The organism is Paenibacillus thiaminolyticus (assembly GCF_003591545.1).
Lineage (GTDB): Bacteria > Bacillota > Bacilli > Paenibacillales > Paenibacillaceae > Paenibacillus_B > Paenibacillus_B thiaminolyticus_A.
Genome location: NZ_QYZD01000031.1, coordinates 1 through 57,671, shown reverse-complemented (window position 1 = coordinate 57,671; position 57,671 = coordinate 1). Strand labels below are relative to the sequence as shown.

Sequence of the window (57,671 nt, the reverse complement as noted above, 5' to 3'; positions counted from 1 at the left end):
GTACAGCGCCGATTCCAGTACTTCCTTGCTGAACAGATCGAGGTGGTTGGTCGGCTCGTCGAGAATCAGCACGTTCGCCTGCTGCAGCATCAGCTTGGCCAGGGCGACGCGCGCTTTTTCCCCGCCGCTCAGGGAAGCGACCTTCTTCGTCACATCATCCCCGCTGAACAGGAAGTTCCCCAATACGGTCCGTATCCGTACCTCCTCCAGATGAGGATAGGCGCTCCACACCTCTTCGAGCACCGTATGGTTCGGATTCAGCGTCGATTGTTCTTGATCATAGTAGCCGATCGAGACATTGGTGCCCCAGCGGCAGCTTCCGTCGCGAGGGGGATGCTTGCCGATCAGCACCTTCAGCAAGGTCGACTTGCCGATTCCGTTCGGACCGATAAGGGCGACCATCTCGCCGCGCTTCAGATCGAATTCCGCATGGCGGAACAACGGCTCGGCGCCGTCATAGCCCGCGGAGAGCTGCTGCACATGCAGCACATCCTTGCCGCTCTGCCTCGTCGTCTCGAAGCGGAAATGCGCCTTCTTCAGCTCGCCGGCTGGCTTGTCCAGCCGCTCCATCTTCTCCAATGTCTTGCGCCGGCTCTGCGCCCGCTTCGTCGTCGAAGCGCGCACGAGGTTGCGCTGGACGAAATCCTCCAGCCGGGCGATCTCGTCCTGCTGCTTCTCATACATCTTCATCTGCTGCTCGTACTCGGCCGCTTTTAATTCCATATACTTCGTATACTTGCCGGTGTAGCGCTTCGCCTGATGGCGTTCGATCTCGATAATTGTGGTGACCATCGCATCGAGGAAATAACGGTCGTGAGACACGACCAGCACCGCTCCCGGATAGGAGCGGAGATAATTCTCGAGCCAGGTCAGCGTATGGATGTCCAGATGGTTCGTCGGCTCGTCCAGCAGCAGCAGATCGGGCTGCTGCAGCAGAATGCGAGCCAAGGCCAGCCGGGTCTTCTGGCCGCCGCTTAGCGTATGGATGGGCGTGCTCGGATCCATCTGGCTGAAGCCCATCCCGTGAAGAATGCTCCGCACCCGCGTCTCCATCTCGTACCCGCCCTGCATGCGGAACCATTCCGAGCGCTCGGCGTATCTGCGCATCACCGCTTCATGGCGGGCGGTGTCGGCGGCGGTCTCCGGGTCGGCAATCTCATGTTCGAGCTGTCGTAGCTCTTGTTCCGCCTCCACTAATGGGGCGAATACGAGCATCATCTCGTCCCAGATGGAGCGGCTGGATTGCAGTCCGCTGTTCTGGGCCAGGTAACCGATGCGTGTTTCTTTGGCTTTATAAATAGTCCCTTTGTCCGGGGACATCTCTCCGGCGATGAGCTGCAGGAGCGTCGATTTGCCGGCCCCGTTGACGCCGACCAGTCCAATCCGCTCGCGCTCCAGAATCTGCAGCGTAATATTCGACAATACGGGAGTTATCCCGTAACTCTTGCTCATGCCGTTCACTTGAAGCAGCATAGGGGTATCTCCTCCGTTAATAACAAGCTATTCTCGCATAAGGATCCAAAAATAATAGAAGTATCTGTTTCGGCCTGATACATTTTCTATTCTCGCCGATCGCGGGAAATTTGTCTAATCAATCCGGCCGTGAACCGCCAGATATCTTCGCTAGTGCTATATCGATTCACTTATGATCGGGCAAGCGGCTCAGGATCCGGATAGCAGCAACGGGAGGAGATAGTATGCACCGAGAGCCCCATCCCGGCAGAGGATAGGGCTCTCGATAGGCAGCGATAGCGATATTCGTTATCACTAAAATACGCAGGAATGGATCCGTTCCAATCACAAGTTCAGCATCATCTTAGCCAAAGTGAAGTAGATGATGAGTCCGGTGCCGTCCACCAAGGTGGTAATAAACGGGCCGGAGACAACGGCCGGATCGACTCTGAGCTTGTGCAGCACCAGAGGCAGTACGGCGGCGATGAGGGAGGCCCAGATCACGATAAAAATAGCCGTGACGGCGACGACGCTACCGATATCAAAGCCAACGCCTAGTATCTGTGCGCGAATAAAGGTTGCTACTCCCATACAAAGTCCCAGAATCAATCCGGTGGACACCTCTTTACGGATGACTTTGAATATATGCTTCGGCTTCACTTCCCCGAGTGCCAAGGCACGAACCAGGGTCGTTACGGTCTGTGTTCCCGTATTTCCGCCCGTGCCGACTAACAAGGGGATAAAGAATGCGAGCGCAATCACTTCCGAGAGCGTATCTTCAAAATGACGCAGCACATTCCCCGTATAGGCTTCGGCTACAAATAAGATAAGCAGCCATCCGATTCGCTTGCGGAATAATTTCCAAAAGGAATTTTTAAAATACGGCACTTCTAAAGGCTGGCTTCCGCCCATCTTCTGAAAATCTTCCGTCGCTTCCTCATGGATAACGTCAATTAAATCATCGACCGTGATAATCCCGATCATTCGCTGTTCATCGGTGATTACGGGAAGAGCCACCAGATCATAGTTGGATAAAATCGTCGCCACTTCCTGCTGGTTCATACGAGCGGAAACCGACACGAAATCTTTGAGCATGATATCCTCTAGTCTGGAGTCCGCTTGGGCCAGGATAGCTTGCTTCAGCGAGACGACCCCTACCAGCTTGCCGTTATTATCCAGCACATAAAAGTAAGAGACCATTTCTGCATCTTGCCCGACTTTACGGACGTGCTGCAGCGTATGCTCCACCGTCCAATAATTCCGCACCGCAATATAATCTACGGTAGCCAGACTTCCCGCCGACTCTGGAGGATATTGCATCAGAGCGCTGATTTTCTCCCGGTAATCGGCAGGCAGAAGCTCCAATAAAGTTCCGGCTTGGTGGGGATGTATGGCCAGCAGCAGATCGGCTACTTTATCGCTGGACATTTCATTAAGCATGGAAGCTGCTGTCTCCTTGGTCCCGCGGTCTAAAATTCGATACTGCAATTCGGGATCGACATACTCTAAAATCTCTGCCCCGAGGGGAATGGGAAGTTCGGCAATAAATCGAATTTGCTCGTTTTCCTCAAGCTCGATTAACATTTCGGCTAAATCATAAGGTTGGTACCGGGCCAGAAAATCGGTAAGGGCATCCTGCTTTTGTTCGGCCAATCTATCCTTCAATTCTTGAATCATCCATTTTTGTTCCATCATGATTTCCTCCTATTCGCAAACATCCTTCCACACATTGTTGCTTATTATCCATTCCAAAACAGACACAAAAAAGCTCTCCCTGCACATAGGAAGAGCTTGTAGTTCCTGTTGTCCATTACACTCACTGCTTACCTCTATGCATACTTAAATACACCTGCCCTGATACCAGGCAGCATGCGAATCACAGTATGAATCACAGGTAAGGGTAAGGAGAACCTCGTTCTCACTCTTCACAAGACTATGAACTTGCTTAGATGATGGACTACTGGAACTACTATCCATTGAGTGTTCTCCCCCCTTTTTCGAACGAAATAAAAACCCTCCAGGAGTCTAGAGGGTTGAATGAATGCACGCAAATATAACATTCCCGCGCCCCCCTAGTTGAGTTTTAGCACTATGCAACGTAAAGAGAAGCCTTCTTCTCTTAGCCACCTTAAGAAAAGCCTTAATCCGGCAATTCCTGTTCTACCCATGGGCATCTTTCGATATTTCTGGGCAGTGGCCTATGTTTGCATAGGAGCCTCACCTAACAAGGTCTTTACGACATGTTAAACCTTAACCCGGTCTTTTGATTTTGTCAACCTCTCGGGAACAACTTTAACCTTTTCATAACCTTTTTTGGGTGAGGAGTCAATACACTTGATAGTGTCGCAGGACAGCGGGGGCATAGATGCCCATCCTTTTAACGTTTTCATTTTGCAGGATGCACGAGGTGATTTTTTTGAAGCAAACGATAAAAGGCCGTCCGGATTTTTTACTGCTTTTTGTGACATTGCTGCTGGTCATGTTCGGATTGGCGATGATATACAGCGCCAGCTCGGCCGTCGTCAGTTTTAAGTATGAGAAACCGTCCTATTATATGTCGAAGCAAATGTTGTTCGCTCTCATCGGCCTAGTCGCTATGTTTGTATTCATGAACATTCCCTTTCGCAAATGGAGCAAGGCCGCACCCTTCTTGCTGTTGTTCTCGATCGTGCTGCTTGTGCTCGTTCCTTATTTCGGCATCAAGGTGAATGGCGCGACAAGATGGTTCAATGTCGGCGGCATGCGGTTCCAACCAACGGAATTCGCGAAGTTGGCCTTAATCATCTATTTGTCGCACCTGATTAGCAAAAAAGGAGACCGGATTCGCATCTTCGCCCGGGGATTGCTGCCCATTCTGGTGGTCATTGGCGTCATGCTGGTTCTGATCATGCTGCAGCCGGATTTCGGATCGGTGATGATCATTACCATTATATCCATGACGATTATTATTATCGGCGGGGCGAATATACGTCATATTGCGATACTGAGCGGGGGATTTGGAGTGCTGTTGGTCTTTCTTGCCTTCAGCCGCAGCTACCGCTACCAGCGGATTATGTCGTTTTTGAATCCGTTCGATGATCCGGAAGGGGCCGGCTACCAATTGATTCAATCTTTAATCGCGCTGGCTCACGGGGGGATGACCGGAACGGGATACGGCCAGAGTGTGCAGAAGCTGTTCTATTTGCCGGAAGCGCACACCGATTTTATTTTTGCCATCATCGGAGAAGAATTCGGTTTTCTAGGCGGGTTATTGCTTTTGCTTTGCTTTTTTCTATTCTTCTGGCGCGGCCTGATGGCAGCTCTTCGCAGTGATGAGCCCTTCGGAATTATGCTCGGAACGGGCATTATTACGATGATATTCGCCCAATTCGCGTTCAACCTGGGGGCGGTAACCGGGGCGATGCCGATTAAGGGCGTACCGCTTCCGTTCATTAGCTATGGAGGCTCTTCTCTCTTGTTGTGCATGGCCAGCACCGGAATTCTGTTAAACATTTCTCGTGATAACGATCGGAGACAGCGCGAATAGGCATGCCTTCTTACACAACCTACGAACTAGAGGTACTCACATGATGTATTATATTCGCAAGCTGAAAAAATTGGACAAGCCGACCCTTCTGGTGCTGCTGGGGCTTATGATCTTCGGGACGATAGCCGTGCATGAAGCTACTTCCGGGACGAATCTCGATGGCTTGTACAAGTATAGCATTGTATTTTTCGCTCTCTTCCTTATTCCCATGCTGCTGATAGCGCTGCTTGATTACTCTATATTCACCGGCGCCGCATCTTATATTTTGTACGGAATCGGGCTTGCTCTGCTTCTCCTCGTGATGTTCACCGGAGAAAATATTAACGGAGCGGTACGGTGGATAAGAATCGGCAGCTTCCAGCTTCAGCCCTCCGAATTGGTGAAGATAGCTACCGTGCTCGTCACCTGCAATCTGCTGCAAAAACGGTCCGGCCATAAGCTCCGGTTCATTCAGGATTTGCTGCCGATTGGCGCCGTGTTCTTCATTCCCGCATTCATCGTTATGAACCAGCCGGATTTGGGGACTGCGCTGGTGTTCGTCGCTGTCCTGCCCGTCATGCTGTGGATGGGGAACATTCGCGTCTTGCATATGCTGCTGCTGCTCGTGTCGATGGCCTTGCCGGTCGGGGGCGTCATCTGGCTGTATTTTGCGAATTATGATTTCCTGGCTGAGCTGTTGAAGCCCCATCAATTGTCAAGAATCGAGACTTTTCTTGAACCAGGCCTCGATCCTGATAAATCGTGGCATGTCACTAATGCCATGAACGCGATCGGGTCGGGTCAAATGAGCGGCAATTCAGGCTTCTACGTTGATCGCGGGTACATTCCGTATGCGTATTCGGATTCCATCTATGTGGTCATTGGCGAGAAATTCGGATTTATCGGTTCTTCGCTTCTGTTGCTCTTATTTTATTTGCTTATTTTCCGCATGCTGTATATCGCCCGGGAGAGCCGGGATCTGGCGGGTTCCTATCTCGTTGTCGGGTTGACCGGCATGCTGCTGTTCCAAGTATTCGTCAACATCGGCATGCATATCGGCCTGATGCCGTTGACGGGCATCTCGCTTCCGTTCATCAGCTACGGGGGCAGCTCCTTACTGGCGAATATGCTGTGCATCGGCTTGGTGCTGAGTGTCCATATCCATAAGGACGAGATCAAGGAGGACGTCGACATCGTGTCAGATACAGACGGTGGTTAAAAAATGTAACGTAGCGAATTAACCCTCTGCGAATGCGCAGGGGGTTCGAATTCGTTGAGATAGGGAGCTGCTAGCGTATATGAAAACGCGGAGATCATGCGATACGGCGTTTGCTGCGTAAAAATGGGCCGGATGGTGGCGCTAACGGGGGAAGGATGGTAAACTAAGGTTGAAAATAATGAAAAATGAATGAAAATGTTGAGTACATACCTATATAGATTGCCCTGCGGAATTCCGATACCACTTCAGGGCGGACATCGAAGGGGGCGGTAACGTTGACGGCAGCGGAGGACAAGCGAATGCTTCGTCTGCAATATAAGGCGCGCAGGAAGGCGGTCGGCGGGCAGGAGCGGGAGGCCAGCAGCGAGGCCGTATGCCGGCGGGCGTACCCATTCATGAAAGCGCTGCGAGAGCGGCATGCCCGTCCCTTGCATTTGTGCGCCTATTTTCCTTTTGGCAATGAGCTGGATATTACCGCCTTGCTCCTTGATTGCCGGAAGCACGGCGATGTCGTCTATCTTCCGCGCACGGATGCGGCTTCGCGGACGATGACGCTGCACCCATGGACGGAGCATACGGTGTTCACGAGCGGCACATTCGGCTTGCAGGAGCCGGGCCCCGATGCGGAACGGCTGGCTCGGGAGCATTGGGACAAGCTAGACGCGATTCTTGTCCCCGGCATCGCCTATGACCGGCAGGGCGGACGGCTCGGGCTGGGCGCCGGATATTATGACCGGTTCTGGCATGCTTATCTGGGAGAGCTGGACCGCGCACCACATGACCGAAGACGCAGCGAACGCGCCGTGCGGCTGGCCTGCATCTATTCGTGGCAGCTGGTGGATCGCGTGCCGATGGAAGCGCATGATATTGCCGTCGAGTGGCTGATTACGGAGGACGAGATCATTGCTTGTGCAGCCGATACAGACCTGCTAACCGGGAAGAACGGCAGCCGCGGGTAAGCGTGGATAGAATGACATCGCATGCGGAAGAAGGATGGACGTCCTTCCTGCGCGTGCTAGTCGTGCTAGTATATTGAAGAAGGCCGGTTACGCCGGCTAGGCGGGAGGAGGAGCCCTGATGCGCTGGAAAGTAGCAATATTGACGGCGAGCGACAAAGGCTCTCGGGGAGAGCGCGAGGATACGAGCGCCCAGGTTATTCGGGAACTCGTCGAAGAAGAACTGCATGGTGAGATTGTGGAATACCGGATTGTGCCGGATGAGATGAATGAGATCTCCGCATCGCTCATCGAGATGGCCGATTATTTTCAGGCCCACTTGATTATTACGACGGGCGGAATCGGTATGGCGGAGCGGGATGTGACGCCGGAAGCGACGCTCAAGGTCGTCGATCGGCTTGTGCCGGGAATGGCGGAAGCGATGCGCTTCGCTTCGATGCAGAAGCAGCGCCGGGCGATGCTGAACCGCGGCGTGTGCGGGGTGAGGGGACAGACGCTCATCATCAATCTGCCTGGAGACCCGAAGGGCGTGCATGAGAATCTGCTGCCGATTATGGATCAGATTCCGCATGCGCTCGCTGTGCTGAACGGTCACTATAAGGGTGCGGAATAGAACCCTTCTTAAATATTGTTACAGATTATCTGGTATATTACGGATAGCGCATATGATATGATGTAGATCACAAGCACTCTATTCTAGGATCTGCAGAAAGGAGAAATTTTGCTATGTTCAACGGCATTGGCGTCTCGGGAATACTTCTGCTCTTGGTCATTGCGCTATTATTATTCGGACCGAATAAGCTGCCTGAATTGGGACGGGCCTTCGGCCGCACTCTGCGGGAATTCAAGGAAGGCGCACGCGATATTATGGGGGATGAGCCGAGCGCGAAGCCCGCTCGCCAAGAAATTCAGACGGTTGACGTAGAACCGGCTGGTCAGGAGCCGGCCAAGGCTTACGGCGAAGCGAACAGCGCGAATCAGCGCCGCCTCCCTGAGTAACGGGAGCACTGTCTGTTATTTTCAGCGGGCCGGGCCCGCCTTTTACCATGGAAGGAACAGGTTGGTGAGGCATGTCGAATGTAACGGAAGAACAAATGACGCTGGTCGAGCACATTACGGAGCTTCGCAAACGTGTCGTCTATATCATCATTGTCCTGGTCATCGGCCTGGTGGCAGGGCTCCTCGTCGCTGATCCGATATACGAATATTTGCGCAATACGGAGCCGGCCAATCAGATGCCGCTTCACGGCTTCTCGCTATGGGACGGGGTCGGGATATACATGAAGTTCGCCTTCATTATTGCATTGGCTGTGACGCTCCCGTTTGCGATGTACCAGCTGTGGGCTTTTGTCAGCCCTGGGCTCCGGGAAATAGAACGGCGTGCTGCCCTTAGGTACGTCCCTTTTGTATTTGTGCTGTTTTTGCTTGGGCTGTCCTTCGCCTATTTCGTCGTGTTTCCGATGGCGTTCTCTTTTACGTCGGGCATTAACAAGCATATGAACTTGACCGAGACGTATGGCATTACGCAGTATTTTACGTTCATGTTCAATCTACTGGTCCCGATCTCCCTGCTTTTCGAGCTGCCGGTTGTCATTATGTTCCTGACCCGGATCCGGTTGTTGAACCCGCTGAGGTTGCGGAAAATGCGGCGGATTGCCTACTTTGTCTTGATTTTGCTCGGGACGATGCTGTCTCCGCCGGATATCGTCTCGGATTTGCTCGTGGCGATACCGCTCCTCATTCTCTATGAGATCAGCGTATTCATGTCTTCGCTCGTCTATCGGAAGCAGTTGCTGGAGCAAGAGGCATGGGAGAAGGAATTTGAGGAAGGCGCCGATACGACGGCGGTCTGATTATGAGTTCGTTATGCAGGTATAACAGGTTCGCATGGAGCGTTCATCTTGTTGTGCCTGCATTTTTTGTGCCTTGGTGACGAATGCGGCCTCTATGCGCGCTCGACGCTAATCCGCGGGAAGAGTGGATTGGGATGAGGAGGATTGGATAAAATGGGTAAGGTGTGATCGCGGAAGCGCCGGATCGGAAAAATAATTTTTTCATACAAAACCCTCTTGCAATGTAAACCCAAAATCAGTATCATAGAAATTGGTTATTAGCACTAAGCATCATCGAGTGCTAACACCGGGCGAATGCTTCGTTTTTGAGGATTCTACCGCTGCCTGTCCGTCAGGCGCCGGGGAATTCTTCACCTTATAAACTCTTGTTCAAAGGAGGCTATTTTTCATGATCAAACCATTAGGTGAGCGCGTATTGATCGAACCAATCGCGAAGGAAGAAACTACAGCTTTCGGTATCGTTCTGCCGGATACGGCGAAGGAGAAGCCGCAAGAAGGCAAGGTTATCGCGGTAGGCAACGGGGTATGGAAAGACGGTCAACGTGTGCCGCTCGATCTGAAAGAAGGAGACCGCGTTATTTTCTCCAAATATGCCGGTACCGAAGTGAAGTATGAAGGCAAAGAGTATTTGATTATGAAAGAAAGCGACGTTCACGCTGTTATCGGCTAAGCGATTCGGCGGAACAGCCTTACTGACATAAGTACGCTCGAGTCTCCGGAATGGAAGACTCCCAGACGGACATACATGCACGTCGTATCATTCTGAATGAATTGAGGAGGGTTTCACGATGGCAAAAGAAATCAAGTTCTCGGAAGACGCACGCCGTTCCATGCTTCGCGGGGTTGACGCTTTGGCTAATGCGGTGAAAGTGACACTTGGACCGAAAGGCCGCAACGTCGTATTGGAGAAGAAATTCGGTGCTCCGCTTATCACGAACGACGGTGTGACGATTGCGAAGGAAATCGAACTGGAAGACGCGTTTGAAAACATGGGCGCTCAACTGGTTAAAGAAGTAGCAACCAAAACAAATGACGTTGCCGGTGACGGTACGACGACCGCTACAGTTCTGGCTCAAGCGATGATTCGCGAAGGCTTGAAGAACGTTACGGCTGGCGCCAATCCGATGGTCGTTCGCAAAGGGATCGAGAAAGCAGTAAAAGCTGCAGTCGAAGATCTGAAGAAAATTGCGAAGCCAATCGAGAACAAGCAAAGCATCGCTCAAGTTGCTGCTATCTCTGCCGATGATGAAGAAGTCGGCGCATTGATCGCAGAAGCAATGGAGAAAGTCGGCAATGACGGCGTAATCACGGTTGAGGAATCCAAAGGCTTCAATACGGAGCTTGAAGTTGTAGAAGGTATGCAATTCGACCGCGGTTATGTATCTCCATACATGATCACGGATACCGACAAGATGGAAGCGATCCTCGATAACGCATATATCTTGATCACAGACAAGAAGGTTTCCAACATCCAAGAAATCCTTCCTGTTCTTGAGAAAGTCGTTCAACAAGGCAAGCAGCTCCTGATCATCGCTGAAGATGTCGAAGGCGAAGCCCAAGCAACCTTGATCGTGAATAAGCTTCGCGGCACATTCACTTGCGTAGCCGTTAAGGCTCCAGGCTTCGGCGATCGCCGCAAAGCTATGCTGCAAGATATCGCTGCATTGACTGGCGGTCAAGTGATCACGGAAGAACTCGGACTTGAATTGAAATCGACTACGATCGATCAATTGGGTACTGCACGTCAAATCCGTGTTACGAAAGAAAACACAATCATCGTTGACGGTGCTGGCGCAAAAGAAGATATCAATGCTCGCATCAAGCAAATCCGTACGCAGCTCGAAGAAACAACTTCCGAGTTCGACAAAGAGAAGCTGCAAGAGCGTCTGGCTAAATTGGCTGGCGGCGTAGCCGTTATCAAAGTCGGCGCTGCAACGGAAACCGAATTGAAAGAGCGCAAGCTCCGCATCGAAGATGCTCTGAACGCGACTCGCGCAGCCGTGGAAGAAGGCATCGTTGCCGGCGGTGGTACGGCATTGATGAACGTATACCAATCGGTAGCGGCCGTTCAATCTAATGACGACGAATTGACTGGTGTTAACATCGTGCTTCGCGCGCTGGAAGCTCCGGTTCGCGCGATTGCGGACAACGCAGGTCAAGAAGGCTCCATCATCGTTGAGCGCCTGAAGAAAGAAGCGACAGGTGTCGGATACAATGCCGCTACCGATGAGTGGGTCAACATGATCGAAGCGGGTATCGTCGACCCTGCGAAGGTAACGCGTTCCGCACTGCAGAACGCTGCTTCCGTAGCAGCTATGTTCTTGACGACCGAAGCGGTTATCGCTGACAAGCCAGAACCAGAAAAGCCAGCAATGCCTGACATGGGCGGAATGGGCGGAATGGGTGGAATGATGTAATCCATCGCCCGCAAAGCTTGATATAGCAAGGGAAAAGGCTCCTATCGGGAGCCTTTTTTCTATGATCACATTTTTCTAGTATATATCTTCCATGTAGCGGAGTTAATCAAGTTTGGTTGAAAAGGAGCTATGGGGGATCGATAAGCCGAAGCAGCGCTTGGGCCGAGTCTATTCCCTCATCATTCCTGCGGCTCATACTTAGCGCGAAATGACAGCTTGTATGCATTACCACAAGATAAAGATGCCCTGAAAGACATGTAGCCATTCAGGGCGTCTATCTAATTAAAATAACCAGTAACAGATTGAATAAATCCCGATTCGGCCTTTATTAGGGCATTAACCGTTCCAGTAATTTTAACTACAATTAAATCGGTCTCATCCTTGAAGATTTCAATGCTTGCCCTGTAGTCAAATGAACGGGAACTCAGTGTAATTTCTTGTATAGCCGACAAGTCAATTCTAACAGCAACAGTATTGTCGCCTAGTTCCACCCATTTCTTGGGCGGACGTTCGGCATAAAAAGGCATATCAAATTTAACTGCAACAATACGGAGTTTATTCAACTAACCTTTCTCGTTAGCTTAACGAACTTACAGAAGAACTGAACCCATTAACTACTAACAATGCGACCTTCTTGGCAATTTCCTCTTTATCTAAAGCTATATTCCCCGTGGCCCATTGAAAGGCGCTTTCATGGATCATTTGTGCAAAGACAGGTGTATAAAGAGCTATTTCATCCTGTGAACAGAGGGATTGTAGCCCCTTTAACAAATAAGCATTCAACTCTTTTATCGCTTTGTCTTTCAATTGCGGTACGACTAAAGCTACATAGCTCCTGCGGCAATTAATGTTGGGCTGTTGATAGAAATCGCATAAAGCCAAGACAAGTTGAGCAATGCCCTCTTTATCGAATTTTACTTCCCCTTTCGTTCGATTCATGATAGCAGTCGAGGCAGAGTCCCCCACGATATAGTCCAATAATTCGTACTTATCATGAAAGTGCGCATAGAAGGTAGCTCGATTCACTTGAGCCCTTTCTGTTAAATCAGCAATTGTGATTTTTTCAAAATCCTTTTCATTCACTAAATTAACAAAAGCTTTAATCAAAGACTGCTTAGTTTGAGTCATCCGCAGATTCCTTACTTTTGTCCCCACTTCATTCACTCCTTTTATGTGCATGTTTGAGCGAAGCTCAAATTCTCCTAACTTGACAATTTTTCAATACTGTGGCTATAGCAACATTCTCCACCTCATTGTTGGTTGTTCTACTTAGAGAATAGTTGTATTTTTATTAAAGCAACATGTGTTTGTTTAAGATATCACTTTTAAGGAGTTCATAAAAGATGAAGGTAAAAGATTCATCGAAAGGTCTAGTCGCTTTTAAGCTCTAACTGTCAAGAATAAGGGGAATGATAAATGAAAACACTACTGGTGACAGGTGGAACAGATGGAATCGGAAAAGGGATTGCTACTCACTATTTAAAAAAAGGCGATCGCGTCATCGTTATAGGCAGTTCGGTTGCTAAAGGCAATCTATATTTAAGTGAGTCTACACAATTAGGAGTAGAAGAAAGAGCAATTTTTCTTCAAGCAGATTTGAGTTCGGTTAAAGAGGACAAGCGCATTATTGAAGAAGTAAAAAGCAGGTTTCATTCTCTGGATATGGTTGTTTTCTCTGCGACCAGTCACAAGACTAAAAAAGAATATACGGAAACGCAAGAGGGATTTGAATTTAGTTTCACGTTGTCTTATCTGAGCAGATTTGTTCTTAGTTTTGGCTTTAAAGAGCTCCTTGGAAAAATCGGATGCTCCCATTATCGTTAACGTTTGCGCGCCAGGCATGAACGGGACGGTTGATCTAAATGATATCCAAAACAAGAACAATTATACCGGCTCTAAAGCCCGGTATCACGGCAGCCGGTTGAACGATTTGCTCGGCGTTGCTTTTGCCGACACGGATACGGTCAGAAAGATCAAGTACGTTCTCTTTGGACAAGCCGCCAAAGCCTAATTTAACGGCTTATATCCAACGAAAAGAAGTAAGTCTGACGAAGAAAACTTTCGACAGAGAAAATGCTCAGCGACTTTACAAGAATACTGTTCAATTATTGGAAGGGGTTATGGAGAAATGAAAACAATTGCAATTATTGGTGCGGGACCTGGGTTAGGATTGTCACTTGCGAAAAAATTCGGTAAGAAAGGCTTTAAGGTAGCTGCCATTGCACGTAACCCTGAGAAATTGGGGATGATCATAAGTGAACTAAACAAGCTAAATATTGAAGCGAAGTCGTATGTCGCAGATGTTACGGATTTGCCAGCTCTAAAGCAAGCTTTACAGGCTGCTAAACAAGACTTTGGCCGTATTGATGTGCTCGAATATAGCCCTTATTCAGGACCGGGTATTTTCAGACATGTGTTGGAAACAACACCTGAAAACGTCTTAGAACAAGTAAATGGCCATATACTGCCTGCGATTCTTGCTGTCAATGAAGTATTGCCCGACATGATAAAGAATCGTTCGGGAGCGATTCTTTTTACAACAGGCTTATCTGCAATGTTTCCAATGCCGTCTATAGGGAATGTCGGAATCGTCATGTCCGGTCTTCGCAATTATGCAACGAACCTTTACAATGAATTAAAAGAAAAAGGAATTTATGTCGGACATCTATCAATCGGAACATTCATACAGGCAGGTACTGCTGGAGATCCAGATCATATTGCAGAAGCTTGGTATGACTTATACGAAAAGAAGAATTGCTTTGAAGAAACATTCCCGCGAGGAATTGATCCAACTAAACTGTCAAATATATGATAAGGTTATACCGATGGTCATAAAAAAGCCCTTCATCCTTTGTAGGACGAAGGGCTTCCTGTGTATTCATTTACTTTTCATGACATCAATTAATTTCTTTGTCCAACTAAAGTCTGTTTTAGTAATTGTATTATCTCCGTATTCTTTTCCATCTCTATCGATGGCATAGATAAACATTCCTCCCTTGGGACCATCTTCCGGTTGCCAAACAGCATATTTGTAAGCTCTACTTGTTTCAAATGGTTCCTGAGTATCATTCCAGTTTGCACCTAATTCTTCCTGAAAAGATATCCCCGGAAGAAACTGATCAGGGAGGATTGTATTTTTATAAGTTGCCCATGTACTATCTAATCTACCAGGGTCTCTGCCATAAGCTTGTAGAAACAAATAATCACAAAATGGAGCTACTTTTTTGAATAGGCTATGGTTGTCTTTGTTTGTATCATAGATAAGTAGTTTCCCACTATTTGACAGCGGTCCTAACCGTTTAGACAGAGCTTCAAAAACACCAAAAGCTTTTGTTTCTTTTTCTTGAGTTAAAGTTTCCTCCATATCAATATCTAAGCCATCTAAATTGTAGGGAGTCAAGTATTTATCTATTAAGGATTGCGCATGATCATCATATTCTTTGGATGTAGGCATTGTACCAGTACTAGGTACGTTATATAGTTCCCTTATATCTATAGTGCGTATCACTTTGGTTTGACGTTCGTGTAAGATAGGCACATACGTATCACGAAGCGTGTCCCAAAATAGTTGTTCATCGGTACCTGGTTTTACATAGTGGAAGACGGAAACGATATCGATTTCTTCAGGAATGTCTGTCATAGCTATCACATTAGGGTATGGTAGAGTTGAATTTGCATCATGAGGCATGGTTACGTCACGCCATGTTCTATAGTATGCCATCATTACAGGAGCTTTTTGAGCTTCAGTTACCTCGTTTACTAAAGAAGTTGAAGGACTAGCTGTAATAATTGAGCCACTCATTAAAGATAAAATTAAAACTGTCGACAAGATTAACAACATTGATTTTTTCTTCATAAAAGATAACTCCCTTCCTTAAATGACAATATTTGCGAGAATAGAGTAAGCGGTTACATTTCAGAGGGATCCGTCTTTATACCGAATACGATTTCGGTGAAGTAATGTCGTTGTTGCTAAGCCTTATTACGATTATAACAGCCTTCAACAGTTGCAATCGTCCATCGCCAGTGCCGATAGTTTACAATTTCATTTGTCCAGATACGCATCGTGCTCCATCGGTTCTCTTGCTCTAACCACGCTCAACCTCAGGTTTGCAACAGCAAAGGTTGGAGAGCAGTCACACCATGTACTTCTTTCGATTTCCACTCTTATCTGGATTTAACAATCGATGATGGACTTTGAGATAGTCCTTGGTTTGTGACGCCAGCTTGCGCTATACTTCACCCCAAATTATGCATAATTTCAAAACCTCCCCAAGAAAATATTCACGTTTTACTTTTTGACTCTCGCTTGGCGTAAATTCCTGCATCTGCAAAACTAGAGATCATCCATCTGTTTGAAAATCAAGATTTGAAAGAAGCACTTCAATAGCTAGTCTTTTACTTTTTTCGCGATGGAGTCTGCTAGCAGCCATTATGAGTCAAATACGTCAAAGGAACGCCACTTTTGTAAAAGTTGAGTCATTTATATTATCGTATCGAAGTACAAAAAAATGAATAGACCGAGGAACTTTACGATCAAATTGCCGTTGATTTCTCCAGTTCAGTCCCCATCAAATGAATTGAAACCTGTCATCCAGGATTATCAATGGATGCTATTCTAATACCGGTATTTCCCCAGGGTATGGCTTTCTTACCTCACCTGGTGTCTTAGAGTCATTGACGTGAGGTGTATCCACCATTTGTGCTCTTTGCTCATTCAAGTCCTGTACCTTTCAGCTTTTATTTTGGCGTGATGATTTGCAGCTTTGTGCAAAGGAGATTTTGGAGTTTGGGAAGCACATGCGTTTCGAAGTCGGAATTGGAAGCTGTTCGTTGTTCGATAGCCAGCACCTCGTGTTCCGTTCCTTCAAACAGATCGAGAACATAGGACATGTCATGGAACTTCGCCCCTTTTGGCAAGACAATGCAAGTGAACAAGCTGTTCATCTTTAGCAGTTGGACGGACTCTGCTACGTTTTGGGGTTGCACCCAAAGTGTTGGCTTTATCTTATTTAGTGGGGGATGTGACAATACCCATTCACTATTTATAAAAACAGTTCTTTCCTCAAGAAATTGCTTCGTTTCCGGTTCTACATGTCTTAAAATACTTTCCAAGTAACTAAACAACAACATGTCATTACGTTCCAGAAAACAAAAGAGAATTTCCGCCACTTCTTCAAAAGAGTCCAGGTCTTCCATGCCCTCAAGAAAAGATAGCGGCGGTGTAATTGCAATTTTCAATATTCCATCTCCTTCATTTTTCCAAATGTATAGTGACGGCTTGCATTTTTTCGTTCTGTCTTGAAGGAGTAACCTATCTCAAGTATTACTATTCTCAAGATTGCGAGTATGACAACGGGCAGAGGACCGTAACGGAGCCATGGAGTTGCACGATTTTTATCGGAGAATTCAGTGAAATATGGTAAAATAGACGAACGTTGAGGGAATGGCCGTATACGTTTGCATCGAAAATAAGACTTCGGTGTGCGGCAGCCATGCGCAATACAACATGACTGTGCAACAGGGGGTAAGGCCAGCCAACATGAATCCCAATTTAGCTCTGATCAAAATCGCATTTATTACATTTCCGATCGCAACCTTTTTTTTGACGCTTTTAATTGCGCAGTACCACAAATACGGCTATTTGAATAACATCTGGTCGCTTGTACTGTACTCGATGCTGCTTTATTTTTTTCGCGTTTTTTATCGTCATTCTGCCTCTCCCAACCGAGCGGATACCCAGCGGAAACGGGGGCTTTTCCCAATGGGCAGCAGCCAATTGGATGTGGATCTGACGCGCAGGCCTGTCGGCTTTTTTCGCCGGGTCATTGCACTGTTGCTTGACCATTTGTGCATCGGATTTATTCACTGGATCATTGCTATGCTCGTTGTGAATGGAAATGATCTGGTGCAGTACAGTGGATGGCCGGCGAAGGCGCTTATTTTCTATACCACGCTGGCACATATTTTCTTTTTCATGCCGATAACGATTACTGTCTATTTCATGCTAATCCCGATGTGGACCGGGGGTAAGACGTTCGGGAAATGGGTGATGCGCATCCATCTGATCGATGACCGCTTGGCGGCGGATCCAGAAGGGCCGAAGAAGCTCTCCTTCAAAGGTCTGCTCATTCGATACGGATTGCTGTACTTCGGCATCGGCGGGATAAATCATTTATTTTTCTACACTATTATTTTCGGAGGGATGACATTAGTGGAACCCTTCGGGTCGATAATCATCATGCTATGGTTCGTCTTCAATGCGTTCGTCGTTCTTCATGTGTTGCTCCATATCTCCCGGGGGGATAAGCGGTTATTCTATGAAAAATTGAGCGGAACTCGCAATGTCATACGATCCCGGACCTGATGCTGCCTTATGCAGGCACGGTCGATCCTAAGAAGACGGAAGGAGATACGAAAGAGAGTCCGCGATAAATAGAGGAAAAGCTAAAACGGTCTCCCCGTCCTTCGGAGGGCTGGAGACCGTTTTGCGTTATGATGAGGTAGGAGGTTCGGAAGACGACTTGTCGCGGGAATCGATCTGCTGACTAGAATATAACTGTGAGCCGTAGGGACGAACTCCCTGCGGATTTTTTTGTTTTGTTTTTGGGTATTGAATCCCGTTGTATCCTGAATACGTATTCGCACATACTATTATCGAACAAGAGTTCTTATTATTGGGTTAAGAAACTTGAAAATAACGATCTATGGGAATCGAGTCGAATGATCATTCCCCAACACAAGGAAGCGTTATTAATGCATCAGTGTGCGCAGCATCACAGGGAACGGCGCTGGATAAATGTAGATGATATTTTAGGGGTGAGGGACGAGTGAAGGATTGGAGAGAGGAATTACAGCGAGCGGAGAAGCCGGCTGCGGCAAAATCAAAAGATCCGGCTCTCTGCAATTGTAAGGCATTGATGAAAAGGAAATGGGTAAATTGTGTTTATATGTGTCAACAATGCAATAACCCGTATACGGATGAGCAAAAGCCCCGGAGTAATCCGAGGCTTTTATCTTGTTGTTTCGAATCTGATGTTTTTCCCGTCACTTATTGCGGTGATTGTTCCTTGCTTGTCAGTTCGATATATTTCAACGCCGGCCTTCTTGAGCCGGTTCATGACAACCTTCTTGGGATGACCGTATTTATTGTCCAATCCCGCACTAATCACAGCGTAGGCTGGTTGCACGGCGTCAAGAAATTCCTGTGACGTAGACGTGTCCGACCCATGATGTCCGACCTTCAGCACGTCGGCATGCAGTGTCTCCGGCTGCTTCAACATATCGGCTTCGCTCCGGGCTTCAGCATCGCCGGTGAATAGGAAGGAGGTGTTGCCATACGTCAGCCGCAGCACGGCGCTCCAAGCATTCAGATCCTTGCCATACTCGGCGACGGGGGCGACGAACTCCGCCGTGACCCCTTCCAGCGGGATGTCAAGGCCTGCCTTGGCCGTCTTTATCTTCAATCCTCTGTTTTTTACAGCCATTAAAAAGTCTCGGTATGTATTGGTCGTGTGGCTGATTTTTGGGGCATAAACAGACTTTACTGGTATCGCATCAATCACCGTATCCAGACCGCCTATATGGTCGGCGTCCGGATGGGTTGCAATCACCACATCCAATTGCGTGATGCCGAGACTTTCAAGGTATTCGACGACATCCTTCCCCTTATGATTGTCTCCGCCGTCAATTAAGATATGCTGTCCTTTTGGAGTCTTGATCAGAGTAGAATCCCCTTGGCCTACGTCCAAATAGAATACTTGCAGTGTCCCAACTGGTTGCTGTGGCTGCACTGTCTCATGTACTGCCGGATTCCCCGATGAACATGCCGCCAGGAGTATTACGAAAATAAGAGTAAGCGTTATGTATAAGTATTTCTTCATATTTCCCTCCCGTGTAATTGTAGCACATAAGAATAAATCGAAGGGGCCTGATCATATCGTGTATGGATAGATGAAAAAGAGCCCTCGGAGCATGAATGCGAACAGTGGGGAATAGCTCGGTAAAGCAAGGTAAAAAGGCCCCGAATGGAGCCTTTTTGCTTGGAAATCACGTAAATCGATGACCTGGAGCCAGAGGTATGATACCTGCTCCGGTTTGCTTTGCCCTTATATTTTGTATTGGCTCATCATTTGGCTCAACGTCTGTGCCATTTGATTAAGCTGCTCCGCATTTTTCATCAAGGTGGACATATCCTGCAGCTGCTGATCCGTGAACTTCACGAGTGTTGTGGCATGTTCCGCGTTCTTCTCGGCGATATGGGCGATTTCATTTACGGATGCAAGTACTTCTTCGGAGCCGGCGGACATTTCTTCGGTCACGGCCGACGTGTCTTGAATTTGTCCCGCCATATCGGTAATTTCCGCTAAGATGCTTTGGATCAGTTCCCCAGAGTTTTGTACTTTGTAAATGCCATCGGCAACGCTTTTCCGAACGTCATCCATCGACTCGACGGCCTTGTAGGCATCATTTGTCGCTTCTTCGATCAGGTCGGAGATTTCGCGCGCGGACTCTGCCGAGCGTTCCGCGAGCTTCCTTACCTCATGGGCAACGACGGCAAAGCCTTGACCATGCTCCCCGGCGCGGGCGGCTTCAATTGATGCATTAAGGGCAAGCAGGTTCGTCTGCGTTGCGATTTGGGTGATGGCATCGACGATAGAGGCCATCTGTTCCGAGCGCGCGCCCAGGTTTTGAACCAAGACTCCCGAATTACGTACCGATTCATCAATCGTGTTCATCTGCTGTACCGCTTCCTGCAGCAGCATGTTACCATTCTGCGCCTGCTCGGACGTATCCATCGACGTTTCCGATATGTTGGTTGTACTCTCCGCGATGCGCTGAATGCCGATGGACATCTCCTCCATCGCCTTGGAGCCTTCTTCCGTGCCCCGCATCTGCGTCTCAGCGCCGCTTGAGACAATCTTAACGACAGATCCGACTTCTTGAATTTGTTCCGTGCTCGCTGCCGTGTGGGCAGACAACTCCTCCGAGGAGGCTGCCAATGTGTTTGCGGCGCCGCGTATTTCTCCAACCAGATGGCGAATGGATGATTGCATCGTCTGCAACGATTGTCCTAACACGCCGATTTCATCCTTTTTCTGCTGGATATAAGCGGGGACCTCGCCCGTGAAATCGCCTGCGCTAATCGCCTTCAGATTGGTGACGACGATCTGAAGCGGCTTCGTAATGTTTGATGCAATCGCCAGCGCCAGCAGCGCGGCCAAGATAGCGCATATTGAGCTGGTAAGGAGATTGATCTTCCCAATTTTGTTGGCTTCTTGAGTCAATTCGCTTTTTTCAACGACAGATAGGTATTTCCAACCGGTTTGCTGTGACGTATATAAATTGGTCATGTAGCCTGTGCCATCCATCTGTATCTCGAATTGATCCGAAGTTTTTTCTTTGATGTCGGCAAATTCCGGTACGCCGATATCAGCAATATTTTTAGATATTAGCTCCGCGTTCCGCGGGTGGGCCAGAATCGTTCCGTCATGGGAGAGCAGAATGACATAGCCTGTCGTCTTAATCTTGATGCTGTCGAGCTGCTCGGCCAGCTTGCTCAGGCTCATGTTGAGTCCGATTACGCCCAGCGGCTTGTTGCTGCCGTTATTGACGGCGGTGACGCTGCTCATTCTCAACATGCCGCTAACCGCATCCGCATACGGTTCAGACATTGTGACTTGGTCGGGATTCTCCAGCCCGTCGCTATACCAAGGCCGGTTGCGCGGGTCATATTGGGCGGCCACTTCTTCTTCAGGCCATTGCACGTAGCCGCCGTCAACAGTGCCCAAAAACACGGAAGACGTGTTAGGATGTGTTTTGGCAAAACGCTCTAATTCTTTATAAATTTCGGTTTCAATGCCACCGTTCTTTGAAGGTGTTGCCTTTTTGCTTTGTGATTGGTTCATATATGAGGTGATGGTGTCATCGGCTTTATGGACGATCGGGCTGGTAGACAAGAACTGGACATTTTCTTTCACCGTATCGAAAAAAAGAGATATTCGGCCGTCCACCTGAGCGACTTCATTCGTCGTTGACGTTATGAAATTATCAGTTATTTCCTTTACCATGCTATTTTGAACAATAACGCCAATTAATGAAATGGGAATGAGAATTGTTACTAAAAAGGATAGAATTAGTTTCAGTTTAATGCTTTTTAACATAGAGCCCCTCCTCTAGGATGTTTGCAGTAGTGAATTTGTCTATGAATTTCGACAACAAACAGTGAAATTCGACATGAGTATTTATCGTCCCAAAAAAGGGTCTTTTTAATACTTATGTCGGATGGGAGCAGGAAAAATGTATTGGCATTTGCAAGGAGCTTAGGCCTCTAGTCGTGAGTGCGGAGGAATAGCAGGTTCAACAGGGAGGGGACATGTAAGGATAGGCATATGTAGATTTGTAGTTAGGATAGACTTTCCATGATGGATGGGAAAAGGATTGGACCATAACCAACCCCGTATATTTGTATTCTTGTCGGTATCATGCTCTTATCCCATAGTGACATTATCTTTGCGATAAATGGTATCGTTGAAGAAAGATCAAAAACATGGTAGACTTATCACAGAATCGTCACATTCATTAGGTCGTCATATTTTTGGGACACTGTGTCGCTTCATTGAGTCTGGGTGTTTGCTTACGAGCACGCCCAAGACCGCCAGAAGAATGTCGCTTACTGACGGTCATGAGCTGCGAGTACATATATTGGTCATCCTTGAGGCAAGGAATCTGGCTGTATGCTAGTGGTGACCTGCTTATTTTACCCCTTTCATATAGCCCTGAATCTTTGGAGACAACAGGTAGAGCAGGAGACTTAGCACGATGGCTGCCCCGCCAATAACGCCAAAGTAAAGCATCTCGGTTTCTGGGGTATAGAACTTTACGATCTGAGCGTTAATGGCTTGAGCTGCGGCATTGGATAAGAACCACAGGCTCATGGTCTGGGCCGTGAAGGCAGCGGGCGCGAGCTTCGTAGTAGCCGAGAGACCCACTGGGGACAAGCATAGCTCTCCGAGTACAACGACGAAGTAGCTGAGCACCAGCCACAATGGGTTGACGAGCGAAGCGGCTCCGCCGAAGTAAGCCGGCAGCAGAATGATCAAAAAGGACAACCCGGCGAACAATAAGCCCAGTGAGAATTTTTGCGGGATGGTCGGCTGGCGATTTCCGAGCTTTACCCACAACCAAGCGAATACAGGAGCCAGTATAATAATAAAGAGCGGATTCAGGGATTGGAACCAGGCGGGTGAAAGATTGATGCCTGCGAATTCCAATTGGGTACGCTTGTCCGCATAGTTGGCTAGAATCGTGGACCCTTGCTCCTGAATTGCCCAGAACATAATCGATGCAATGAACAAAGGAATGTATGCAATAATTCGGGAACGCTCGACGGGCGTTGTTTTAGGACTGCGGTACATAGCAACAAAGTACAGGGTGGGAATCAGGAGCCCTAAGATCCCAACCAGCTTGATAAAGGTATCGAAGGTAAGAATACCAAATGCAATGGTAACCGCGATCAAGGCAGCCAGAACAACGACACCCACACCCAGAACTGTGAAGACCTTTTTCTTCTCAGCGGGGGAGAGCGGGTTGACCACTATCGTACCCGCAAGGCCTAAGTTTTTGGATCGGGTAACCATAAAAACGACCAATCCGATGAACATCCCGATAGCCGCAAGGCCGAAACCAAGGTGGAAATTATTCATCCCGACCGTTCCTACTACTAATGGAGAGAGGAAGCCTCCGAGGTTAATCCCCATATAGAAAATACTAAAGCCCGCATCTCGACGGTTATCGTGTTCGCTGTAAATATCCCCCACTAAACTGGATGCATTGGGTTTCAGAAGGCCGGTACCAAGCACAATCAAGATCATGGATACAAAGAATAGCGAAGCATTGCCCGGTATAGCCAGCACAATATGACCCAGCATAATCAAGATACCGCCATAAAAAACAGCTTTCGACGTACCTAAAATACGGTCAGCCAACCAGCCACCGATGATGCCTGACATATATACGAGTGATCCGTAGATGGACATTATGGCGAGTGCGGTGCTCTCCGGAAACCCGAGTCCGCCCTGCGACACTTCATAATACATAAAGAATACAAGGATAGCCCTCATTCCATAATAGGAAAATCGCTCCCAGAACTCAGTGAAAAAGAGGGTGAACAGGCCTTTGGGATGTCCAAAAAACCCCTTCTGTGGAACACTTTCTATAATCTTCTGTCTGTCATTGCTCGACATACCAACTCTCCTTTAATGTCTATATTCCTTTAACGTAATGAAGCTAATATGTTTTTTTTATTATAATACCCTAATTAGTTAGACCGCAATCTTTTCGTACTGACAATATAAGACAATTAACCATTTTCATTGTATGTGACAATGTTACTTGTCGAGCAAAATTCGGCCTGACGAGGTGAACTATGCTTAGTTATGGGGCTTGGCTTTCCAACTTTCCCAATATAGCAAATCCAAGCGGGTAAAAATTTTGAATCAATCCATAGGCCCAGCCGGTTCACCCACACAACTTGTCTTACGGTCGTCGCCGTATTGATGTAGAGGGGGCGCCATGGATAGAGAAGAAGCCTCTTTTAGTATAGATTCCAGAGAACAGTTGGCGGTATCAAATGTAAGGTTAATGTATATCATAAGTATATACATTTTTGCGAGGGGCTGAGGTATAATTGGATCATAAGAAGGAGAAGGACGTGATTCTTATGACGACTGCAACGCTCCGTAAATGGGGCAACAGTAGTGCTGTCCGTATTCCGAACCAAATTGTTAAACGCCTTAATCTGGAAGAAGGCGCGGAAATTGAATTAATCGTAACTCCAGAAAATGATTTATTGCTTCGCCCTACGAAAAAGCCGCAAGAATCGAACGAGGAGTTGCGCGCTCATTTGAAATTGCTTCTGTCCAAAATTAAGCCAGATTCGCCTCGTCATGACGAAGTGGATGTAGGAATTGAAGGAGACGAAATGATTTGACGGTTCCAGGACGTGGCGATTTAGTATGGCTTAACTTTGATCCGCAAGCCGGACATGAACAGGGCGGCCGGCGGCCCGCCATTGTGCTGTCCGAATTCGATTTCAATGAAGTGACCGGTTTTGCGGTTGTATGTCCGATTACAAGCCAAGTCAAAAATTATCCTTTTGAAGTTCCCCTTCCGGAAGGACTTCCGTTTACAGGGGTTGTCCTTACTGATCAATTGAAAAGCCTGGATGTAAGAAATCGGAGAATGAAAATCGTAGGGAATATCCATGTAGAATCAGAATGTATGAAAGCTGTGCTTCGCAATGCCCGAGCTATCCTGGCTTAGGCCTACCCTATTGAAGGCAGGGCTAAGCTTCACACTCTATCTATCCACTAGACATATACTAGTATGAAGCTGTCATAGTAAATTCGATCACAAAAAAATAACAAAAAGGAGGGCTTATCTTTATGGAGAGAAATTTTCTATAATGTAAGCCCTTTTCTTTTGCTTCCTTACATCAATGGAAGCGAAACTGTCCTTAATTTGTCTTCGGTGCTGCCTTCGCAAAAGCGGGTGGAAATCAGTTCGCCGCGTGTTCCGAATGAATCGTTGCGGAATATGGCGGCCGATATGCGTATTGTTGCGGCTTTGGTCGTCTATCAATGGGATGGGTCGTCGTCTGCATGGAATATTAGGGATGATGCTAACTTTACCGTGCCGGTCCATTAGTCCAAATCCGGATGGCAAAGACGGAGACTATTCTGTGACTTTGAAACGAAGGCGGACGAGGGCACTGAAAGCCAGACGCCAAATACGAAGGAATCGATTATTATCCGGACGTTTACACCAAAAATAAAGGCAAAAAAATTGGCTCTTATGACGCAACAACGAAGGAAATCGCCTGGACCATTGATGTGAACTACAATTTGCAAAAGATTGACAACCCGATGCTGCACGATTTCTATACGGGCGAGCAGACTTTTGATCCGAATAAGGTGGAGGTTCGGCATTTAATTCTAATGTTTTTAGGACAGCGTCTTTAACCCTGCCAGCCGTCGTGAGATCCATGAGTATAACCGTAAAAACAATCTTTTGGCACGGGACATATGCAAGCGGCGCACTCTATCTTCTCTTCATAAAATTTACTATGGAAGATAGAAGTAGAACATCATAGCGAAACAGTCACTCTTTCTATCGCAATCGGACTTGTTTTCTTCCAGAAAAATATTGCTGAAGAGAGCTGATGAAAAGTGACTATCGAGATCAAGCAGCGATTGCTACCCGACGGCCGTCCGAACAAGCCGAGCCGCCCGATGAAGCCGCAATATATTACCGTTCACAATACGGATAATACCGCTCCGGGGGCTACGGCCGAAGCGCATAGCCGTTATATTTTGAACGGGAGCGGCGGAACGCAGACAAGCTGGCACTACACGGTAGATGACCATGAAATCTACCAGAGTCTGCGAGATAATGAGCAGGGCTGGCACGCCGGCGACGGCAGCGGCCCCGGAAATGCGTCATCCATCGGGATCGAGGTTTGCATGTACCAGGGAATGGACGAGCCGTTGGCATGGCAGCGGGCCGCGGAGCTGATTGCTCTGCTGGCCAAGCGGTACGGCATCGGGCTGAGCGCTGTCGTACCACACCGCCACTGGAGCGGGAAGGCGTGCCCGTCCCGTATTCTCCCGCGGTGGCAGGAGTTTATGCAATTGGTAGAAAAAGCAATGAAGGGAAGCGATAAGCCGGTTCCACCCGACATCATCGGCCACTGGGCGGAAGCACAGATCAGGGCGGTGATCGATGCCGGCATTATGGTAGGTCGCGACTCCGGGAATTTTGAACCCAATCATCCAATCACCCGCGCCGAGGTGGCTGTGGTCGCTGAGCGGCTATTGAGCCGTTTTAACAAATAACCAGTCACTCGTGATGCGAGTGATGCGCAGATCCGGCAGGAGCGGTGTCCGAACCAGGATGAGTGTGAGATGGGGCATGAAAATGGCTGTCGACATTCAAGCCGCTCTCCGGCTGCCCCATCCATATGTAGATCGGCATGAGGACGAACAGCAATACAGTGAAATGAAAAACCATGAAGAAGCAGCGCAGCTTGGGTGAACGGTGAACATGATAGAGCGTCTTGGAATCGTCTCTGCCGACGATCAAGAAGATAACCAGCAGCGTATGCATGACCATGTGGCCGATGATCTCGGTCGCGCCGAATACGGTGGTGGTGGCCACAAATAATCCGGTCAGCAGCAGAGCCGTGAACCGGTTCATGACGCCCACGATAAAAGCCCAGGCCAACCCCAGCTCGATAAAGGCGCTGATCAGCACGAAATCTTCAACGGTAAAGCCCAATGTAGGAAGGCTGTACTCGTGTATTAATGAACCGGCCAGCTTCGCCAGCGTCATCTTTTCCATAGCTAACCAGGCAAGAGACAGTCCGGCCCAAAAAAAGAGCACCGGGAGACAAGAACGGCCCCACTTCCTATGGTAGAACAGCAAATAATAGATGACACCGACATAGAACATATAGTCGAGCGAATGGAACAGTCCATATTCGATAATCGCTTTAACATATAAGGTAGCAAGAGCCGCTCCGCTTACGGCAATCAGCTTCCGGTGCAGCAGGCCAAGCAGGCCAACGATGAGCAGGCCGTAGACCCACCATATGTCGACGGCCAGCGTGGGAGCGATGTACGTCCGAGTGACGAGCTGCAAGAGGAGGCCAAGCCCGATGCCAACCCGCATAATCGTAAGTTGAAAGCGTTTTAACCGATTGAACAAAGAATGAACCTTGCGGACAACGCGAAGGCGTTCCAACGATTCATTTAACAGGACGACAAGGAGCAAGACAATGAATGTAAAGCCCAACCAGAACAGAAAAGTAGGGGTAATGACTCGATCCATCGTTTGCGGGGTCCACTCCTGATCTGCTGCAAACCATTTGACATGCATAACTATGCCGAAGCGGCCCGGCATCCATCCGTACATACCAGTTCTCTCCTTTAATGATTGAAATCGGGGTTTCACCGTCTTTTTACATTAATGAAAATAAATCGAAAAGTATGAATATAAATTTTCAGACGCAAGGTCAGATCACGGGAGCACAAGCTTCGGTGATTTCTTGCGCTTTATGCGATAGATCATAGATTAAGAACACTTGGAAAATAATAAACATAATTTACGGATATATAGAAAATTATTTTCCTGAAAGCATTTACAATGAAGTTTTTGTCTGATAGGCTATGGGTAAGCAGCAATCATACATCACTTAATCAGAAGGAGCGAGGACAGAATGGGGAACAGGCTGAAATATGATGTGGTGGTCATGGGCGGCGGCATATCGGGAGCGATGGCTGCCGTTGCGGCATCCAGCTTGGGGGCGAAGACACTGATTGTAGAGTCGCACGGATTTCTGGGCGGGACGCTTACTGCGAATGGGGTAGGCCCAATGATGACATTCCATGCGGGAGAGAAGCTTGCCATTCAAGGGTTTACGGATCAGTTGATTGAACGGCTGAAGAAGCAGGGCAAGTCGCCGGGGCATATTTTCGATACGGTCGGCTTCACATATTCGGTCACCCCGTTCGATGCCGAAGCAATGAAGCATGAGCTGGAGCTGATGGTCACCGGGAGCGGTGGCGAGATTCTGTATCATACGATGCTGGCTGGCGTGAAGACCGAGAGCGGACGAATCGTCAGCATCACGGTATGCAATAAATCGGGTCTGAGCGATATCGAGGCGTCCGTGTTCATCGACGGGACGGGAGACGGTGATTTGTCCGTCGGCGCAGGAGCCGAGTTCACCAAGGGCAGGGAATCCGACGGGGCCATGCAGCCGATGACGTTGAAGATGAAGATGTATAACGTCGATATTCCGAAGGTAAAACAATATATTCACGCTCATCCGGAAGACTTTCCGCTGTATCAGGGCGACACGTCCATTATCGAGAAGGCGCCGCGCTTGTCGGTAGGAGGGTTCGACAGTCTGTTCAAGCTGGCGAAGGAGAGGGGCGAGATCTCGATTCCGCGGGAAAATGTGCTGTTCTTCGAGACGAATAACCCGGGCGAGGTCATCCTGAATACGACCCGGATTCTCGGCCATGATCCGACAGATGCGTTCAGTCTGAGCAAGGCGGAGATGGAAGGCCGGAAGCAGTGCCGCGAGCTGGAGCTGTTCGTGCGCAAGTATATTCCAGGCTTCGAGCATGCGGTCGTGGAATCGACCGGCCCGAATATCGGTATTCGGGGCTCCCGCCAGATTAAGGGCGTGTATACGCTGACGGCCGAGGATCTGCTGGAGCAGCGGATGTTCGAGGATACGATTGCGCATTCCGGCTATCCAATCGATATCCATAGTCCGGACGGCGAAGGAACGAAGCATCAGAAGCTGGAATGGGGCGGCATGTACAGCATTCCTTACTCCTGCATGATCACGGATTCCGTGGAGAACCTGATCGTCATCGGCAGATGCATTTCGGCCACCTTCGAAGCGCAGGCAGCGATGCGGACGACGCCGACGACAGGGGCGATCGGCCATGCCGGCGGCGTAGCCGCTGCGGCAGCCGCGAAGAACGGCATCCGCGTGCAGGGTGTGGACATCAAGGAAGTGCAATCCATACTCAAAGCACAAGGCGCTTATTTAGAAATATAGATGAACCTGAGCATGATAAGAACTTGATTCGAGAGGGGAAATCATCGTGACATCGTTAATGTGGGTTCAAGCCATCGGCATTTTACTTGTCTTTCTTGTGTTCGTCGGGTTAATGATGACCCGGAAGCTTCCGACCATTCTCGCCCTGCCCTTGATGGCGATTCTGTTCGCTGTCATCGCCGGCGTGCCGTGGATGTCGAACGATCCCGAGGCGACCACGATTGCCAAGACGATTCTGTCATCCGGCGCGATGAGGTTATCCGGCGCTATTGCGGGCTTGGTGTTCGGGGCCTGGTTCGGGCAAATCTTAAATAAAGTCGGCATTACCAAGTCGATTATCCGCAAAGCGGCCGAGCTTGCAGGCGACAAGCCGGTGCTGATCGCGGTCTTGTTTTTCGCAACCGCATCTATTATTTTCTCGGCGGCCGGCGGACTGGGCATGGTCATCCTGGTCGGTACGATCGTCATTCCGATTATGCTGACGGCGGGCATTTCCCAGTTCGTCGCATCTATCGTCGTCATTTCCGCCGTCGGCGTCGGCGCGCTGTTCAACGTCTCCAACTGGGCCGTCTATGTCGATGTGCTCGGCCTCTCGGTTCAGACGATTGCGGATTATACGCTGGTCGCCGCGCTGCCGCTCATTCTCGTATCGTTGGCGATGATTATTTTCTACATCCGGCGGGACGGCAAAGGCCGCAAAGCATGGGCGATGCCGACGGCTTCCGGTGGAGAAGGCAAAAAAGTGCCTGCCTTTGCGCTTATTAGCCCGCTTGTACCGGTCATTCTCGTCTTTGCGTTCAAGCTCGATATCGTACCGGCGGTGGTCATCGGCGCGTTGGTTACGATTCTGCTGACCTGGCCGAAGCGGCCGATTCATGTCCTGTCCAGCGCGCTGGTGGAAGGGATTCAGGACGTCGCTGGCGCGATGGCACTCATGATCGGCATCGGAATCCTGTTGAATTCCGTTATGGCGCCGCAGGTGTCGGCGCTGATCAGCCCGTTGATTGAAGCGGTGCTGCCGACCAGCCCGCTGATGTACATTCTGTTCTTCACGCTGCTGTCTCCGCTCGCCATCTACCGCGGGCCGCTGAACGTATGGGGATTGGGCAGCGGTATTGCCGCCCTGTTCGTCTCGGCGGGCATGACTCCGGTCGCGGCGATGCTGGCCCTGCGCGTCGTCAGCAACGTGCAGGCCGTATCCGACCCGACTAACTCGCATAATGTGTGGGTTGCGGATTTTACGAAGAGCGACATTAACGATATTTTGAAAAAGACGCTTCCTTGGATGATGGTCGCGGTGCTGATTTCGATGGTGTTGGGTTCATTCATGGTCTTTTAGAAGAAGATAGAATCCGGGCGGAGACTTGCGAGTGTCCGCCCGTTGCCGCAGGAGGAGAACGATGGAGAGAAAAAAAGTAAGAGTTGGGATTGATGTCGGAGGCACCTTCACGGATGCGGCCGTCATTGACAATGAGACGTACGAGGTTATCGGGAAGATGAAAATTCCGACGACACATCATGACGAAGAAGGTGTGGCGAAGGGAATTGTGCAAATATTGAAGCGGATTTTGGAGAGCGAGGGCATTGCTCCGGACGATGTGACCTTTATCGCCCACGGGACGACGCAAGCGACGAACGCCTTGCTGGAAGGGGATGTTGCCAGTGTTGGCATTATCGGCATGGGTTCTGGCCTTGACGGCATGAGCGCACGCTCGGAGTCGAATCCCGGGGACATCGAGCTGGCGCCGGGCAAATATTTGAAGACCTATCACACGTACCTGGATTCCAAAAATTTGCGGGACGAGGACATCGAAGCCGCGATTGACGAGCTTGCGCGGCAGGGGGCGGAGGTGATCGTTGCTTCCGAGGCGTACAGCGTTGATGATCCGGCTAATGAGCTTCGTGTCGTCGAGATAGCGAACCGCAAAGGCATGTATGCTACCGGGGGGCATGAAATCTCCCAGCTGTACGGACTCAAAACACGGACAAGAACAGCGGTCGTGAATGCGTCTCTCATTCCGAAAATGATGGAAACAGCAAATATGACGGAGAAATCCGTCAAAAACGCGAATATTCAATCTCCGCTCATGATTATGCGCTGCGACGGCGGCGTTATGAGTATCGACGAGGTGCGCAAGCGTCCGATTTTGACGATGCTGTCAGGACTTGCCGCCGGTGTTGCCGGCGTGCTGATGTATGAGAAGGTGTCGGACGGCATCTTTTTCGAGGTCGGCGGCACCAGCGTCGATATTTCCGTCATCAAGAACGGGAAGGTCATGATCAAGAATGCCCAGGTCGGCGGCCACCGGACCTACTTGCAGTCCCTGGATGTCCGGACGCTGGGTATTGCCGGCGGAAGCATGATTAAGGTGGCGAACGGGAAAATCATCGACGTCGGTCCGCGAAGCGCCCATATTGCGGGCAAGGAATATGAGGCGTTCGCCCCGACGGAGCAGATCGTCAATCCGAAGGTCAAGTTCGTCAGCCCGCGGGAAGGGGATCCGGCCGAATATATCATTTGCGAGTGTGAGAGCGGCAAGGAATTCTCCTATACGCTGGCCGGCGCGGCTAACATTCTCGGCTATGTTCCGGAAGGCGATTACGCACGAGGGAACAAGGAAGCGGCCGTGCGGGCATGGGAAGCCCTTGCCGCCCATATCGGCCTGAGCGTCGAGGAGGCCGCCAGACAGGTGATGAATATCGCGATCGACAAGACGATGAAGACCGTCAATGAGATGATCGAGGACTATGAGCTGGACCGTTCGTTCGTGACGCTGATCGGCGGCGGCGGCAGCGGGGCCGTGCTCGTCCCGGCGATGGCGGAGCGGGAGCGGTTCCGCTTCCAGATCGCGAATAACGCGCCTTACGTGTCGACCATCGGCGTCGCCCTGGCGATGGTGAAGGAACAGTTGGAGAGAACCGTCGTGAATCCGACGGAAGAGGACATCAAGCGCATTCGGTCCGAGATCGTCGAGCGCATCGTCAAGTCTGGCGCCAGCGAGGACACGGTCGAGGTAATGATCGAGATCGACAGCCAGAAAAACATTTTGCGGGCAGTCGCTACCGGCTCGACAGAGCTTCGCTCCAAAGATCTGGGCCAGCAAGCGCTGTCTGTCGAGGAACTGGCTGCCATCGCCGCCAGCTCGGTCGATCAGCCGGCGGACAGCATGAAGTTGGCATCCCAATGCGGACGCTGGAGCCTGTTCGCCTGCGAGGAGACGAAGAAATCGTTCTTCGGCCTGATCAAGAAGAAGACGACCTATGTGAGCGTGCTCGATCGGGAAGGCGTCGTCCGGTTCAAGAAGGGGAACGTCCACTTCACGAAGGTGACCAAGGCCCGGTTCGGGGGCCGGTTGCAAGATTTTTTGGATGACAATACGATTTACTCCGACGCGAACGCGACGATACCGAAGGTATTCGTCTTTTATCGGGAGAAGATGCTTGATCTGACCGGAATGCAGACGAAGGAGCAACTGATGTCGATTCTCGAGATCGAGACGGAGATGCTGACAGAGGAAGAAGAACTGATCGTCGTTGCCTATCAGTAAGGAGGGGAAGGTATGCCGGACGAGGTTATCTGCCGCTTAACGGAAGAGGAAGGGTCCGATGAGTTGCTGGCGTGCGCGGAGCTGGAGCAGGACCCCCTTTTCCACAAAATACCGAAGGATCGAATGGCGTACTATGTGAACATGTCGCTGGAGTGGGGCAGAGAGACGGCGGCTGCCTACAAGGACAAGGGCAAGTCCATCCGGGAGCTGTGTCAGATGGAAGGCTTGCAGTATGAAGTGACGAACCAGTCCGGCACATTCCATAACGTCAGCTTCCGCGCGCAGATTGATTTCGCCAAGAATCCGCCGGCGATTATCATCTATGCCTCGTCCCTCCGCGATATGCGGCCGGCGTACCGTACGGTGATGGGGAATGGATGCGAGGAGCAAGAACAGGAGCTGGATCGGCTGATCGATATTCATTTGGCGCATGAGTTTTTTCATTATACGGAATACCGGGCAGGGCAGTTCACGAATGAGACGCTGGAGCCGATCGAGATTTTCAAGCTGGGAAGCTGGTATACGAAGAGATCAAGCGTGGTGAAATGCAGTGAAATCGCGGCGCATGCATTCTGCAAGACGATGCTGGACCTGCCCTGTTTGCCAAATGCGCTCGATTACGCGTTTCTTGTTCAGACGGGGGAGATGGATGCAGGCGAACTCCGCTGGCGGGCGGAAAAATGGAAAGAGATGTTGGCCTGATTTTATCATTGCCTCCCTTGATATGATATAATGGGGTGTGCTAGCGAGGTTACCGGATAGCATTTTTCCCATTGGCAGTCAGGAGGAGGTACCATGTCTTCACAGGTTCCGGCGGTCATCGCAAAAATTGTATCGCAAACGCAAAAATTAACATACGGCGAAAATCAAATCGCCAATTTTGTTATACACAATCCGGAATTCATCACCCGTAACACGATTACGGCGATCGCGAATGAAATCGGCGTATCCGAGACAAGCATTAACCGTTTTTGCAAAAAGGTAGGCTTCAAAGGGTTCAACGATTTTAAAATCGCGTTTGCCCAGGATGCGTTTTACCGGGATATGCAGGCCAGAAAGAAAGAGAGACGCGAGATTAACGTCATTGATGCGCTGGCTCTCGACTATAACGAGCTGATCGTCAACACTTCGGCGCTCATTAGGGAAGAGCAGCTTCATCAAGTGGTTGAGTTGCTGAAGGGAGCGCGCCGAATCGTCCTCATCGGCTTGTTCGATTCGTTCCTCGCGGCCATGGCATTGAAGAACCGGCTCGCGATTATCGGGGTTCATGCCGATGCCATCAACGACAGCAGGGAAATGAAAATCGCGGCCTCCCAATGCGGTCCCGAGGATGTCGTAATCGCCTTCTCGCGTTCGGGTTCGACGCGGGAGATTATCGATGCCGTCTCCATCGCGCAGGTCAATCAGGCCAAGACCGTTGCAGTCACCTGTTATGACTCATCGCCGATTACGGAAAATGCGGTGGTTGATATTATTGCGCCGGATAAAATCTCGGTCAATAACAGCGCTTTTATGTCCAACCATATCACGTTTCTGTTTGTCGTCGATCTCATTATGAGCGTTTTCATTTCATCGGATAAGCAGTATTTGAAGAAAAAGCTGGACAGCGAAGGGATATTGGCCAGCGATCAGTCGATTACGAATTATTTTTTGTGATTCCCGGAAAAGACGCTCTTGTCGCGCAAATGCGCGGCGGGGGCGTTTTTTTAATAAATTTATGATCCACCGCATAAAAAATGAATCGCCAAAAGCCCCCATGGACTTTCTCAACGGCCTGATTTACGGGATACAAGAGACGGTGTTGGAACCTGGGGGAATCATCGCCTTCTAGAGATATCGTTGCCTTTCTGGAGACATCGCCGTCTTCTGGAGGCATCATCGCCCCCTGTGGCTTGAACGTGTGGAGGGAATTGCTGCTATTTTACAGGAATTTCGGTTCAATGAGTCCACATTGCGAGGAAATGCTGCGCATCTACATCATTTTAGGCCCTTTTGCTCCGAACCGAAGGGAAGCGGAGGAAATTCCTGTAATTTTGCAGGATTCCCTTTCTGGTAGAGTCGTCCATATCGAATTGCTGTATTAAAGCAGGATTTTGCTTACCAAACAGGCTTACCGAATCGACGTGTCCCACTAGATCAGGGTGAGAATGTCCTTCTGGGCTTATATGTACGTTATCCCAATGGGACAGGATAAGATGTCCTTCTATTTCTTATTACGCAGGAACAACAACTTTTTCCACATCTATTTGTACCTCGTTCCATCCAGGGAAGCTATCTGATGCCCCCTTGCCGATCTGGCGGATGATGTCAATGGAAGTAGGGGAGGAAACAAAACGGCGGGCCGCACTGGTAAGCGCGGCCCGGTCCATTGGTCCACATCCGGGGGATTGCATAAAATCCGGATGTGGGGGTTTATTTGCTCAATGTGTCTGTCAGCACAGGCACGATTTGCTTCTTGCGGGATACGACACCCTTCAGGAGCGCAGTGTTGTTCTCCAAGCTTACATTGTATGCTTTCTCTACGGCATCCGACTTGGAGCCGAGCGCAATGGCCACGGAATTGCTATTCAAAATATCGGTGACGACGAACACGAACAGGTCAAGGCCTTTCTTCGCGATCATGTCGGACAATGCCGCTTCCACTTCCGCTTGGCGAGACAGCACATCGTTCACGTCCACCGCGTTCACTTGCGCGATTTCCACCTTCGCGCTGCCCATGGTGAATTCCTTCGCGTCGAGCGAGAGCAGCTCCTCGATGCTCTTGTCGCTCAGGTCCGCACCGGCTTTGAGCATGTCCAATCCGTACTTCTCCGCATCGACGCCGGCGATAGCGGCCAGCTCGCGGGCGGCAGCCACGTCTTGCTCCGTGCAAGTCGGGGATTTGAACAGCAGCGAATCGGAAATGATGGCAGATAGCATCAGGCCGGCAATATTTTTGCTCATCGTCTTGCCGTTCTCTTTATACATTTTGTTCAAGATCGTAGCGGTGCAGCCAACCGGCTCTGCGCGGTAGTACAGCGGACCGCTCGTCTCGAAGTTCGCGATGCGGTGATGGTCAATCACTTCCAGCACTTGAACTTGATCAATGTCGTTGGCGCTTTGCTGACGTTCGTTATGATCGACGAGAATAACGCCGTTCACTTCGTTGGCCACGGTCTCTACCAGGCGCGGCGCTTCCGTTTGGAACGTATCCAGGGCGAACTGCGTTTCACCGTTCACGCTGCCGAGGCGAACCGGCTCGACTTCGAAGCCCAATTGTCTTTTCAAATCTGCATATGCAATGGCAGAACAAATCGTATCTGTGTCTGGATTTTTATGTCCGAAAATGAGAACTTTTTCCATGGTGTTTACTCCCTTACAACGATATACTGGCGAGAAAAGTATACCTTAGAATCCATTTAACAATCAAGGTTACAGCGGTTGGCAGGCAAGATAATCGCAAAATCGAAGCCGCGATTTTAGCCATTTTCAATCTTAAACATTATTGGGATTCAGGAACCGAAAGGCAAACTGACGGAGACGTACAGCTACGATGAATGTGGCCTACTGCTAACACAGCCGCAAGTTGGTCGAGCCGTGAACTTCGCCCATACGGACTATCCGTATGAGGAGAACGGGCTGTACTTTGCGCAATTCGCTTATTGTTTTCCCCATTTATTATGAAATATTAGATTTTCAAGAGATTTTCGTTTTTCCCACTTCACTTGTTCTAAAATGGGAGCAGAGGGGTAGTCGTCCGTATATCCAATGGAAATTAAAGCAACAGGGTCAATGTGCGGAGGTATTTGCAAAATATCTCGAACATCATTTTTTTTGTAAAAGCTTACCCATCCCATGGCTAAACCTTCTACACACGCCGCTAACCACATATTTTGGATTGCACATGCTGTAGAAAGAATATCCGTCTCCGGAATCGAATTTCGTCCTAGTACATGCGAGCCCCCGCTTGTTGGATCACAGGTGACACAGATCGTTAAGGGCGCCTCTTTAATTCCTTCAATTTTTAAACTTAAAAATTGGGTAGCGCGCTCTTCTTCGTAATGAATCGCCAAAGCTTGTCTTTCTTTTTCTGTCGCCCAAGCTAATCTCTCTTTGACTTCCATAGAATCCACGATAATGAAATTCCATGGCTGCATAAATCCTACAGAGGGTGCATGGTGTGCCGCTTGTAAAATTCGGTCGATAATCTCTTTAGGTACAGGATTCGGAAGAAAATTCCGAATGTCTCTTCTTTTATAAATGACATTATAAACTGCTTCTTTTTCGATCTCATTAAACATATGATGCGCCTCTTTCATTCTGTATCGTGTCTCCATCATCTATTGATGCTATTCTTTGAGAATGTGGATTTTTTCTTTCTCTACGATATCATAGATTCCACATATTCGACAAATTAGATCAATTTTCTACTTATTTTTCATTCTACGTTTGAGTCGAGCGACGATTCGCCGTTGTGTTCGGCCAAATGTAAATGAACGGGTACTTCTTTTAGTAACATATTTCGTGTGATCGCGCCCTCTTGCCAATCCCCTTTTTTGTGCTATAATGGTGTCGAATGGACGCCCATTCACGTCATGCACAACAGAAGAAGTTATAGGCAATGGAAGTTTGGTGCAAATCCAACGCGGTCCCGCCACTGTGATAGACCGAATTCACGGTCTTAAGTCAGGTCTTTTGCCTAGTAACTTTGAAGGACCAGTCATTTCGAGGCGAAAGTGGCTGGTTTACAAGTCTAGTGACGATAACCGCCTCGCTAGGCTTTTTTTAGGTTCCAGGAAGGCAGCCGACACTGTTGTCGGCACAGCCGGGTGGTCGCCGCCGAACAGATACGATGAAGTATAGCTTGGCAAGCGGGACGTTCTTCAAGGCCGAGGAACGGATGCACAATGGCGTGCAGGTCCCTTTTTTTACTGCCTGCCGATAGCGGCAGCCGTGATCGGACGGGTTGACGAATGTCCGCTTCACGGTGTAGAGTGATGGTAGACAATTGAATGATGGCGAGTTGCACAATGGCGTGCACCTATATCATAAGCGAAGAGGCTTTTAAAGGAATCCGTTCTTTTAAAAGTCTCTTTTTTTATTGCAAACTACTTCATTGGAGGTGCCTGTTATGGACAAAATATCGATGAAAACCGACATTTATCTGGGGCAAGGCGCGTTGGATCGCCTGATGGAATGGCGGAATCAACGAATCTTCATCGTCACCGACCCGTTCATGGTCAAGTCGGGGATGATTAACATGCTGTTCGAACGGCTGCATGAGAGCAATGAGCAATACATTTTCAGCAACATCGTGCCCGATCCTCCAATCGAGATCGTGACGGAGGGCGTCGAAGCGCTCGGCGCGTTCCAGGCTGATCGGATGATTGCGATCGGCGGCGGCTCCGCGATCGATGCGGCCAAGGCGATGAAGATTTTCGCCCAAAAAATATTAGATCAGCACGATATGCCGTTCGTGGCGATTCCGACCACGAGCGGAACGGGCTCGGAAGTGACGTCATTCTCCGTTATTAGCGATAAGAAGAAGAACATCAAATACCCGCTCGTGTCCGATGACATGCTGCCGCAGGAAGCGATTCTGGACCCGGAATTGGTCAAGAGCGTGCCGGACTTCATCACCGCCGATACGGGGATGGATGTCCTGACCCACGCGATCGAGGCGTATGTGTCCACGAAAGCGAATGATGTTTCCGACGCTTTGGCAGAGAAGGCGATCAAGCTCGTCTTTGCGTATTTGCCGCGAGCGCACAAGGACGGGAACGACCTGGAGGCGCGGGAGAAAATGCACAATGCCTCCTGTCTGGCAGGCATGGCGTTCAATATCGCGTCGCTCGGCCTCAATCACGGCATCGCCCATGTGGCCGGAGCGAAGTTCAAGATTGCGCACGGGCGCATGAATTCGCTGCTGCTGCCGCATGTGATTGAATTCAATGCCGATTACAAGCCGGGCTACGGCAAAGAGGAAAGCAACGCCGCGGCGGTCAGATACGCCGAAATTGCCAAGTGCTTGGGACTGTCGGCACCGAATCCGAAGAGCGGCGTTCGCAGCCTGGTTCAAGCGATCAAGCAGCTGCAGAAGCAATTGCGCATGCCGCAATCGCTGCGGGAATGCAACGTGGACGAAGCGCTGCTGCAAGAGATGAGCCCATCAATTGCCGAGGGAGCGCTCAAGGACGGCTGCACGGCCACGAATCCGCGCGTTCCGGCCGCTTCCGACGTTATCGAAATTTTGAACAAAATGTTTCAATATTAAGCAATCAAATAAATACCATACGTATTCAGGTTGACAACGTTTGCAGCTACAAAGTATAGTAAAAGTAACACAAAGGCGTGTTGCATACGATCAAAGCGAAGAGGCTTCTTAAAAATTCCACGTGAACTTTTAAGGGGTCTTTATGTATTTTTATGGCTATTTGATGTTGTTTCTCACAAGAAATGAGTGATGAGAGTATGGACCAACATAACGAAAAACAACGCGTCATTCAGGAGTACGTGCCAGGGAAGCAGGTCACATTGGCTCACATTATCGCGAACCCGAACCCGGATATTTACAAGAAGCTGGGATTGGGGAGCGAAGCGAAGGATGCCATCGGCATTATGACCATCACGCCAAGCGAAGCCTCCATTATTGGCGCGGACATCGCGACCAAGGCGGCCGGCGTGCAGATCGGCTTCGTTGACCGCTTCAGCGGATCGCTCGTCATTACAGGCGATGTCTCATCCGTGGAATCGGCCGTGAACGAAGTTCTGCTGGGACTGCATAACATTCTCGGCTTCTCGGCTGCGAAGATTACGAGAACGTAGGAGAAGCGAACATGAAGACCATCATTTTCGCCGGCAGCACCGGCTCGGGCAAGACGACGCTGTGCCAATGGCTGCACGGCCAAGAGATTGCTTACAAAAAGACACAAGCTGTGGAGACCTTCGACCAAGCGATCGATACGCCCGGGGAGTGCATCGAGAACCGTTATTTGTACAAGATGCTGCTTGTCTCGAGTGTTGACGCCGATGTCATCGGGCTTGTGCAAGATTGCACAAATGAAGAAAGCTATTTTCCGCCGGCCTTTGCGACGGTCTTCGCCAAGCCGGTCATAGGAATTGTGACCAAGACAGAGCTCGCCCGGACGGATGAGGATATCGCGCAAGCGAGAGCTTATTTGCAGGCGGCGGGTGCAGAGCGCATTTTCGAGGTCTCGACGATGGAGGATGTGGGAGTGGACGCTCTTCGGGCATACTTGGAGGAGTAGGCGGTTAGCCAGATACAAGCAAATATCGACATTGAGGTGCATGATACATGAATGGAAAAATTGTAATAGTCGACGACGAACCTATTACAAGAATGGATATTCGTGAGATGCTGGAAGAGGCGGACTACAACGTAGTAGGCGAAGCTTCTGATGGGTTTGAAGCCATCGAATTATGCAAAAAGCATCTGCCCGACCTGGTCATCCTGGATGTTCAAATGCCCATCCTGGATGGGTTGAAGGCGGGTAAACGAATCATTTCAGAGCAGCTGGCGGGCGGAGTTATTCTTCTGACCGCATTCAGCGACAAACAGACGATTGAAAAAGCAACCTCTATCGGTGCGCTTGGTTATCTGGTGAAGCCGCTCGATGAAAAGTCGTTCATCCCCATGATTGAAGTGACCATAGCCAAAGGCAAGGAAATACGCAAGCTGGAACAAAATCTTTCGAAGCTGTCGCAGAAGATGGAAGAGCGGAAAGCAGTCGAAAAGGCGAAAGGGATTCTGATGAAGGAAAATGGCTGCACCGAAGAGGAAGCCTATCAGACCCTGCGCAAACTTAGTATGGATCGACGGTGTCCGATGATCGAAATTGCAACAACCATCGTCATTTCCTATGATTGAGATCAAAGAACGGATTCGGCGGCTGTGCAAGCGGCACACGGTACTGACGGAGTCGGATATTGTCCGGCTGACGGAGATAGCCGAGTCATTCGAATCGTCCGAGGTGAAGGATGATGTGTTCATCGATGTCCTGTCCGGCGTGGGCAATGAGGCGATCGTGGTGTACCACCGCCGTCCGGATGACGGCAAATCGCTGTATCAGCACCCCGTCGAGGGCGAGAAGGCGCTGCGCGAGAATGAGCCCGGCGTTCTGAGAACGCTGGAGACCGGAATCATGTCGCAGGGTCTCATCGCCAACACGCAGGAAAATCATCTCGTCCGGCAAACGGTGTATCCCATCAAAAACCAAGACGGCGTCATTGCGGTCGTCATCTATGAAAAAGATGTGAGCGACAATATTCAAGCCCACTTCAATGTGACGGGATCGCAATACGAAGACGGCGAGATGTCCTCGATGCTGACCGCCATGCTGCGGTTCAAGGATTCGATCATCAATCAGCTGGAGGATGCCGTTCTCGTCTTCGACAAGCGCGGATTTTTGAAGCTGAAGAACAAGAAGGCGGACGCCTATTACCGCAAGCTTGGCTATTTGGAGGATATTCAGGGCCTGCATTATGATAATCTGTCGGTGGATCAGACGATTTTCTCCGACGTGATGAAGCAGTACTCCACCTCTCCTTCCTGTCCGCTGACGACAGATGTGAAGGTGGCCGGCTCCTATTATCAGGTGAAGCGGTTGTTCATTGCGGAGCGGGATCTGTGCATCGGCGTCATCCTGCATGACGTGACGGAGATCAAGCACAAGGAAGCAGAGATTGTCTCCAAGTCGGTGGCTATCCGCGAGATTCATCACCGGGTTAAGAACAATTTGCAGACCGTGGCGTCGCTGCTCCGCATTCAGGCGCGGCAGTGCGACAGCCCGGAAGCCAAAAAATGCTTGAACGACAGTGTCAGCCGGGTGCTCGCCATCGCGGCGACCCATGAACTGTTGTCGACGGAGATCGATGCGCAGGTGGACTTGCTTGACGTCATTCGGCTCATCGCTTCGAATATCGAGCGCTGCTTCGTCGATTGCAACAATGTCAAAATCAACATCGCGGCTTCGCAAAGCATCTGCTTGGACAGCGATCGCACGGTAGCGATCGCGCTCATTGTGAGCGAGCTGGTGCATAACAGCTATGAGCACGCGTTTGGAGATTGCTGCTCAGACGGCATGATTACGGTCAACGCGCAGCTGGATGGCGGGTTGGTCACCGTGGTCGTGGCGGATGACGGCGTGGGCTTCTCCGTGAAGGACGGTTCCAACAAAAGCTTGGGATTGTCCATCGTTCGCAGCTATGTGAAGGACAAGCTGAAGGGCAAGCTTGACATCGAGTCCGGCCCGTTGAGAGGCACGACCGTGGCGTTCACCTTCAAAAAATAATAATGAATCGGGCTACAAGGATGTAGTTCTGTAAGCAAAGAGGCTTAAGGTTACCCATTCCCGCCAAGCGGGAGGGGGATATAACTTTAAGCCTTTTTGCGTGCATATATGTGTATCAAGCGACGGGGGGGAGAGACGTGAACGAGCAATTGCTAAGCGTTGGCATCGATATGGGAACCTCGACGACCCAACTCGTGCTGTCGAAGCTGCATATTCAGAACCTGGCATCGTCCTTTTCGGTGCCCCGCTTGGTCATTACGGACAAAGAAGTAGTCTACCGGAGCGATATCTGCTTCACGCCCGTGCTGGCCGACAACCGGATCGACGCCGGGCAAATCCAGACGTTCGTGCAAGAGCAGTACCGGAAAGCCGGTATCCGCAAGGAAGAAATCCAGACCGGCGCTGTCATCATTACCGGCGAGACGGCCCGCAAGGATAACGCCAATGAAGTGCTGCAGTCGCTAAGCGGCTTCGCCGGAGACTTCGTGGTCGCCACCGCAGGCCCGGACCTGGAAAGCATCATCGCCGCCAAAGGCGCGGGGGCCCATACGTATTCCAAAGAGCATTCAACGTCCATCGTCAATATCGACATTGGCGGCGGGACCAGCAATCTGGCCTTGTTCGCCGCTGGGGAGCTGCTGGACACGGGATGTCTCGACATCGGGGGCCGCCTAATCAAGGTCGACCAACGGACGCACGAGATTACGTATATCGCGCCGAAGATCAAGCAGCTTGCGGAACGAAGGGGATTGCAGCTGGCTCTTGGGCAGCAGGTGACACCGGCCGCGTTGGAGCCGATCATCGGGGAGATGGTGAAGCTGCTCGAGGAAAGCGTCGGGCTCCGGCCTCCGGGCGATTTCTACGACACGATCGTCACCAACAAAGGGCTGAAGCTGGATCGGGACATACCGTGCATCTCCTTCTCCGGAGGGGTGGCCGACTACGTGTACCAGGAAGCGGCGGGCGATGTGTTCCAGTATGGAGATATCGGAATTCTGCTTGGGAGAGCGATTGCCGCTTCCCCGTTGACGCAGCAGATGACCGTGGCGCGATCGGCCGAGACCATCCGGGCCACCGTCGTGGGGGCCGGTTCCCATACGACTGAGATTAGCGGAAGCACGATTACCTACACGGAAGAGAGCTTCCCGATTAAAAACATTCCGATTCTGAAGCTTGCGTCGGCGGATGAATCGGGGAGCGCCGAGGCGCTGGCTCAGGCGATCGCCGACAAATTGAACTGGTTCAAGCTGAACAATGATCTGCAGCGGGTCGCCATCGCCTTGGAAGGGAAGAAGAGTCCAAGCTTCCAAGAGGTGCAGAAGTATGCGCACGGATTGCGCGAAGGCATGGCGGAGCTGCTGGAAAGGGAGTACCCGCTGATCGTGATTGTCCATCACGATATGGCGAAGGTGCTGGGACAGACGCTGTACGCCCTGCTGGATTACAAGAAGGATGTCGTCTGCATCGACAGCGTGCAGGTCGACAACGGCGACTATATCGACATCGGCAAGCCGATTGCGGAGGGCAAGGTATTGCCTGTCGTTATCAAAACGCTTGTGTTTCATTAATCGGGGTTGAACCAATCCATTGGGTCGCATTTGAAAGGAGGAGCTTTTGTGATTTTAAAAACGAGACTGTTCGGCCGCACCTATCAGTTCAAAACGCTGATGGAAGTGATGGCCAAAGCGAATGAAGAAAAATCGGGGGATATGCTGGCCGGACTCGGGGCCACGTCTTCGGAGGAGCGCGTGGCCGCCAAGGTGGTCCTGTCCCAGATTACGCTGAAGGACTTGCGCAACAATCCTGCGGTTCCTTATGAGCAGGACGAGGTTACCCGCATTATTCAGGACCAGGTCAATGAGCGCATTTACAGTGAGATTCAGAACTGGACTGTGGAAGAGCTGCGGGAGTGGATTCTGGACGATAACACGACCGAACAAGACATCAAGCGCGTATCCCGCGCGCTGACCGCCGAGATGGTGGCCGCGGTGACCAAAATTATGTCTAACCTCGACCTGATGTACGGGGCGAAGAAGATTCGGGTGACGGCCCGCGCCAACACGACGATCGGCCGTCCGGGCACGTTGTCGGCCCGCCTGCAGCCGAACCATCCGACCGATGATCCGGACGGCATCATGGCTTCCCTGATGGAAGGCTTGACGTTCGGCATCGGGGACGCGGTATTGGGGCTCAATCCGGTGGATGACTCCGTCGAGAGCGTAACGCGCGTCTTGAAGCGGTTCGAGGAGTTCCGCCAGAAGTGGGAGATTCCGACGCAGACTTGCGTGCTGGCCCATGTCACGACCCAGATGGAAGCTGTCAAGCGCGGCGCGCCGACCGGCCTTATCTTCCAATCGATCGCCGGCTCGGAGAAAGGCAACGCGGCATTCGGCTTCAACGCCGCCACCATTGAGGAAGCGCAGCAGCTCGTGCTGCGGCATGGCCAGGTATCGGGTCCGGACGTCATGTACTTCGAGACAGGCCAAGGCTCGGAGTTGTCTTCCGAAGCCCATCACGGAATCGACCAGGTGACGATGGAAGCGCGCTGCTACGGCTTCGCCAAGCGATTCAACCCGTTCCTCGTCAACACGGTCGTCGGGTTCATCGGACCTGAATATTTGTACGACGCGAAGCAGGTTATCCGCGCCGGGCTGGAAGATCACTTCATGGGCAAGCTGACGGGCATCTCCATGGGCTGCGACGCTTGCTACACGAACCATATGAAGGCCGATCAGAACGATCTGGAAAATCTGGCGGTGCTGCTGGCGACGGCAGGGTGCAACTTCTTCATGGGCATCCCGCATGGCGACGATGTCATGCTGAACTATCAGACCACCGGCTATCACGAGACCGCGACGCTCCGCGAATTGCTTGGCCTGCGTCCGATCCGGGAGTTCGAGCAGTGGATGGAGAAAATGGGCTTCATCGAAAATGGCAAGCTGACGAAAAAAGCCGGAGACGCGTCAGTGTTTCTCAAGTAAGGAAAGGGGGAAGCTCTCATGAATGAAAAAGACCTGAAATCGATGATTGAATCGATTCTGAACGAGATGGTTGGCAACACGCCGGAGGAAGCCGTCAAGCCGGCCCAAGCCGAGGCGCCTGCCCAGCAGGCGGCCGAGCCCGCACCTGCCCCGCAGATGGCGGTGTCCGAGCCGGTTCCTGCCGCAGCCATGCAGATGGCGCTGCCTGAGGAAGAGGAAGCGGACAGCGGCGAATGTCTGGACGATATTACGGAGATCGACCTGCGCAAGCAGCTGCTCGTTCCTGAACCGGCCGATCGCGAAGGCTATTTGAAGATGAAGGAAAAGACGCCGGCCCGCCTTGGTGTATGGCGTGCAGGCCCGCGCTATAAAACAATTACGTCGCTGCGGTTCCGCGCTGACCACGCCGCCGCCCAGGATGCCGTATTCTCTTACGTGTCCGAGGATTTCGTGAAGGAAATGAATCTGGTGGCGATCGAGACGATGTGCCGGGACAAGGATGAATACATTACCCGGCCGGATCTGGGGCGCCAGTTCTCCGCAGAGACGATTGAATATATTAAGCGGCACACGGCCAAGGGCGCCAAGGTGCAGATGATGGTCGGCGACGGCCTGAGCTCGGCTGCGATTGAAGCCAATCTGCGCGACATCGTGCCGGCGATTACCCAAGGTCTCAAGATGTATGGCATCGAGACCGGCAATATTTTGTTCGTCAAGCATTGCCGCGTGCCATCGATGGATGTCATCGGCGACGTCACCGAGGCTGACGTGGTCTGCCTGCTGGTCGGGGAGCGGCCGGGGCTGGTTACGGCGGAATCGATGAGCGCCTATATCGCCTATAAGCCGACGGTCGGCATGCCGGAGGCGCGGCGCACGGTGATTTCCAACATCCATTCGGGCGGAACGCCTGCGGTGGAAGCGGGCGCGCATATCGCCGAATTGATTAAGACGATGATTGACCGCAAAGCTTCGGGGATTGATCTGAAGCTGTAGAGGAAGTTCAAATAAGTATTCGCAAGGAGGCTCGTATGAGAAACGATTCGATTCATGCCAAGGTATTGGGCGTCAAGCTGATTTCCAACGTAAGTCCGGATCTGGCGGGCACGCTGGAGCTGAAGCCGCATCATAAAAGCCTGGGGATCCTTACCGCCGACATTGACGATGTCACCTATACGGCCCTGGACGAAGCGACCAAAGCGGCTGCCGTGGATGTCGTCTATGCGAGAAGCATGTACGCCGGTTCGGCCAATGCTTCGACGAAGCTGGCGGGCGAGGTCATCGGGATATTGGCCGGCCCCAGCCCGGATGAAGTGCGCAGCGGCTTGAACGCCGCGGTTGATTATATCGAGACCGGCGCTCATTTCGTCAGCGCCAATGAGGATGACAGCATCACGTATTTCGCCCATTGCGTCTCCCGTACAGGAAGCTACTTGTCCCAGACCGCCAACATCAAGGAAGGGGAAGCGCTGGCGTATCTCATCGCCCCACCGCTGGAAGCGATGTATGCGATCGATGCGGCGCTGAAGGCCGCCGATGTAACGATGGCCGCCTTCTTCGGCCCGCCTTCCGAGACCAACTTCGCCGGCGCCTTGCTGACGGGCAGCCAGTCTGCCTGCAAGGCGGCATGCGACGCGTTCGCGGACGCTGTCCAGTTCGTCGCGGATAACCCGGCGAGCTATTAAGGTAGCGGCCCATGAGACATAACGCGTTAGGGTTGGTGGAAGTCAGAGGCTATCTGGGAGCCATCGCCGCGGCGGACGCTGCCTTGAAAGCGGCGAGCGTCACCTGCATCGGCGCGGAGATCGTCAAGGGCGGATTGGTGACGGTCAAGCTGAGCGGCGACGTCGGCGCCGTGCAGGCTGCCGTGGAAGCGGGAGCCGAGGCGGCGAAGCAGTTGAATGTGCTGCTGACAAGGCATGTCATTGCGCGTCTGCATGAGGAGACGGCCGCCATGGTGGCTGGCCCGGTTGACGCCGACGCCAATGATCCGCAGGCTGCTGCCGAGGAGGCAGCCCCCGCCGGAGACGAAGCGCTGGCGGGCGAGGAAGCCGCGCCGGCATATTCAGCCGCTGAGGAAGCAACGGAAGCTTCTCCCGCGCCGGAAGCAGCCACGGATGCAGCTAAGGTGACCGCCGAAGCGCCAGCAGGGGAGGCCGCAGCGGCAAGTAAGGCGGAAGCCGAGGTCCAACCGGATTCCGGCCGGACCGGAAGCGTATCTGCGCCTGCCGCCAAGGCCGAAGCTCCTGCGCCGGCTGCCGATACGAAGGCAAGCGGGCAGGCAAGCCGCAGCGAGGCACAGACACCGCGCACAGAGCCGGCCGTCACGCCGGCAGCGAAACGAGCGAAGAAAACGAAAAAAGCCACCTCGTAACAAAAAAGTAACGGAGAGAAGGAGTATTGATGGAAACATTGGATAAAGACCTAAGATCCATTCAAGAAATCCGGAATCTGATCAAAAAAGCCAAAGAGGCACAAGCCCAACTGGCCACCATGTCGCAGGAGCAGATCGACGCGATTGTCAAAGCGATCGCCGACGCCGGCTATCAGAACCGTGAGAAGCTGGCGAAGATGGCCAATGAAGAAACAGGCTTCGGACGTTGGCAGGACAAAATCATCAAGAACGCATTCGCTTCGAAGCAAGTATATGATTCGATTAAGGATATGAAGACCGTTGGCGTCCTGCAAGAGGACACAGCGCACAAGGTGATGGAGGTGGCCGTGCCTGTCGGCGTTATTGCCGGCCTGATTCCATCCACCAACCCGACATCGACCGTAATCTACAAAGCGCTCATTGCGCTTAAAGCCGGGAACAGCATCGTCTTCTCCCCGCATCCGAATGCGCTGAAGTGCATTCTGGAGACGGTGAAGATTATTAGCGAGGCTGCCATGCAGGCAGGCTGTCCAGAGGGCGCGATTGCGGCTATGACGGTTCCGACAATTCAAGGAACCGATCAATTGATGAAGCATGACGATGTCGCCTTGATTCTCGCTACCGGCGGAACCGCTATGGTCAAAGCGGCTTACTCGTCCGGCACGCCGGCCATCGGCGTCGGCCCGGGCAACGGTCCTGCCTTTATCGAGAAGAGCGCGAACATTCCGCTTGCGGTCAAGCGCATCATGGATTCCAAGACATTCGACAACGGCACCATTTGCGCATCGGAGCAATCCGTCGTCGTCGAAGCATGCAGCAAGGATGCGGTTATCGCTGAATTCAAGAAGCAGGGCGCGTACTTCCTCTCCGCAGAGGAAGGTGCACAGCTTGGCAAATTCATTATGCGGGCCAATGGCACGATGAACCCGCAAATCGTCGGCCGCAGCGTAGAGCATATCGCGAAGCTGGCGAACCTGGATATTCCGGCAGGCACGCGCGTGCTGATTGCCGAAGAGACCCGCGTCGGCCGCAACGTTCCGTATTCGCGCGAGAAGCTGGCTCCAATCCTGGCGTTCTATACGGAAGACAGCTGGGAAGCGGCGTGCGAGCGCTGCATCGAGATTTTGAACGGGGAAGGCGCCGGACATACGATGGTCATTCATTCCGAGAATGAAGAGATTGTCCGGGAGTTCGCTCTGAAGAAGCCGGTATCCCGCTTGCTGGTCAATACGCCGGGAACACTTGGCGGCATCGGCGCTACGACGGCGATTGCACCGGCGCTTACGCTCGGCTGCGGCGCGGTCGGCGGAAGCTCGACATCCGACAACATCAGCCCGCTCAATCTACTCAACATCCGTCGCGTCGCTTACGGGCTTAGAGAAATGGAAGACCTGGCTGAGAAGCCGGCAGCGCAGACCGAAGCGCCAAGCATCGATCTGAGCGACAAAGAGCAGTTGATCAATTTGATCGTCAAACGCATCCTGGCAGAAATGTAATTCGAAAGGTAGTTCAAAAAGCCGCTTTTGATCACGATCTGGATACAGAAAGTAACTCGGCATCGAATCTTGCATTCACTCTCGAAGTCCGCTGCTCATGTAGTCTCGCCTACACTGCGCTGCTCCTTGCTTCGAGTTCAAGCAACCTTCTCGGTGCTGAAAACCGTCTTTTTGAACACGTATTTAAGTTAACCCGGTTGTTCACAACATTTCATATAAATCATACAACTCACTAGGAGGAATTTAATCATGGCAAACGCAAACGCATTGGGAATGGTAGAAACAAAAGGTCTGGTAGGCGCAATCGAAGCAGCAGACGCAATGGTCAAAGCGGCTAACGTTACTTTGATCGGCAAAGAGCAAATCGGCGCAGGTCTCGTAACGGTCATGGTTCGCGGCGACGTAGGTGCTGTCAAAGCGGCAACCGATGCAGGCGCGGCTGCGGCAGAGCGCGTGGGCGAATTGCTGTCCGTTCATGTTATCCCAAGACCACACACGGAAGTGGATGCAATCCTTCCTAAGACGAAAGCAGAATAATAACCGACTCCGGACAAGCCTGACGGGTAAGAGGGAGCGGAGATGCGGCTTCTGCCGCATCTGCCTCCCCGCCTGACGGCCCATCGCCAGCGGCGCGGACGCCCGCGTGTAACCAAAGATGCACGCAATAAAAGGATGTGAAAACATGGCTGTGATTACGGAAAGCGAGCTGCGCAAGCACTTTCGGAATCAGAATCTGAAAGAGGTTGCTGTATATGAGGCTCTGGCGGGCACGATTTTGACCCCTTCCGCCAAAAGCTTTTTGAGCGATCATCAGATTGAGCTTCGTTATGTGGGAGCCCCCGCTGCAGACAGCCCGGCGCCCAAGAAGGAAGTCAAGCTTCAAATCACCAAACACTTGGACACTAAGCAAGAACCGGCCGAAGGAAAAAAACGTTTCCGCACGCTGTACGGCGGTTTTCTGGAGACGAAGCCCGAGCATATGACCCATTTATATGGCAATATGCTTGTTTTTAAAGATCATCCCCGGATTTTATTCCGCGGCAAGCTGGATTCATTGGAAACCAAAATTTTAGAAGCGCAAATCAGCTGTTCTAAGCTGAACATGACCAAGCTAGTCGACGATTTGGAAGAGATTTTACAGTTCGTGCGGAAAATCGTGCGCTGTGAAGTGTTGAACGAAAGCATAGATGAATTTCATTTGCTTGGGATGACACCGAAGGAATTGCGCGAGCAGTCCCATTTTCCCAAGAAATACTTTGGATTGGAACATTTTCAACCTAGCTATGATATGGGCGAAGCGGTTGTTGTCATAAATGCCTTGCGCACATTGACGAGGGAGACGGAGCTGCTGGCTTACCAAGCCTTCAAAACGGAGCACGGAGGCGCCGAGCGCGAAGACATCATTCGGACGCTGAACCGGCTGTCTTCATTGTTCTGGATCATCATGTTCCGAATCCGCGTAGGACAGTACAATTCTTGAGGTGAGAATGGTGGATAATCAACTGGTAGAAAGCATCGTGAATGAAGTGGTCAAGCGGGTGCGGGATGAAGCCTGCATCGAAATCGAAGCATCCGGCAAGCATGTGCACTTGAACCGGGAAGCGATTGATGCGCTGTTCGGCCCAGGCTATCAACTGACGAAGGCGAAGGATCTGTCCCAGCCTGGACAATACGCTTGCAAAGAGCGCGTCACGCTGATCGGGCCGAAGGGCGCCCTGCATAACGTCGTCGTGCTCGGGCCGGAACGCAAGGAATCGCAGGTCGAGGTCTCGCAGACGGATGCCGTCGTGCTTGGCATTCCTGTTCCCGTCAGAGAGAGCGGCAAGCTGGAGGGGACTCCGGGCATCGTCATCGCTTCGGGCAGCAATATGATCCGGCTGGAGCGAGGCTTGATTGCTGCGCAGCGCCATATTCACGTGAAGGCGGAAGACGCCGCCAAATACAACGTGGAGAACGGTGAAATCGTGCAGGTGAAAGTGTACGGCAAGCGTCCGCTCATTTTCGATGACGTGCTGGTGCGGGTGAGCCCGAACTATGAAACGTACATGCATATCGACTATGACGAGGCGAATGCTTGCGGCTTTGTGAAAGGCACGAAGGGCAAGATTTTGAAAAAGACCAACGAGGACTAGGTCTGGGAGTGTGAAATTATGAACATGGAAGCTCCGGATCGCGCGGCACTGATTGAAGCGGTCGCGGCCGAAGTATTGAAAAGGCTGCGGCAGGCCGGCCAAGCCGAGCCGATCGCGTCCAAGAAGCAAGCGGTCCTGCTGGCTGCGGAGCCGGCTCCGGCATTGGAGAGCGTCCTCCAGCCGCATTATGACGTGTGTTATTACGACGAGTCGCTCCGAGACTGCGATCTGCTCCTCATTCCGAAGACATGCATCCAGCTGTTGTCCAATCTGGCCCATGGCATCAGCGCAGGCCCGCGCGAGCGATTCGTGCTGACGATGCTGTTGAAGGGAAGGAAGGTTGTCTTGCTGGAGGACGGGCTGGCTTACCGGAAATACAAGCCGACAGCGCCTGTCCTGCTGTACAAGCTGTACGACGGCATGGTGGACAAGCTGCGCGGCTACGGCATCCTAGTGGTGAAGCAGACGGAACTGCCGCTGGCTTGCCCGGAGGAAGGGGCGGCGGTCATTCCCCAAGCTGAGCGCGGAGCCGCGTATGCGGATTCTGATGCGCCTTCCCAGCCGGAAGCGCTGCACGGCAAAGTCATTACCGAAGCCGAGCTCAAAAAATGTCGTCTCCAAAACCGAACAGAAATCGTAATTGATCGGCACGCGATTATTACGCCGCTGGCGCAGGATTACATGCGCACGCAGCAGATGCGGGTGCACAGAAGATAACGGGCGAGGTGAACCTATGATCGTGGGAAAAGTGGCGGGCAGCCTGTGGGCTACCCGTAAAGACAATAAGCTGAACGGGCTGACCTTTCTGGTAGTTAAGCCGTTATCGGTGGACGGCGCACCGGTTCAGCGCGATCCTTTCGTCGCCGCGGACAACGCGGGAGCAGGCATCGGCGACACGGTGCTCGTCACGACGGGAGGAGCTGCCCGGGCATCGCTAGCCAATGCGGATGTGCCCGTGGACGCGGTCATCGTGGGCATCGTTGATTCGATCGAGGTGGCCCGCCATGAGTAGCGCGATTGGCGTGGTGGAGCTTCGCAGCATCAGCAAAGGATTCGAAACGGCGGATCGCATGCTGAAGACCTCACCCGTGGACGTGCATCATCTGAAGCCGATCTGTCCGGGCAAGTTCCTCATCATTATGAGCGGAGATACCGCTGACGTACAGGCGGCGATGGATTCCGCGAAGGCGGAAGCGGGTGAATTCCGGATCAGCGATTTTATGCTGCACGGCGTTCATCCCGGTCTCGTGGATGGCTTGAAGAAGCGCTATTCTTCCCAACCTGTGGACGCCGTCGGAATTGTGGAGACGTCAACGGTCTCTTCCGGGATTTATGCGTTCAACGAGGCTTTGAAGCAGTGCGATATTTATGTGAAAAGGATGAACCTCGGCATGGCGATTGGCGGCAAGTTCCTCGCCGTGTTCACGGGAAGCGTGAGCGACGTGGAACAAGGGATGAAGGTGATCGCCTCCTCCATGGATGAAAAGCGGATTGTTCATTGCACCGTGCTTCGTTCCCCGAGCGAGGAAATCAAACAGCATTTCCGATAAGCAGTTCAAAAAGCCCGCTTTTGATCATAAAAACCGCCTTTTTGAACCTTTCCGATATATAGTTCGATACGAACGCTAACACGCAATTCAATACGCACACTAAGAATGGAGGAGCACGTTCGTGGAGATTAACGAAATCATCATTTACGGCATGGTTATTTTCATGATTCTCGGCGCCATCGACAAGTGCATCGGTTACAAATTCGGGCTTGGCCATCAATTCGATGAAGGGCTTATGGCCATGGGCTCGCTCACGCTGGCGATGGTCGGAATCATCTCGCTGTCTCCCGTGCTGGCCAAGCTGTTAAGTCCGATTGTCGTCCCGTTGTACAGCGCGCTGGGAGCAGACCCCGCGATGTTCGCGACCACGCTGCTGGCTAACGACATGGGCGGATTTGCATTGGCGCAGGAATTGGCGCAGACTCCGGAAGCAGGCTTATTCGCCGGTACGATTCTGGGCGCCATGCTGGGGCCGACTATCGTATTCATCATTCCGGTTGCGCTTGGCATCATCAAGAAGGAAGACCACAAATATTTGGCTACCGGCGTATTGGCCGGCATCGTCACGATCCCAATCGGCTGCTTGATCGGGGGATTGGCGGCAGGTTTTTCGATTACGATGATTTTGTCCAACCTGGTGCCGATTCTGTTGTTCGCCCTGCTGATCGTGCTCGGCTTGTGGAAGTTCCCGCAAGGCATGATCAAAGGCTTCACCATCTTCGGACAGTTCATTGTGATCGTCGCGACGCTGGGCCTTGCAGCTGGCATTATACAGCAGTTGACAGACATCACGATTATTCCCGGACTTGCGCCGATTGAGGAAGGAATCAAGATTGTCGGCGACATTTCCATTGTACTGGCCGGCGCCTTCGCGATGGTCTTTGTTATCACGAAGGTGTTCAACAAGCCGCTGCTGAAGCTGGGCAAGATGCTCGGCATGAACGAGATTGCGGCGGCAGGCATGGTCGCCACGCTCGCCAACGTCATCCCGATGTTCGGGATGATGAAGGACATGGATGCCCGGGGCAAGGTCATCAACGTGGCCTTTGCCGTGTCCGCGGCATTCGTATTCGGCGATCACCTCGGCTTTACGGCCGGGGTCGCGAAGGACATGATCTTCCCGATGATCGTCGGGAAGCTGGTAGGCGGCATTACGGCCATTTTCGTAGCCGTATATTTGGCGAAGAAAATGGCGCCGGAACCAAACGAAGGGCAGCAGGAGGCCGCATAAAGGCCGGGATTGCCTAGCATGTAGAAAGCCTAGGTAACCGCTGCTCGGTTGTGTAACGTTTTCTCTCAATACTGAGCTCTCATATATATTGGATGCCCCGCAGGCCGCTCGTTGGCTGCGGGGCTTTTTTTGCAAGAAAAAAAAGGGAAACTCCACAGCAGTTGCAGTTCAACGCAAGCGGCCTGCTGCTTCGTCTCTGTTCGCAATAGAGCAATTCTGTGCCTCGAAACGAGCCGCCGCAACAATATCAAGAGTATTGCGACGAACATGGAATTTCCGTCTTCCCGGCGGAACATGGAGCAGATATTTTGGGGACATGACCTATGCCATTGCTGCGTGTTGATATGATCGGAGACAGGTAAGCTGTGAACGAACATGGAACAGAAGCAAGAAACTCCGGTGACGCTAACTGCCGTATGCATTTTGCTCATCCCCTCGAGACATGAGTCCCATTATTTTTGCCCGAGAAGGACACCTTCATTCGCTTAAGTCAGAACGTTTACGCCCTCTCATAACTCATGTGGAGGGGGAGATAGACATCCCCGTCAGCGCTTCCGTGCCGGAGATGTCTAGCCCTTTGCCGTGCTACTCCTCGGCCAGCTCGCGGAACGATTTCACTTTGCCGTGGGAGTGCGGAGTTTGTTTGCGGATTTTGTCCGCATTTTCACGCCGGTGCTTAGGAGAGGTCATCGGCTTAGCCTCCTTCATGATAATGGAACATAAGTGCGATAACGTAAGTTATTCGATGGGCCGCTGCACAACCGTAGCGGCCTGTCCGGCGTCCGTTGAACGGCCTTCCCCATCGAATATGTCATTAATATGGTTCCGGGCGACTGCTCTTATCCCCGCCAAAGTCAGGAGATGCAGCGGAGGGAAGAACAAGTATAATAAGATGTGAGAACAAGGATCCTTCCTTGGCGGCTCTATGAAGGGAGAGATGAGGGACATGATATATCAAGCAGATTCGAAGCGCTATGATTCGATGGTCTACCGGCGCTGCGGCCGATCGGGGTTGAAGCTGCCCGCGATTTCGCTGGGGCTGTGGCATAATTTCGGAGGTGTCGATTCATTTGAGAACGGACGGGCCATGCTGCGGCGCGCGTTCGATCTGGGGATTACGCATTTTGACCTGGCGAATAACTATGGTCCGCCACCCGGTTCCGCCGAAATGATGTTCGGGCAAATTCTAAAGGAGGATTTCCGGCCGTACCGGGATCAAATGATCATCTCGACCAAGGCGGGCTATTACATGTGGGAGGGCCCGTACGGAGAATGGGGATCGAGGAAATATCTCATTGCCAGTCTCGATCAAAGCCTGAAGCGGATGGGGCTTGATTATGTCGATATTTTCTATTCACATCGTCCGGATCCGGATACGCCGCTGGAAGAGACGATGATGGCCCTCGACCAAGTTGTCCGCCAGGGCAAGGCGCTCTACGTTGGCATTTCCTCGTATGATGCAGAGCAGACAAGCGAAGCGATCCGGATTTTGGAGGAATTAGGCACGCCGCTGCTCATTCATCAGCCGTCCTATTCGATGCTGAACCGCTGGATCGAGGAAGGCCTTCAAGACGTGCTGGGGGAACAAGGCGTAGGCAGCATCGCGTTCTGTCCACTTCAGCAAGGCCTGTTGACGAATCGTTACCTCCACGGGATCCCGGAAGATTCCAGAGCCAAAAAAGCTTCCGGATCTTTAAAAGAGGGAGAAGTGTCTGACCAAGTCATCGCCAAGATTCGCCGGCTTCACGAGATCGCGGAACGACGCGGCCAGTCGCTGGCGCAGATGGCGCTTGCCTGGGTCCTGCGCGGCGGGAAGGTCACTTCCGCCCTCATTGGCGCCAGCCGGGTTAGCCAGATCGAAGAAAATGTGAAGGCGTTGGAGCAGTTGGCGTTCACGACGGAAGAATTAGCAGATATCGAACAAGTATTGCAATCATAAGGATAGCAGGGAGGCGTCACCGTCACGTCTCCCTTTTTGGCAATTTCTTTGACACCCCAAGAAACGCTGTGCTTTTATGCCGCTGCAGCTACATATGAAAAGGTGAGGGGGAGAAACTAATGAGAGGATCAAGTAGGAAATGGTTGATCGCCGGTTGTCTGTTATTCGGAGGCATGGCGCCGTTCGCGATGGCGCAGGAAGCCGGGGCGGCAACTGAATCCGCGGCTGAACTGGTGCCGTTGCGCCAGGCGGCGGAATCGATCGGGGCTCTCGTCGAATGGGATCAACAGACGAAGACCATCACCGTAACCTACGGAGATCGGGTGTGGACGATTGATTCCGCGAGCGGCCGTTCCGAGGTGAACGGAACAGTCGTCAAGCTTGACGCCGGCTCTTTGCAAGGCAAGGAGAAGGACCCGCGTTATTACGTAGCTTGGAGCGCCATGAAGGAAGCGCTGCAGGTTCAAGGGAATTGGGTGAACGGCAAGGTGCTGGCCGATGAGGCGGATTGGAAAACGCGTGCCGCCCAATTTACGGTCCAGTGGGCCGCCCTGGCGGAAGCGCCGCAAGAGGAAGCGCAGCTGGCTTCGCTCTTGACGCCGGAATTGAAGGAAGCGACGAAGGTGGCGCACTTGTCTCGCTTGGCGCAGCAGATTATACCTATGGTCGGCAAGCCGACGCAATTCGTTCAAGCATCCTCCGACAACGATGGCGTGCATCAGAACGTGCAGGTGCTGTTCAAGACGGACAAGGAATTGACGCTGTCACTTACACTTCGTTACAAGGAGAACGGCTTGCTGAATGATGTATTATACTCATATCTCCCATCCGGGGGATACCAGCCGCCAGCCTATGACGACACCTCCCTCTACAAGGAAGAGACAATTGTTATCGGCGATGGCCAATTCAAGCTGCCGGGCACATTGACCCTGCCGGCCGCAGCGTATGCGTCTGGCACATATCCGGTCCTCGTGCTGGTTCATGGGTCGGGGGCCCACGACCGTGACGAGTCGATCGGGGCGGCAAAGACGTTCCGTGACATGGCGATCGGATTGGAGCAGGAAGGGATTGCCACCATCCGCTATGAGAAGCGGACGCGGGAATATCCGGTTCAATCCGCAGCGATCCCGCGCTTTACCGTGAAGGAAGAGACAGTGGATGATGCCCTGCTGGCGGTGCAGTGGGCAGGTCAAGACAAGCGGCTGAACAAGGACCGCATCTATGTGCTCGGACATAGCCAGGGAGGCATGCTTATCCCGAATATCGTCAAGGCCGACACTGGGAAGGCGATTCGTGGGGCAGTCATCGCGGCTGGTCCATCTGGATCCATCGAAGATTTGATGATCGAGCAGATGGAACGCCAGCTCCAATCTGCCAAAGACAACAACCAACCGGCCGAAGCCATCGTGGCAGCAGAAGGTCAACTGAAGATGTGGAAGCAGATGGTTGCCATCATCAAGGATGAGCAATATACACTCGACAATCTTCCGGCTAATTTCCCGCTCCCGAACGCTTCATGGTGGATCGATTTCCGCAACCACCAGGGTGGAGAGATCGCCAAGGATCAGAAGGTGCCGCTGTTCATCATCCAGGGGGACAATGACGTTCAGGTCGGCCAAGAGCATCTGGACGGCTGGAAGAAGGCGCTCCAAAGCCGTACCGACGTCCAATACAAGCTGTATCCGAAGCTGAACCACGTATTCGTGGAGAGCGACAAGCCATCCACTGGCCAAGAGTACACCATTCCAGGCAACGTGCCGGAAACAGTCATGCAGGATATCGCGGCCTGGATTCGCAGTAACTAAACTTGAGCATGAAAGGACCGTCCGCAGCGCAAAAGGCTGCCGATGGTTCTTTTTTTATAAACGTAACTGTATGCAGCCCCTCTTACCGTCACTATCCCAACTAGTCAGGTGAGTGTGCATATGGTTTAGACTCTCTTAGCGGCATTATCCCAAGCAGTCAGATGGAGGATGTTTATGTGCTGAGCCTCTTACCGTCGCTATCCCAAGCAGTCAGGTGGAGGACGTATGTATGTGCTAAGCCTCTTACCGTCGCTATCCCAAGCAGTCAGGTGGAGGACGTATGTATGTGCT

At 51.4% G+C, this 57,671-nt stretch carries 54 protein-coding genes and 2 riboswitches (1 of these 56 running past the window's edge); of the genes, 40 read left to right on the top strand and 14 right to left on the bottom strand.

Translation table 11 applies throughout. From position 1 onward, the window contains the following. A protein-coding gene (locus DQX05_RS24035) for an ABC-F family ATP-binding cassette domain-containing protein (protein WP_119795905.1) crosses the window boundary here: on the bottom strand, nucleotides 1-1,473 show its 5' portion. It extends 501 nt beyond the left edge of the window; the window shows 1,473 of its 1,974 coding nt (coding positions 1-1,473); the start codon lies at nucleotides 1,471-1,473; the stop codon falls past the left edge of the window. Between the two features lie 324 nt (nucleotides 1,474-1,797). Continuing rightward, complete coding sequence (mgtE, locus tag DQX05_RS24030; RefSeq protein WP_119795904.1) at nucleotides 1,798-3,144, bottom strand: magnesium transporter; 1,347 nt, start codon at nucleotides 3,142-3,144, stop codon at nucleotides 1,798-1,800. A gap of 370 nt (nucleotides 3,145-3,514) precedes the next feature. Further along, a riboswitch (M-box (ykoK) riboswitch) is annotated at nucleotides 3,515-3,688 on the bottom strand. 171 nt (nucleotides 3,689-3,859) lie between these two features. On the opposite strand from mgtE, the gene ftsW reads away from it, so the two are divergent. From ftsW to groL, 8 genes are all read left to right on the top strand, one after another. Then, a complete protein-coding gene (gene ftsW / locus DQX05_RS24025) occupies nucleotides 3,860-4,978 on the top strand; it encodes a putative lipid II flippase FtsW (RefSeq protein WP_397335956.1) in 1,119 nt (372 codons plus the stop codon). Nucleotides 4,979-5,021: 43 nt separating this feature from the next. Beyond that, nucleotides 5,022-6,176 (top strand): FtsW/RodA/SpoVE family cell cycle protein, encoded by a 1,155-nt coding sequence (locus DQX05_RS24020; RefSeq protein WP_182914885.1) that lies wholly within the window; start codon nucleotides 5,022-5,024, stop codon nucleotides 6,174-6,176. A gap of 275 nt (nucleotides 6,177-6,451) precedes the next feature. Further along, nucleotides 6,452-7,135 carry a 5-formyltetrahydrofolate cyclo-ligase gene (locus tag DQX05_RS24015; protein WP_259392201.1) on the top strand — a complete coding sequence of 228 codons (684 nt, stop codon included), beginning with the start codon at nucleotides 6,452-6,454 and terminating at the stop codon, nucleotides 7,133-7,135. A gap of 118 nt (nucleotides 7,136-7,253) precedes the next feature. Continuing rightward, on the top strand, nucleotides 7,254-7,745 hold the full coding sequence (locus DQX05_RS24010) for a MogA/MoaB family molybdenum cofactor biosynthesis protein (protein ID WP_119795902.1): 492 nt from the start codon (nucleotides 7,254-7,256) through the stop codon (nucleotides 7,743-7,745). A 113-nt stretch (nucleotides 7,746-7,858) separates the two neighbouring features. After that, nucleotides 7,859-8,131 carry a twin-arginine translocase TatA/TatE family subunit gene (tatA, locus tag DQX05_RS24005; RefSeq protein ID WP_119795901.1) on the top strand — a complete coding sequence of 91 codons (273 nt, stop codon included), beginning with the start codon at nucleotides 7,859-7,861 and terminating at the stop codon, nucleotides 8,129-8,131. A 71-nt stretch (nucleotides 8,132-8,202) separates the two neighbouring features. After that, complete coding sequence (tatC, locus tag DQX05_RS24000) at nucleotides 8,203-8,985, top strand: twin-arginine translocase subunit TatC (protein ID WP_119795900.1); 783 nt, start codon at nucleotides 8,203-8,205, stop codon at nucleotides 8,983-8,985. Between the two features lie 388 nt (nucleotides 8,986-9,373). Continuing rightward, nucleotides 9,374-9,655 (top strand): co-chaperone GroES, encoded by a 282-nt coding sequence (gene groES, locus DQX05_RS23995; protein WP_006676838.1) that lies wholly within the window; start codon nucleotides 9,374-9,376, stop codon nucleotides 9,653-9,655. Nucleotides 9,656-9,773: 118 nt separating this feature from the next. Continuing rightward, complete coding sequence (groL, locus tag DQX05_RS23990) at nucleotides 9,774-11,402, top strand: chaperonin GroEL (RefSeq protein ID WP_119795899.1); 1,629 nt, start codon at nucleotides 9,774-9,776, stop codon at nucleotides 11,400-11,402. A 278-nt stretch (nucleotides 11,403-11,680) separates the two neighbouring features. Here the strand turns inward: groL and DQX05_RS23985 are convergent, their stop codons facing one another. Together DQX05_RS23985 and DQX05_RS23980 are read right to left on the bottom strand one after the other, a co-directional pair. Then, nucleotides 11,681-11,965, bottom strand: coding sequence for a hypothetical protein (locus tag DQX05_RS23985; RefSeq protein ID WP_119795898.1), 285 nt, complete (start codon nucleotides 11,963-11,965; stop codon nucleotides 11,681-11,683). Nucleotides 11,966-11,978: 13 nt separating this feature from the next. Beyond that, entirely contained in the window at nucleotides 11,979-12,557 is a 579-nt protein-coding gene (locus tag DQX05_RS23980) for a TetR/AcrR family transcriptional regulator (protein WP_119795910.1), read from the bottom strand. 261 nt (nucleotides 12,558-12,818) lie between these two features. On the opposite strand from DQX05_RS23980, the gene DQX05_RS23975 reads away from it, so the two are divergent. Both DQX05_RS23975 and DQX05_RS23970 read left to right on the top strand, forming a co-directional pair. Continuing rightward, nucleotides 12,819-13,226, top strand: a complete 408-nt coding sequence (locus tag DQX05_RS23975) for an SDR family NAD(P)-dependent oxidoreductase (RefSeq protein ID WP_119795897.1) — start codon at nucleotides 12,819-12,821, stop codon at nucleotides 13,224-13,226. A gap of 304 nt (nucleotides 13,227-13,530) precedes the next feature. After that, complete coding sequence (locus DQX05_RS23970) at nucleotides 13,531-14,214, top strand: SDR family NAD(P)-dependent oxidoreductase (RefSeq protein WP_119795896.1); 684 nt, start codon at nucleotides 13,531-13,533, stop codon at nucleotides 14,212-14,214. Nucleotides 14,215-14,280: 66 nt separating this feature from the next. Here DQX05_RS23970 and DQX05_RS23965 read toward each other — a convergent pair whose 3' ends face one another. Both DQX05_RS23965 and DQX05_RS23960 read right to left on the bottom strand, forming a co-directional pair. Continuing rightward, the gene (locus tag DQX05_RS23965; RefSeq protein WP_119795895.1) at nucleotides 14,281-15,258 is read right to left on the bottom strand and encodes an EndoS/ChiA family endoglycosidase; all 978 of its coding nucleotides are present in this window, start codon (nucleotides 15,256-15,258) and stop codon (nucleotides 14,281-14,283) included. An 884-nt stretch (nucleotides 15,259-16,142) separates the two neighbouring features. Further along, nucleotides 16,143-16,643: a hypothetical protein gene (locus DQX05_RS23960; protein ID WP_119795894.1), complete on the bottom strand. Its 501-nt coding sequence runs from the start codon at nucleotides 16,641-16,643 to the stop codon at nucleotides 16,143-16,145. 523 nt (nucleotides 16,644-17,166) lie between these two features. Here DQX05_RS23960 and DQX05_RS23955 point away from each other — a divergent pair. Next, nucleotides 17,167-17,769: an RDD family protein gene (locus tag DQX05_RS23955; protein ID WP_259392200.1), complete on the top strand. Its 603-nt coding sequence runs from the start codon at nucleotides 17,167-17,169 to the stop codon at nucleotides 17,767-17,769. A 646-nt stretch (nucleotides 17,770-18,415) separates the two neighbouring features. Here DQX05_RS23955 and DQX05_RS23945 read toward each other — a convergent pair. From DQX05_RS23945 to DQX05_RS23935, 3 genes are all read right to left on the bottom strand, one after another. Beyond that, nucleotides 18,416-19,285, bottom strand: coding sequence for a ComEC/Rec2 family competence protein (locus DQX05_RS23945; protein ID WP_119795892.1), 870 nt, complete (start codon nucleotides 19,283-19,285; stop codon nucleotides 18,416-18,418). 225 nt (nucleotides 19,286-19,510) lie between these two features. Further along, nucleotides 19,511-21,565: a methyl-accepting chemotaxis protein gene (locus DQX05_RS23940; protein ID WP_119795891.1), complete on the bottom strand. Its 2,055-nt coding sequence runs from the start codon at nucleotides 21,563-21,565 to the stop codon at nucleotides 19,511-19,513. Between the two features lie 591 nt (nucleotides 21,566-22,156). Beyond that, nucleotides 22,157-23,647: a peptide MFS transporter gene (locus DQX05_RS23935; RefSeq protein ID WP_119795890.1), complete on the bottom strand. Its 1,491-nt coding sequence runs from the start codon at nucleotides 23,645-23,647 to the stop codon at nucleotides 22,157-22,159. Nucleotides 23,648-24,123: 476 nt separating this feature from the next. Here DQX05_RS23935 and DQX05_RS23930 point away from each other — a divergent pair, with 476 nt between their 5' ends. The 4 genes from DQX05_RS23930 to DQX05_RS23910 all read left to right on the top strand — a co-directional run bounded on the left by DQX05_RS23930 (nucleotide 24,124) and on the right by DQX05_RS23910 (nucleotide 26,296). Then, entirely contained in the window at nucleotides 24,124-24,393 is a 270-nt protein-coding gene (locus DQX05_RS23930; protein ID WP_307719709.1) for an AbrB/MazE/SpoVT family DNA-binding domain-containing protein, read from the top strand. Continuing rightward, nucleotides 24,390-24,725: a type II toxin-antitoxin system PemK/MazF family toxin gene (locus DQX05_RS23925; RefSeq protein ID WP_119795888.1), complete on the top strand. Its 336-nt coding sequence runs from the start codon at nucleotides 24,390-24,392 to the stop codon at nucleotides 24,723-24,725. The genes DQX05_RS23930 and DQX05_RS23925 overlap by 4 nt, the downstream gene beginning before the upstream one ends. A 476-nt stretch (nucleotides 24,726-25,201) precedes the next feature. Continuing rightward, nucleotides 25,202-25,423 carry a collagen binding domain-containing protein gene (locus tag DQX05_RS33315; RefSeq protein WP_119795886.1) on the top strand — a complete coding sequence of 74 codons (222 nt, stop codon included), beginning with the start codon at nucleotides 25,202-25,204 and terminating at the stop codon, nucleotides 25,421-25,423. 207 nt (nucleotides 25,424-25,630) lie between these two features. Continuing rightward, complete coding sequence (locus DQX05_RS23910) at nucleotides 25,631-26,296, top strand: N-acetylmuramoyl-L-alanine amidase (protein ID WP_119795885.1); 666 nt, start codon at nucleotides 25,631-25,633, stop codon at nucleotides 26,294-26,296. 4 nt (nucleotides 26,297-26,300) lie between these two features. Here DQX05_RS23910 and DQX05_RS23905 read toward each other — a convergent pair whose 3' ends face one another. Then, on the bottom strand, nucleotides 26,301-27,374 hold the full coding sequence (locus DQX05_RS23905; protein ID WP_259392199.1) for a hypothetical protein: 1,074 nt from the start codon (nucleotides 27,372-27,374) through the stop codon (nucleotides 26,301-26,303). 304 nt (nucleotides 27,375-27,678) lie between these two features. Here DQX05_RS23905 and DQX05_RS23900 point away from each other — a divergent pair, with 304 nt between their 5' ends. From DQX05_RS23900 to DQX05_RS23880, 5 genes are all read left to right on the top strand, one after another. Further along, complete coding sequence (locus tag DQX05_RS23900) at nucleotides 27,679-29,037, top strand: FAD-dependent oxidoreductase (RefSeq protein ID WP_119795884.1); 1,359 nt, start codon at nucleotides 27,679-27,681, stop codon at nucleotides 29,035-29,037. A 46-nt stretch (nucleotides 29,038-29,083) separates the two neighbouring features. After that, nucleotides 29,084-30,376, top strand: a complete 1,293-nt coding sequence (locus DQX05_RS23895; protein WP_259392198.1) for a citrate transporter — start codon at nucleotides 29,084-29,086, stop codon at nucleotides 30,374-30,376. A gap of 61 nt (nucleotides 30,377-30,437) precedes the next feature. Further along, the gene (locus DQX05_RS23890; protein WP_119795882.1) at nucleotides 30,438-32,585 is read left to right on the top strand and encodes a hydantoinase/oxoprolinase family protein; all 2,148 of its coding nucleotides are present in this window, start codon (nucleotides 30,438-30,440) and stop codon (nucleotides 32,583-32,585) included. Between the two features lie 12 nt (nucleotides 32,586-32,597). After that, nucleotides 32,598-33,287, top strand: coding sequence for a hypothetical protein (locus DQX05_RS23885; RefSeq protein WP_119795881.1), 690 nt, complete (start codon nucleotides 32,598-32,600; stop codon nucleotides 33,285-33,287). Nucleotides 33,288-33,380: 93 nt separating this feature from the next. Beyond that, nucleotides 33,381-34,241, top strand: a complete 861-nt coding sequence (locus DQX05_RS23880; RefSeq protein ID WP_119795880.1) for a MurR/RpiR family transcriptional regulator — start codon at nucleotides 33,381-33,383, stop codon at nucleotides 34,239-34,241. A gap of 557 nt (nucleotides 34,242-34,798) precedes the next feature. Here DQX05_RS23880 and DQX05_RS31075 read toward each other — a convergent pair. The 3 genes from DQX05_RS31075 to bluB all read right to left on the bottom strand — a co-directional run bounded on the left by DQX05_RS31075 (nucleotide 34,799) and on the right by bluB (nucleotide 36,865). Then, nucleotides 34,799-34,954 (bottom strand): hypothetical protein, encoded by a 156-nt coding sequence (locus DQX05_RS31075; RefSeq protein WP_182914884.1) that lies wholly within the window; start codon nucleotides 34,952-34,954, stop codon nucleotides 34,799-34,801. Between the two features lie 43 nt (nucleotides 34,955-34,997). Then, a complete protein-coding gene (locus DQX05_RS23875) occupies nucleotides 34,998-35,927 on the bottom strand; it encodes a manganese-dependent inorganic pyrophosphatase (RefSeq protein ID WP_119795879.1) in 930 nt (309 codons plus the stop codon). Nucleotides 35,928-36,223: 296 nt separating this feature from the next. Continuing rightward, nucleotides 36,224-36,865, bottom strand: a complete 642-nt coding sequence (gene bluB, locus DQX05_RS23870) for a 5,6-dimethylbenzimidazole synthase (RefSeq protein WP_119795909.1) — start codon at nucleotides 36,863-36,865, stop codon at nucleotides 36,224-36,226. 296 nt (nucleotides 36,866-37,161) lie between these two features. Further along, a riboswitch (adenosylcobalamin (AdoCbl) riboswitch) is annotated at nucleotides 37,162-37,313 on the top strand. 382 nt (nucleotides 37,314-37,695) lie between these two features. On the opposite strand from bluB, the gene DQX05_RS23865 reads away from it, so the two are divergent. The 18 genes from DQX05_RS23865 (at nucleotide 37,696) to eutH (ending at nucleotide 53,636) form a co-directional block, all read left to right on the top strand. Then, the gene (locus tag DQX05_RS23865) at nucleotides 37,696-38,838 is read left to right on the top strand and encodes a 1-propanol dehydrogenase PduQ (RefSeq protein ID WP_119795878.1); all 1,143 of its coding nucleotides are present in this window, start codon (nucleotides 37,696-37,698) and stop codon (nucleotides 38,836-38,838) included. A gap of 197 nt (nucleotides 38,839-39,035) precedes the next feature. Continuing rightward, a complete protein-coding gene (locus DQX05_RS23860; protein ID WP_165643470.1) occupies nucleotides 39,036-39,389 on the top strand; it encodes a BMC domain-containing protein in 354 nt (117 codons plus the stop codon). 11 nt (nucleotides 39,390-39,400) lie between these two features. Then, nucleotides 39,401-39,832 (top strand): EutP/PduV family microcompartment system protein, encoded by a 432-nt coding sequence (locus tag DQX05_RS23855; RefSeq protein ID WP_119795876.1) that lies wholly within the window; start codon nucleotides 39,401-39,403, stop codon nucleotides 39,830-39,832. A 47-nt stretch (nucleotides 39,833-39,879) separates the two neighbouring features. Beyond that, nucleotides 39,880-40,452 carry an ANTAR domain-containing response regulator gene (locus tag DQX05_RS23850; RefSeq protein ID WP_119795875.1) on the top strand — a complete coding sequence of 191 codons (573 nt, stop codon included), beginning with the start codon at nucleotides 39,880-39,882 and terminating at the stop codon, nucleotides 40,450-40,452. A 1-nt stretch (nucleotide 40,453) separates the two neighbouring features. After that, complete coding sequence (locus tag DQX05_RS23845) at nucleotides 40,454-41,875, top strand: sensor histidine kinase (RefSeq protein WP_397335957.1); 1,422 nt, start codon at nucleotides 40,454-40,456, stop codon at nucleotides 41,873-41,875. Nucleotides 41,876-42,012: 137 nt separating this feature from the next. After that, entirely contained in the window at nucleotides 42,013-43,443 is a 1,431-nt protein-coding gene (gene eutA / locus DQX05_RS23840; RefSeq protein WP_119795873.1) for an ethanolamine ammonia-lyase reactivating factor EutA, read from the top strand. A gap of 48 nt (nucleotides 43,444-43,491) precedes the next feature. Continuing rightward, the gene (locus DQX05_RS23835; RefSeq protein ID WP_119795872.1) at nucleotides 43,492-44,856 is read left to right on the top strand and encodes an ethanolamine ammonia-lyase subunit EutB; all 1,365 of its coding nucleotides are present in this window, start codon (nucleotides 43,492-43,494) and stop codon (nucleotides 44,854-44,856) included. 18 nt (nucleotides 44,857-44,874) lie between these two features. Then, complete coding sequence (eutC, locus tag DQX05_RS23830) at nucleotides 44,875-45,849, top strand: ethanolamine ammonia-lyase subunit EutC (RefSeq protein ID WP_119795871.1); 975 nt, start codon at nucleotides 44,875-44,877, stop codon at nucleotides 45,847-45,849. A gap of 35 nt (nucleotides 45,850-45,884) precedes the next feature. Then, nucleotides 45,885-46,538 (top strand): ethanolamine utilization microcompartment protein EutL, encoded by a 654-nt coding sequence (gene eutL, locus DQX05_RS23825; RefSeq protein WP_119795870.1) that lies wholly within the window; start codon nucleotides 45,885-45,887, stop codon nucleotides 46,536-46,538. An 11-nt stretch (nucleotides 46,539-46,549) separates the two neighbouring features. Then, nucleotides 46,550-47,227 (top strand): BMC domain-containing protein, encoded by a 678-nt coding sequence (locus DQX05_RS32945; RefSeq protein ID WP_119795869.1) that lies wholly within the window; start codon nucleotides 46,550-46,552, stop codon nucleotides 47,225-47,227. 29 nt (nucleotides 47,228-47,256) lie between these two features. Then, nucleotides 47,257-48,723: an acetaldehyde dehydrogenase (acetylating) gene (locus DQX05_RS23815; RefSeq protein ID WP_119795868.1), complete on the top strand. Its 1,467-nt coding sequence runs from the start codon at nucleotides 47,257-47,259 to the stop codon at nucleotides 48,721-48,723. Between the two features lie 249 nt (nucleotides 48,724-48,972). After that, nucleotides 48,973-49,260 (top strand): propanediol utilization microcompartment protein PduA, encoded by a 288-nt coding sequence (gene pduA / locus DQX05_RS23810; protein WP_006676866.1) that lies wholly within the window; start codon nucleotides 48,973-48,975, stop codon nucleotides 49,258-49,260. A gap of 145 nt (nucleotides 49,261-49,405) precedes the next feature. Continuing rightward, nucleotides 49,406-50,203 carry a cobalamin adenosyltransferase gene (locus tag DQX05_RS23805; protein ID WP_119795867.1) on the top strand — a complete coding sequence of 266 codons (798 nt, stop codon included), beginning with the start codon at nucleotides 49,406-49,408 and terminating at the stop codon, nucleotides 50,201-50,203. Nucleotides 50,204-50,213: 10 nt separating this feature from the next. Beyond that, nucleotides 50,214-50,855: an ethanolamine utilization phosphate acetyltransferase EutD gene (gene eutD / locus DQX05_RS23800; protein WP_119795908.1), complete on the top strand. Its 642-nt coding sequence runs from the start codon at nucleotides 50,214-50,216 to the stop codon at nucleotides 50,853-50,855. Between the two features lie 18 nt (nucleotides 50,856-50,873). Then, nucleotides 50,874-51,572, top strand: a complete 699-nt coding sequence (locus DQX05_RS23795; protein WP_119795866.1) for an ethanolamine utilization protein — start codon at nucleotides 50,874-50,876, stop codon at nucleotides 51,570-51,572. Nucleotides 51,573-51,588: 16 nt separating this feature from the next. Next, the gene (locus DQX05_RS23790) at nucleotides 51,589-51,867 is read left to right on the top strand and encodes a EutN/CcmL family microcompartment protein (RefSeq protein ID WP_119795865.1); all 279 of its coding nucleotides are present in this window, start codon (nucleotides 51,589-51,591) and stop codon (nucleotides 51,865-51,867) included. Continuing rightward, nucleotides 51,860-52,405 (top strand): BMC domain-containing protein, encoded by a 546-nt coding sequence (locus DQX05_RS23785; RefSeq protein WP_119795864.1) that lies wholly within the window; start codon nucleotides 51,860-51,862, stop codon nucleotides 52,403-52,405. Before DQX05_RS23790 ends, DQX05_RS23785 begins: the two co-directional genes overlap by 8 nt. 121 nt (nucleotides 52,406-52,526) lie before the next feature. Next, nucleotides 52,527-53,636 carry an ethanolamine utilization protein EutH gene (gene eutH / locus DQX05_RS23780; protein ID WP_119795863.1) on the top strand — a complete coding sequence of 370 codons (1,110 nt, stop codon included), beginning with the start codon at nucleotides 52,527-52,529 and terminating at the stop codon, nucleotides 53,634-53,636. A 585-nt stretch (nucleotides 53,637-54,221) separates the two neighbouring features. On the opposite strand, the gene DQX05_RS31490 is transcribed toward eutH, so the two are convergent. Then, the gene (locus tag DQX05_RS31490) at nucleotides 54,222-54,326 is read right to left on the bottom strand and encodes a DUF6254 family protein (protein ID WP_220182437.1); all 105 of its coding nucleotides are present in this window, start codon (nucleotides 54,324-54,326) and stop codon (nucleotides 54,222-54,224) included. Between the two features lie 256 nt (nucleotides 54,327-54,582). On the opposite strand from DQX05_RS31490, the gene mgrA reads away from it, so the two are divergent. Beyond that, nucleotides 54,583-55,575, top strand: coding sequence for an L-glyceraldehyde 3-phosphate reductase (mgrA, locus tag DQX05_RS23775; protein ID WP_119795862.1), 993 nt, complete (start codon nucleotides 54,583-54,585; stop codon nucleotides 55,573-55,575). Nucleotides 55,576-55,694: 119 nt separating this feature from the next. After that, nucleotides 55,695-57,380, top strand: coding sequence for an alpha/beta hydrolase family protein (locus DQX05_RS23770; RefSeq protein WP_119795861.1), 1,686 nt, complete (start codon nucleotides 55,695-55,697; stop codon nucleotides 57,378-57,380). Nucleotides 57,381-57,671 lie beyond the last annotated feature (291 nt).

Excerpts from the sequence above, each read along its gene's own strand:
- mgtE (WP_119795904.1), bottom strand. The coding sequence starts at position 3,144 with ATGGAACAAAAATGGATGATTCAAGAATTGAAGGATAGATTGGCCGAA.
- DQX05_RS24020 (WP_182914885.1), top strand. The coding sequence starts at position 5,022 with ATGTATTATATTCGCAAGCTGAAAAAATTGGACAAGCCGACCCTTCTG.
- DQX05_RS24010 (WP_119795902.1), top strand. The coding sequence starts at position 7,254 with ATGCGCTGGAAAGTAGCAATATTGACGGCGAGCGACAAAGGCTCTCGG.
- tatA (WP_119795901.1), top strand. The coding sequence starts at position 7,859 with ATGTTCAACGGCATTGGCGTCTCGGGAATACTTCTGCTCTTGGTCATT.
- tatC (WP_119795900.1), top strand. The coding sequence starts at position 8,203 with ATGTCGAATGTAACGGAAGAACAAATGACGCTGGTCGAGCACATTACG.
- groES (WP_006676838.1), top strand. The coding sequence starts at position 9,374 with ATGATCAAACCATTAGGTGAGCGCGTATTGATCGAACCAATCGCGAAG.
- groL (WP_119795899.1), top strand. The coding sequence starts at position 9,774 with ATGGCAAAAGAAATCAAGTTCTCGGAAGACGCACGCCGTTCCATGCTT.
- DQX05_RS23975 (WP_119795897.1), top strand. The coding sequence starts at position 12,819 with ATGAAAACACTACTGGTGACAGGTGGAACAGATGGAATCGGAAAAGGG.
- DQX05_RS23970 (WP_119795896.1), top strand. The coding sequence starts at position 13,531 with ATGAAAACAATTGCAATTATTGGTGCGGGACCTGGGTTAGGATTGTCA.
- DQX05_RS23965 (WP_119795895.1), bottom strand. The coding sequence starts at position 15,258 with ATGAAGAAAAAATCAATGTTGTTAATCTTGTCGACAGTTTTAATTTTA.
- DQX05_RS23955 (WP_259392200.1), top strand. The coding sequence starts at position 17,167 with ATGGGCAGCAGCCAATTGGATGTGGATCTGACGCGCAGGCCTGTCGGC.
- DQX05_RS23945 (WP_119795892.1), bottom strand. The coding sequence starts at position 19,285 with ATGAAGAAATACTTATACATAACGCTTACTCTTATTTTCGTAATACTC.
- DQX05_RS23940 (WP_119795891.1), bottom strand. The coding sequence starts at position 21,565 with ATGTTAAAAAGCATTAAACTGAAACTAATTCTATCCTTTTTAGTAACA.
- DQX05_RS23935 (WP_119795890.1), bottom strand. The coding sequence starts at position 23,647 with ATGTCGAGCAATGACAGACAGAAGATTATAGAAAGTGTTCCACAGAAG.
- DQX05_RS23930 (WP_307719709.1), top strand. The coding sequence starts at position 24,124 with ATGACGACTGCAACGCTCCGTAAATGGGGCAACAGTAGTGCTGTCCGT.
- DQX05_RS23905 (WP_259392199.1), bottom strand. The coding sequence starts at position 27,374 with ATGTACGGATGGATGCCGGGCCGCTTCGGCATAGTTATGCATGTCAAA.
- DQX05_RS23900 (WP_119795884.1), top strand. The coding sequence starts at position 27,679 with ATGGGGAACAGGCTGAAATATGATGTGGTGGTCATGGGCGGCGGCATA.
- DQX05_RS23890 (WP_119795882.1), top strand. The coding sequence starts at position 30,438 with ATGGAGAGAAAAAAAGTAAGAGTTGGGATTGATGTCGGAGGCACCTTC.
- DQX05_RS23885 (WP_119795881.1), top strand. The coding sequence starts at position 32,598 with ATGCCGGACGAGGTTATCTGCCGCTTAACGGAAGAGGAAGGGTCCGAT.
- DQX05_RS23880 (WP_119795880.1), top strand. The coding sequence starts at position 33,381 with ATGTCTTCACAGGTTCCGGCGGTCATCGCAAAAATTGTATCGCAAACG.
- DQX05_RS31075 (WP_182914884.1), bottom strand. The coding sequence starts at position 34,954 with ATGGACCGGGCCGCGCTTACCAGTGCGGCCCGCCGTTTTGTTTCCTCC.
- DQX05_RS23875 (WP_119795879.1), bottom strand. The coding sequence starts at position 35,927 with ATGGAAAAAGTTCTCATTTTCGGACATAAAAATCCAGACACAGATACG.
- bluB (WP_119795909.1), bottom strand. The coding sequence starts at position 36,865 with ATGTTTAATGAGATCGAAAAAGAAGCAGTTTATAATGTCATTTATAAA.
- DQX05_RS23865 (WP_119795878.1), top strand. The coding sequence starts at position 37,696 with ATGGACAAAATATCGATGAAAACCGACATTTATCTGGGGCAAGGCGCG.
- DQX05_RS23860 (WP_165643470.1), top strand. The coding sequence starts at position 39,036 with ATGGACCAACATAACGAAAAACAACGCGTCATTCAGGAGTACGTGCCA.
- DQX05_RS23855 (WP_119795876.1), top strand. The coding sequence starts at position 39,401 with ATGAAGACCATCATTTTCGCCGGCAGCACCGGCTCGGGCAAGACGACG.
- DQX05_RS23850 (WP_119795875.1), top strand. The coding sequence starts at position 39,880 with ATGAATGGAAAAATTGTAATAGTCGACGACGAACCTATTACAAGAATG.
- eutC (WP_119795871.1), top strand. The coding sequence starts at position 44,875 with ATGAATGAAAAAGACCTGAAATCGATGATTGAATCGATTCTGAACGAG.
- eutL (WP_119795870.1), top strand. The coding sequence starts at position 45,885 with ATGAGAAACGATTCGATTCATGCCAAGGTATTGGGCGTCAAGCTGATT.
- DQX05_RS32945 (WP_119795869.1), top strand. The coding sequence starts at position 46,550 with ATGAGACATAACGCGTTAGGGTTGGTGGAAGTCAGAGGCTATCTGGGA.
- DQX05_RS23815 (WP_119795868.1), top strand. The coding sequence starts at position 47,257 with ATGGAAACATTGGATAAAGACCTAAGATCCATTCAAGAAATCCGGAAT.
- pduA (WP_006676866.1), top strand. The coding sequence starts at position 48,973 with ATGGCAAACGCAAACGCATTGGGAATGGTAGAAACAAAAGGTCTGGTA.
- DQX05_RS23805 (WP_119795867.1), top strand. The coding sequence starts at position 49,406 with ATGGCTGTGATTACGGAAAGCGAGCTGCGCAAGCACTTTCGGAATCAG.
- DQX05_RS23795 (WP_119795866.1), top strand. The coding sequence starts at position 50,874 with ATGAACATGGAAGCTCCGGATCGCGCGGCACTGATTGAAGCGGTCGCG.
- DQX05_RS23790 (WP_119795865.1), top strand. The coding sequence starts at position 51,589 with ATGATCGTGGGAAAAGTGGCGGGCAGCCTGTGGGCTACCCGTAAAGAC.
- DQX05_RS23785 (WP_119795864.1), top strand. The coding sequence starts at position 51,860 with ATGAGTAGCGCGATTGGCGTGGTGGAGCTTCGCAGCATCAGCAAAGGA.
- DQX05_RS31490 (WP_220182437.1), bottom strand. The coding sequence starts at position 54,326 with ATGACCTCTCCTAAGCACCGGCGTGAAAATGCGGACAAAATCCGCAAA.
- mgrA (WP_119795862.1), top strand. The coding sequence starts at position 54,583 with ATGATATATCAAGCAGATTCGAAGCGCTATGATTCGATGGTCTACCGG.
- DQX05_RS23770 (WP_119795861.1), top strand. The coding sequence starts at position 55,695 with ATGAGAGGATCAAGTAGGAAATGGTTGATCGCCGGTTGTCTGTTATTC.